Source organism: Streptomyces sp. NPDC107654, assembly GCF_055639035.1.
Map to the genome: position 1 here is coordinate 113,032 of NZ_JBVKBI010000001.1, position 57,019 is coordinate 170,050.

General features: G+C 71.7%; 53 protein-coding genes (2 of these 53 running past the window's edge). 15 read left to right on the plus strand and 38 right to left on the minus strand.

Going from position 1 to position 57,019, the window contains the following annotated elements; translation table 11 throughout:
• Together ACZ7N4_RS00500 and ACZ7N4_RS00505 are read left to right on the plus strand one after the other, a co-directional pair.
• Positions 1-258, plus strand: partial view of a TIGR03085 family metal-binding protein gene (locus tag ACZ7N4_RS00500; protein ID WP_471352110.1) — the 3' end only. It extends 378 nt beyond the left edge of the window; 258 of the gene's 636 nt are visible here — the last part of the coding sequence; its start codon lies beyond the left edge, outside the window; it ends in the stop codon at positions 256-258.
• Between the two features lie 10 nt (positions 259-268).
• On the plus strand, positions 269-667 hold the full coding sequence (locus ACZ7N4_RS00505; protein WP_471352113.1) for a VOC family protein: 399 nt from the start codon (positions 269-271) through the stop codon (positions 665-667).
• A gap of 6 nt (positions 668-673) precedes the next feature.
• On the opposite strand, the gene ACZ7N4_RS00510 is transcribed toward ACZ7N4_RS00505, so the two are convergent.
• The 10 genes from ACZ7N4_RS00510 to hisD form a co-directional block, all read right to left on the minus strand.
• Positions 674-1,912: an MFS transporter gene (locus ACZ7N4_RS00510; RefSeq protein ID WP_471352114.1), complete on the minus strand. Its 1,239-nt coding sequence runs from the start codon at positions 1,910-1,912 to the stop codon at positions 674-676.
• A gap of 22 nt (positions 1,913-1,934) precedes the next feature.
• Positions 1,935-2,522: an ArsR/SmtB family transcription factor gene (locus ACZ7N4_RS00515; RefSeq protein WP_471352116.1), complete on the minus strand. Its 588-nt coding sequence runs from the start codon at positions 2,520-2,522 to the stop codon at positions 1,935-1,937.
• A 159-nt stretch (positions 2,523-2,681) separates the two neighbouring features.
• On the minus strand, positions 2,682-3,437 hold the full coding sequence (gene hisF, locus ACZ7N4_RS00520; protein WP_471352119.1) for an imidazole glycerol phosphate synthase subunit HisF: 756 nt from the start codon (positions 3,435-3,437) through the stop codon (positions 2,682-2,684).
• A 6-nt stretch (positions 3,438-3,443) separates the two neighbouring features.
• Positions 3,444-3,836, minus strand: a complete 393-nt coding sequence (locus ACZ7N4_RS00525) for a RidA family protein (protein ID WP_471352122.1) — start codon at positions 3,834-3,836, stop codon at positions 3,444-3,446.
• On the minus strand, positions 3,833-4,558 hold the full coding sequence (gene priA, locus ACZ7N4_RS00530; protein WP_471352124.1) for a bifunctional 1-(5-phosphoribosyl)-5-((5-phosphoribosylamino)methylideneamino)imidazole-4-carboxamide isomerase/phosphoribosylanthranilate isomerase PriA: 726 nt from the start codon (positions 4,556-4,558) through the stop codon (positions 3,833-3,835). Before priA ends, ACZ7N4_RS00525 begins: the two co-directional genes overlap by 4 nt.
• Positions 4,559-4,561: 3 nt before the next feature.
• Positions 4,562-5,212 carry an imidazole glycerol phosphate synthase subunit HisH gene (hisH, locus tag ACZ7N4_RS00535; protein ID WP_471352127.1) on the minus strand — a complete coding sequence of 217 codons (651 nt, stop codon included), beginning with the start codon at positions 5,210-5,212 and terminating at the stop codon, positions 4,562-4,564.
• Positions 5,203-5,367, minus strand: a complete 165-nt coding sequence (locus tag ACZ7N4_RS00540; RefSeq protein ID WP_471352129.1) for a hypothetical protein — start codon at positions 5,365-5,367, stop codon at positions 5,203-5,205. The genes hisH and ACZ7N4_RS00540 overlap by 10 nt, the downstream gene beginning before the upstream one ends.
• A 4-nt stretch (positions 5,368-5,371) precedes the next feature.
• A complete protein-coding gene (hisB, locus tag ACZ7N4_RS00545; RefSeq protein WP_030743584.1) occupies positions 5,372-5,965 on the minus strand; it encodes an imidazoleglycerol-phosphate dehydratase HisB in 594 nt (197 codons plus the stop codon).
• Positions 5,966-5,968: 3 nt separating this feature from the next.
• Complete coding sequence (locus ACZ7N4_RS00550) at positions 5,969-7,075, minus strand: histidinol-phosphate transaminase (protein ID WP_471352132.1); 1,107 nt, start codon at positions 7,073-7,075, stop codon at positions 5,969-5,971.
• Positions 7,072-8,397: a histidinol dehydrogenase gene (gene hisD, locus ACZ7N4_RS00555; protein WP_471352134.1), complete on the minus strand. Its 1,326-nt coding sequence runs from the start codon at positions 8,395-8,397 to the stop codon at positions 7,072-7,074. The genes ACZ7N4_RS00550 and hisD overlap by 4 nt, the downstream gene beginning before the upstream one ends.
• A gap of 200 nt (positions 8,398-8,597) precedes the next feature.
• Between hisD and ACZ7N4_RS00560 the strand changes: the two genes are divergently transcribed.
• The 4 genes from ACZ7N4_RS00560 to ybaK all read left to right on the plus strand — a co-directional run bounded on the left by ACZ7N4_RS00560 (position 8,598) and on the right by ybaK (position 12,699).
• The gene (locus ACZ7N4_RS00560) at positions 8,598-10,175 is read left to right on the plus strand and encodes an oxidoreductase (protein WP_471352137.1); all 1,578 of its coding nucleotides are present in this window, start codon (positions 8,598-8,600) and stop codon (positions 10,173-10,175) included.
• Between the two features lie 196 nt (positions 10,176-10,371).
• The gene (locus ACZ7N4_RS00565; RefSeq protein WP_471352139.1) at positions 10,372-11,412 is read left to right on the plus strand and encodes a hypothetical protein; all 1,041 of its coding nucleotides are present in this window, start codon (positions 10,372-10,374) and stop codon (positions 11,410-11,412) included.
• An 11-nt stretch (positions 11,413-11,423) separates the two neighbouring features.
• The gene (locus ACZ7N4_RS00570) at positions 11,424-12,164 is read left to right on the plus strand and encodes an LON peptidase substrate-binding domain-containing protein (protein ID WP_471352142.1); all 741 of its coding nucleotides are present in this window, start codon (positions 11,424-11,426) and stop codon (positions 12,162-12,164) included.
• Between the two features lie 34 nt (positions 12,165-12,198).
• The gene (gene ybaK, locus ACZ7N4_RS00575) at positions 12,199-12,699 is read left to right on the plus strand and encodes a Cys-tRNA(Pro) deacylase (protein ID WP_471352145.1); all 501 of its coding nucleotides are present in this window, start codon (positions 12,199-12,201) and stop codon (positions 12,697-12,699) included.
• Positions 12,700-13,395: 696 nt separating this feature from the next.
• Here ybaK and ACZ7N4_RS00580 read toward each other — a convergent pair.
• The 4 genes from ACZ7N4_RS00580 to ACZ7N4_RS00595 form a co-directional block, all read right to left on the minus strand.
• Positions 13,396-14,025 carry an AAA family ATPase gene (locus ACZ7N4_RS00580; RefSeq protein ID WP_471352148.1) on the minus strand — a complete coding sequence of 210 codons (630 nt, stop codon included), beginning with the start codon at positions 14,023-14,025 and terminating at the stop codon, positions 13,396-13,398.
• Between the two features lie 34 nt (positions 14,026-14,059).
• Positions 14,060-14,881, minus strand: coding sequence for an ABC transporter permease (locus ACZ7N4_RS00585; RefSeq protein ID WP_471352150.1), 822 nt, complete (start codon positions 14,879-14,881; stop codon positions 14,060-14,062).
• Positions 14,882-14,963: 82 nt separating this feature from the next.
• A complete protein-coding gene (locus tag ACZ7N4_RS00590) occupies positions 14,964-15,977 on the minus strand; it encodes an ABC transporter ATP-binding protein (protein WP_471352154.1) in 1,014 nt (337 codons plus the stop codon).
• A 59-nt stretch (positions 15,978-16,036) separates the two neighbouring features.
• The gene (locus ACZ7N4_RS00595) at positions 16,037-17,257 is read right to left on the minus strand and encodes an NYN domain-containing protein (RefSeq protein ID WP_471352156.1); all 1,221 of its coding nucleotides are present in this window, start codon (positions 17,255-17,257) and stop codon (positions 16,037-16,039) included.
• A gap of 225 nt (positions 17,258-17,482) precedes the next feature.
• Between ACZ7N4_RS00595 and ACZ7N4_RS00600 the strand changes: the two genes are divergently transcribed.
• Positions 17,483-17,650 (plus strand): hypothetical protein, encoded by a 168-nt coding sequence (locus ACZ7N4_RS00600; protein WP_471352159.1) that lies wholly within the window; start codon positions 17,483-17,485, stop codon positions 17,648-17,650.
• 129 nt (positions 17,651-17,779) lie between these two features.
• On the opposite strand, the gene dnaE is transcribed toward ACZ7N4_RS00600, so the two are convergent.
• Complete coding sequence (dnaE, locus tag ACZ7N4_RS00605; RefSeq protein WP_471352162.1) at positions 17,780-21,319, minus strand: DNA polymerase III subunit alpha; 3,540 nt, start codon at positions 21,317-21,319, stop codon at positions 17,780-17,782.
• Between the two features lie 221 nt (positions 21,320-21,540).
• On the opposite strand from dnaE, the gene ACZ7N4_RS00610 reads away from it, so the two are divergent.
• The 4 genes from ACZ7N4_RS00610 to ACZ7N4_RS00625 all read left to right on the plus strand — a co-directional run bounded on the left by ACZ7N4_RS00610 (position 21,541) and on the right by ACZ7N4_RS00625 (position 26,270).
• Positions 21,541-22,866 (plus strand): DUF2252 domain-containing protein, encoded by a 1,326-nt coding sequence (locus ACZ7N4_RS00610; RefSeq protein WP_471352165.1) that lies wholly within the window; start codon positions 21,541-21,543, stop codon positions 22,864-22,866.
• Between the two features lie 68 nt (positions 22,867-22,934).
• Positions 22,935-23,615 carry a hypothetical protein gene (locus ACZ7N4_RS00615; protein ID WP_471352168.1) on the plus strand — a complete coding sequence of 227 codons (681 nt, stop codon included), beginning with the start codon at positions 22,935-22,937 and terminating at the stop codon, positions 23,613-23,615.
• A gap of 66 nt (positions 23,616-23,681) precedes the next feature.
• Positions 23,682-24,494: a thioredoxin domain-containing protein gene (locus ACZ7N4_RS00620; protein ID WP_471352171.1), complete on the plus strand. Its 813-nt coding sequence runs from the start codon at positions 23,682-23,684 to the stop codon at positions 24,492-24,494.
• A gap of 105 nt (positions 24,495-24,599) precedes the next feature.
• Positions 24,600-26,270, plus strand: a complete 1,671-nt coding sequence (locus ACZ7N4_RS00625; RefSeq protein WP_471352173.1) for an alkaline phosphatase D family protein — start codon at positions 24,600-24,602, stop codon at positions 26,268-26,270.
• Positions 26,271-26,289: 19 nt separating this feature from the next.
• Here ACZ7N4_RS00625 and ACZ7N4_RS00630 read toward each other — a convergent pair whose 3' ends face one another.
• Positions 26,290-26,862 carry a dienelactone hydrolase family protein gene (locus tag ACZ7N4_RS00630; RefSeq protein WP_471352176.1) on the minus strand — a complete coding sequence of 191 codons (573 nt, stop codon included), beginning with the start codon at positions 26,860-26,862 and terminating at the stop codon, positions 26,290-26,292.
• A 105-nt stretch (positions 26,863-26,967) separates the two neighbouring features.
• On the opposite strand from ACZ7N4_RS00630, the gene ACZ7N4_RS00635 reads away from it, so the two are divergent.
• Positions 26,968-28,074: a mechanosensitive ion channel family protein gene (locus ACZ7N4_RS00635; RefSeq protein ID WP_471352179.1), complete on the plus strand. Its 1,107-nt coding sequence runs from the start codon at positions 26,968-26,970 to the stop codon at positions 28,072-28,074.
• Between the two features lie 10 nt (positions 28,075-28,084).
• On the opposite strand, the gene ACZ7N4_RS00640 is transcribed toward ACZ7N4_RS00635, so the two are convergent.
• From ACZ7N4_RS00640 to ACZ7N4_RS00665, 6 genes are all read right to left on the minus strand, one after another.
• Positions 28,085-28,825, minus strand: coding sequence for an SDR family NAD(P)-dependent oxidoreductase (locus ACZ7N4_RS00640; protein WP_471352183.1), 741 nt, complete (start codon positions 28,823-28,825; stop codon positions 28,085-28,087).
• 93 nt (positions 28,826-28,918) lie between these two features.
• On the minus strand, positions 28,919-30,505 hold the full coding sequence (locus tag ACZ7N4_RS00645; RefSeq protein WP_471352186.1) for a Na+/H+ antiporter: 1,587 nt from the start codon (positions 30,503-30,505) through the stop codon (positions 28,919-28,921).
• A gap of 102 nt (positions 30,506-30,607) precedes the next feature.
• A complete protein-coding gene (locus tag ACZ7N4_RS00650) occupies positions 30,608-31,075 on the minus strand; it encodes a GNAT family N-acetyltransferase (protein ID WP_471352190.1) in 468 nt (155 codons plus the stop codon).
• On the minus strand, positions 31,072-32,016 hold the full coding sequence (locus ACZ7N4_RS00655) for an RluA family pseudouridine synthase (RefSeq protein ID WP_471352193.1): 945 nt from the start codon (positions 32,014-32,016) through the stop codon (positions 31,072-31,074). Before ACZ7N4_RS00655 ends, ACZ7N4_RS00650 begins: the two co-directional genes overlap by 4 nt.
• 58 nt (positions 32,017-32,074) lie before the next feature.
• Positions 32,075-32,689: a signal peptidase II gene (lspA, locus tag ACZ7N4_RS00660; RefSeq protein WP_471352197.1), complete on the minus strand. Its 615-nt coding sequence runs from the start codon at positions 32,687-32,689 to the stop codon at positions 32,075-32,077.
• Between the two features lie 67 nt (positions 32,690-32,756).
• Positions 32,757-33,890, minus strand: a complete 1,134-nt coding sequence (locus ACZ7N4_RS00665; protein ID WP_471352200.1) for a TraR/DksA C4-type zinc finger protein — start codon at positions 33,888-33,890, stop codon at positions 32,757-32,759.
• Positions 33,891-34,495: 605 nt separating this feature from the next.
• Here ACZ7N4_RS00665 and ileS point away from each other — a divergent pair.
• Positions 34,496-37,639 (plus strand): isoleucine--tRNA ligase, encoded by a 3,144-nt coding sequence (gene ileS / locus ACZ7N4_RS00670; RefSeq protein ID WP_471352203.1) that lies wholly within the window; start codon positions 34,496-34,498, stop codon positions 37,637-37,639.
• 257 nt (positions 37,640-37,896) lie between these two features.
• Here ileS and ACZ7N4_RS00675 read toward each other — a convergent pair whose 3' ends face one another.
• From ACZ7N4_RS00675 to rsmH, 16 genes are all read right to left on the minus strand, one after another.
• Positions 37,897-39,057 (minus strand): DivIVA domain-containing protein, encoded by a 1,161-nt coding sequence (locus tag ACZ7N4_RS00675; RefSeq protein WP_471352206.1) that lies wholly within the window; start codon positions 39,055-39,057, stop codon positions 37,897-37,899.
• Between the two features lie 54 nt (positions 39,058-39,111).
• Complete coding sequence (locus ACZ7N4_RS00680) at positions 39,112-39,402, minus strand: YggT family protein (RefSeq protein ID WP_161298001.1); 291 nt, start codon at positions 39,400-39,402, stop codon at positions 39,112-39,114.
• A gap of 59 nt (positions 39,403-39,461) precedes the next feature.
• A complete protein-coding gene (locus ACZ7N4_RS00685) occupies positions 39,462-40,103 on the minus strand; it encodes a cell division protein SepF (protein ID WP_055633826.1) in 642 nt (213 codons plus the stop codon).
• Between the two features lie 128 nt (positions 40,104-40,231).
• Complete coding sequence (locus tag ACZ7N4_RS00690; RefSeq protein ID WP_471352209.1) at positions 40,232-40,951, minus strand: YggS family pyridoxal phosphate-dependent enzyme; 720 nt, start codon at positions 40,949-40,951, stop codon at positions 40,232-40,234.
• A gap of 6 nt (positions 40,952-40,957) precedes the next feature.
• Entirely contained in the window at positions 40,958-41,686 is a 729-nt protein-coding gene (gene pgeF / locus ACZ7N4_RS00695; protein WP_471352212.1) for a peptidoglycan editing factor PgeF, read from the minus strand.
• Positions 41,683-42,897, minus strand: coding sequence for a cell division protein FtsZ (gene ftsZ, locus ACZ7N4_RS00700; RefSeq protein ID WP_467924341.1), 1,215 nt, complete (start codon positions 42,895-42,897; stop codon positions 41,683-41,685). Before ftsZ ends, pgeF begins: the two co-directional genes overlap by 4 nt.
• 279 nt (positions 42,898-43,176) lie before the next feature.
• Complete coding sequence (locus ACZ7N4_RS00705; protein WP_471353120.1) at positions 43,177-43,971, minus strand: cell division protein FtsQ/DivIB; 795 nt, start codon at positions 43,969-43,971, stop codon at positions 43,177-43,179.
• Positions 43,972-44,000: 29 nt separating this feature from the next.
• Complete coding sequence (murG, locus tag ACZ7N4_RS00710; RefSeq protein WP_471352216.1) at positions 44,001-45,089, minus strand: undecaprenyldiphospho-muramoylpentapeptide beta-N-acetylglucosaminyltransferase; 1,089 nt, start codon at positions 45,087-45,089, stop codon at positions 44,001-44,003.
• A 6-nt stretch (positions 45,090-45,095) separates the two neighbouring features.
• Positions 45,096-46,463 (minus strand): putative lipid II flippase FtsW, encoded by a 1,368-nt coding sequence (ftsW, locus tag ACZ7N4_RS00715; RefSeq protein WP_471352219.1) that lies wholly within the window; start codon positions 46,461-46,463, stop codon positions 45,096-45,098.
• 67 nt (positions 46,464-46,530) lie between these two features.
• Complete coding sequence (murD, locus tag ACZ7N4_RS00720) at positions 46,531-47,988, minus strand: UDP-N-acetylmuramoyl-L-alanine--D-glutamate ligase (protein ID WP_471352222.1); 1,458 nt, start codon at positions 47,986-47,988, stop codon at positions 46,531-46,533.
• A complete protein-coding gene (mraY, locus tag ACZ7N4_RS00725; protein ID WP_189304042.1) occupies positions 47,970-49,040 on the minus strand; it encodes a phospho-N-acetylmuramoyl-pentapeptide-transferase in 1,071 nt (356 codons plus the stop codon). Before mraY ends, murD begins: the two co-directional genes overlap by 19 nt.
• Positions 49,040-50,446 carry a UDP-N-acetylmuramoyl-tripeptide--D-alanyl-D-alanine ligase gene (locus tag ACZ7N4_RS00730; protein ID WP_471352225.1) on the minus strand — a complete coding sequence of 469 codons (1,407 nt, stop codon included), beginning with the start codon at positions 50,444-50,446 and terminating at the stop codon, positions 49,040-49,042. The genes mraY and ACZ7N4_RS00730 overlap by 1 nt, the downstream gene beginning before the upstream one ends.
• Before the next feature lie 28 nt (positions 50,447-50,474).
• Entirely contained in the window at positions 50,475-52,130 is a 1,656-nt protein-coding gene (locus ACZ7N4_RS00735; protein WP_471352228.1) for a UDP-N-acetylmuramoyl-L-alanyl-D-glutamate--2,6-diaminopimelate ligase, read from the minus strand.
• 31 nt (positions 52,131-52,161) lie between these two features.
• A complete protein-coding gene (locus ACZ7N4_RS00740; RefSeq protein ID WP_471352231.1) occupies positions 52,162-54,123 on the minus strand; it encodes a peptidoglycan D,D-transpeptidase FtsI family protein in 1,962 nt (653 codons plus the stop codon).
• Positions 54,124-54,128: 5 nt separating this feature from the next.
• A complete protein-coding gene (gene ftsL, locus ACZ7N4_RS00745; protein ID WP_471352234.1) occupies positions 54,129-54,680 on the minus strand; it encodes a cell division protein FtsL in 552 nt (183 codons plus the stop codon).
• Between the two features lie 67 nt (positions 54,681-54,747).
• Positions 54,748-55,704, minus strand: a complete 957-nt coding sequence (rsmH, locus tag ACZ7N4_RS00750; RefSeq protein WP_471352237.1) for a 16S rRNA (cytosine(1402)-N(4))-methyltransferase RsmH — start codon at positions 55,702-55,704, stop codon at positions 54,748-54,750.
• Between the two features lie 352 nt (positions 55,705-56,056).
• Here rsmH and ACZ7N4_RS00755 point away from each other — a divergent pair, with 352 nt between their 5' ends.
• Both ACZ7N4_RS00755 and ACZ7N4_RS00760 read left to right on the plus strand, forming a co-directional pair.
• Positions 56,057-56,605: a beta-class carbonic anhydrase gene (locus ACZ7N4_RS00755; protein ID WP_471352240.1), complete on the plus strand. Its 549-nt coding sequence runs from the start codon at positions 56,057-56,059 to the stop codon at positions 56,603-56,605.
• A gap of 299 nt (positions 56,606-56,904) precedes the next feature.
• Positions 56,905-57,019: the beginning of an AAA family ATPase gene (locus tag ACZ7N4_RS00760; protein WP_471352243.1), read on the plus strand. The gene runs 962 nt beyond the window's last position; 115 of the gene's 1,077 nt are visible here — the first part of the coding sequence; the start codon lies at positions 56,905-56,907; its stop codon lies off the right edge, out of view.

The following is a 57,019-nucleotide window of genomic DNA, read 5'->3' on the forward strand; positions in this document are numbered from 1 at the left end:
TTCCAGGACGCGCTGTGGTCCCGGCTCGAACGCATGGCGCGGCTGATGGGCCGGGGTGTGCCGACGGGTCTGGTGCTGCGCCGGCCGGACGGCCAGACGGCGGTGGCGCACCGGGGCACGCCGGTGGTCACGGTGACCGGTGAGCCGTCGGAGCTGCTGATGTTCGCGTACGGCCGGCAGCGCGCGGCCAGGGTGGACCTGGAGGGCGACGCCGAGGCGATCGACCGGCTGCACGAGTCGAAGCAGCTGGGCATCTGAGAGGACCGGCATGATCAAGGTGGCGATGACCGGCGTCTACGTGGACGACGTACCGAAGGCGCACGCCTTCTACACCGGCGTCCTCGGTTTCGAGACCCGCACCCACATGGACCTCGGCGGCGGCACGCTCTTCGTGACGGTCGGGGCGCGGGAGGGGGCCCAGCGGGATCTGGAGCTGCTGCTGGAGCCCGGCGAGGGCCCGATCGCGGAGCCGTACCGCCGGGCGCTGCACGAGGCGGGGCTGCCGTGCATCGTCTTCTCCGTGGACGACCTTCACGACGAGTACGAGCGGCTGAAGGGCCTCGGTGTCCGGTTCACGCATCCGCCGCAGGAACAGGGCCCGGTGCTGGCGGCGGTGTTCGACGACACGGTGGGCAACCTGGTGCAGCTGGTCCAGCCGAAGGGGTGACGGCGGTCAGCCGGGGAGTTCCGCGCGGCGCAGACCGGGGACGGCGAGGACGACGACCCCGCCGAGCCCGCAGACGGCCGCGCTGACGACGAACACCGGGCCGAGGCCCCACGCCCCGATCGCCGCGGCGGCGAACGGCATGCTCAGCGGGGTGAGGCCGAGGCTGACCAGGCTGGAGACGGAGGTGACCCGGCCGAGGTAGGCGGGGTCGGCCTGGGTCTGGAGCAGGGCACCGCACATGGCGCCGCTCAGGCCGGTGAACAGTCCGACGACCGCGGCGGTGCCGACGGCGGCCGGGAGGGCCGGGACCTGGGCGAGGGTGCCGATGGCGACCGATCCGGCGATGACGGCGCATCCGGCGACCAGTCCCGCCCGCGGCAGCCGGCCCCGGACGGTGAGCAGCAGCGAGGCGGCGCCCGCGCCGGCGCCGAACCCGGCCAGCACCCAGCCCATCCCGGAGGCGCCCCAGCCGCGCCGGTCGGCGAGCAGGGTCAGTCCGACGTTCAGGGGGCCGACGAAGCCCAGGTCGCCGAGGGCGATGGCGAGCATCAGCGGCCCCAGCACCGGATGCCTCCGGACGTACCGCAGGCCCTCCCCGAGGTCGCTCCAGGGGGTCCGCGCCGCGCGGGGGGTGCCGTCCTGGGGCAGGTCCCGTACGCGTACGGAGACCAGCAGCGGCACCGAGACGGCGATGAGCGCGCCGGCCAGGGCGAAGGCCGCCGGGGCGCCGCCGAGCGCCACGCCGAGGCCGCCGAGCGGGGCGCCCACGACGCTCGCGCAGCGGATGGCGAGGCCGCGCATGCCCTGGACGCGGGCGAGCTGGTCCCTCCCGGTGATCCTGGCCGGCAGGGCGCCCACGGCGGGCAGGAAGACGGCGTCGACGGCGCCGAAGACCACCGCCAGCAGGGCGAGCGGCCACAGTCCGGGGCTGGTGAGGAACAGCAGGGCGGCCACCGCGAGGACGGCACCGCACCGTACGGCGTCACTGCCGATGACGACGCGTCTCGGTCCCAGCCGGTCGGCGATCACTCCCCCGCCGAGCATCAGCACGGCCCGGGGGACGGCGCTCGCCGACATCACGAGCCCGGCCTGCGCGGGGGTGCCCACCTGGACGGCGGCCCAGGACAGGGCGAGGTAGTAGACGCTGTCACCGAGCATCGAGGCGGTGTAGGCGCCGAGCCAGCGCAGCACGTTGGGGTCGCGGTGGGCCTGCGCGGTCGCCGGCGGCACGAGGGTGGCGGTCACGGGAGGGCTGTCCTCTCAGACGTCAGACGCGGAACGGGAAGCCGTACACGTGCAGCGCGACGTGCTCGCGCCCCTCGGTGTCGCCGGCCTCCTCGCGGGCCCGGCCCTGCTCGTCGTACCGCTTGAGCAGCTCGTTCAGGTCTTTCTGCAGCTCGGCGAGTTCACCGGCGGTAAGGCGCAGCAGGGACTCCGAGTCGTGCGCCGCCGTGTTCCACTCGGGCCCCCAGTGGGCGCGCTCGTCGAGGTACCTGCGGTACATCTCGGCGCGCTGCTCCAGGAACAGCCGGGAGGCCGCCAGGTGGGCGGCCACCTTCTCGGGTGCGTCCCGGAAGTCCGCGTCACGGATGGAGACGCCCTCGGACGACGGCTGCCACCACCGCTCCCGCGCGTCCGAGCTCCGCGGCTCGGCCTCCTCCACCAGGCCATGCGCCGCCAGCTTGCGCAGGTGGTAGCTGACGAGGGAGACCGCCTCGTCCACCTGCTCGGCCAGTTGCGAGGCCGTGGCGACCTCGGCGACGTACAGCAGCCGGTACAGCTTCATGCGCAGGGGGTGGGCGAGCGCCTTGAGCGTGCCGATGTCCGTGATCCGGCGGTTCTCCTCGCGTGGCATGCCACCGACCCTAGATACGAAAGGAAAACTGCGCAACTTTCCTTGCGCAATCTTGCGTATCGGCCGGAAGGCGAGGCCCCGGCCTTCACCGGCCGGGGCCCCGCACGGGGCGGCCGTGGCCGCCCCGTGGCCGCCCCGCACGGGGCGGCCACGGGGCGGTCACCTCACGGGGTGCCCCGCCCCCCGCAGCGTCTCCTTCACCTCGCCGATCCTCAGGTCGCCGAAGTGGAACACCGACGCGGCCAGGACCGCGTCCGCGCCCGCCTCGACGGCCGGGGGGAAGTCGGCGAGTCTGCCGGCGCCGCCGGAGGCGATCACCGGGACGGTCACGTGCTTGCGGACCGCCGCGATCATCTCCAGGTCGTAGCCGTCCTTGGTGCCGTCCGCGTCCATGGAGTTCAGCAGGATCTCCCCCGCGCCCAGCTCGGCCGCCCGGTGCGCCCACTCCACCGCGTCGATGCCGGTGCCGCGCCGGCCGCCGTGGGTGGTGACCTCGAAGGTCCCCTCGGGGGTGCGGCGGGCGTCCACCGACAGCACCAGGACCTGGCGGCCGAACCGCTCGGCGATCTCGCGGATCAGGTCGGGACGGGCGATCGCGGCGGTGTTCACGCCCACCTTGTCGGCGCCGGCCCGCAGCAGCTTGTCCACGTCCTCGGCCGTGCGGACACCGCCGCCGACCGTCAGCGGGATGAACACCTGCTCGGCGGTGCGGCGCACCACGTCGTACGTCGTCTCCCGGTCGCCGGAGGACGCGGTGATGTCCAGGAACGTCAGCTCGTCGGCTCCCTCGGCGTCGTACACCTTGGCCATCTCGACGGGGTCGCCCGCGTCGCGCAGGTTCTGGAAGTTGACGCCCTTGACGACCCGGCCGTTGTCCACGTCCAGGCAGGGGATGACTCGGACCGCCAGGGTCATGACTGCTCAGGCTCCTCTGAATGCTTCGAGTTCTACTTCGACCAGGATGCGCGGATCGACGAAGCCCTCCACGACCAGCAGGGTCGAGGCCGGGCGGACGGTGTCGAACAGCTCCTTGTGGGCGCGGCCGACCGCGTCCACGTCCCGCGCGTGGGTCAGGTACATGCGCGTACGGATCACGGACTCGATGCCGAGCCCGAACTCGCCGATCGCCTCGACCGCGCTGGTGAAGGCCACCTTGGCCTGTTCGTACGGGTCGCCCTCCCCGTACAGCACGGTGCCCTTGAAGGACGTCGTGCCCCCCACCAGCACACGGTCGCCCGCCGCGACGGCGCGTGCAAAACCGAAGGACTCTTCCCAGGGACTTCCGCTCTGCACACGCCGCACGGCACCGCTCATGACGACACAGCCTCCAAGGCCTCTTCCAGGGTGAACGCCTTCGCGTACAGCGCCTTCCCTACGATGGCGCCCTCGACACCGAGGGGTACCAGCCCGGCGAGGGCGCGGAGGTCGTCCAGGGACGACACGCCGCCGGAGGCCACGACCGGACGGTCCGTGGCGGCACACACGTTCTTCAGCAGCTCCAGGTTCGGGCCCTGGAGCGTGCCGTCCTTGGCGATGTCGGTGACGACGTACCGCGCGCAGCCCTCCTTGTCGAGGCGCTCCAGCGTCTCGTACAGGTCGCCGCCGTCGCGGGTCCAGCCGCGGCCGCGCAGGGTGGTGCCGCGCACGTCCAGGCCGACGGCGATCTTGTCGCCGTGCTCGGCGATGACCTTGGCGACCCACTCGGGGGTCTCCAGGGCCGCGGTACCGAGGTTGACCCGGGTGCATCCGGTGGCGAGGGCGGCCGCGAGGGTGTCGTCGTCCCGGATGCCACCGGACAGCTCCACCTTGATCTCCATCGCCTTGGCGACCTCGGCGATCAGGGCGCGGTTGTCGCCGGTGCCGAACGCGGCGTCCAGGTCGACCAGGTGCAGCCACTCGGCGCCGGAGCGCTGCCAGGCGAGGGCGGCCTCCAGCGGGGAGCCGTAGGAGGTCTCGGTCCCGGACTCGCCGTGCACGAGACGGACGGCCTGGCCGTCGCGGACGTCGACGGCGGGGAGGAGTTCGAGCTTGGCCATGGTCTACAGGGTTCCGATCCAGTTGGTGAGGAGCTGGGCGCCGGCGTCGCCGGACTTCTCGGGGTGGAACTGGGTGGCCCACAGGGCGCCGTTCTCCACGGCGGCGACGAACGGCTTGCCGTGCGTCGACCAGGTGACCCGGGGGGCCTCGATCACGGGGTTGTGTGTCTCCAGCCGCCACTCGTGGACGGCGTAGGAGTGCACGAAGTAGAAGCGGGCGTCGGCGTCCAGGCCGGCGAACAGCCGGGAGCCCGCCGGGGCGTCGACGGTGTTCCAGCCCATGTGGGGCACGACGTCGGCCTGGAGCGGCTCGACCGTGCCCGGCCACTCGTCCAGGCCCTCGGCCTCGACGCCGTGCTCGATGCCCCGCGCGAAGAGGATCTGCATGCCGACGCAGATGCCCATGACCGGGCGCCCGCCGGACAGCCGGCGGTCCACGACCCAGTCGCCGCGCGCCTCGCGCAGGCCCTTCATGCAGGCGGCGAACGCGCCGACGCCCGGCACCAGCAGGCCGTCGGCGTTCATCGCCTTGTCGAAGTCACGGGTGATCTCGACATCGGCGCCCACGCGCGCGAGGGCGCGTTCGGCGGAGCGGACGTTGCCGAAGCCGTAGTCGAAGACGACGACCTTCTTCGCAGTGGTGCTCAATTCCACACCTCCAGTCGCATGACGCCCGCCACCAGGCACAGACCCGCGCCGATCGAGAGCAGCACGATCAGGCTGGTGGGCATCTTCTGCTTGGCGAAGGAGATGATGCCGCCGACCAGGAAGAGGCCGACGACGATCAGGAGGGTCGACAGACCGTTCATGGGGTTACAGCGCGCCCTTCGTGGAGGGGAGGATGCCGGCCGCGCGCGGGTCGCGCTCGGAGGCGTAGCGCAGCGCCCGGGCCAGCGCCTTGAACTGGCACTCCACGATGTGGTGCGCGTTGCGCCCGTACGGCACGTGCACGTGCAGCGCGATCTGCGCCTGGGCGACGAAGGACTCCAGGATGTGCCGGGTCATCGTCGTGTCGTACTCGCCGATCATCGGCGCCATCTTCTCGGGCTCGGTGTGCACGAGGTAGGGCCGGCCGCTCAGGTCGACCGTCACCTGCGCCAGCGACTCGTCGAGCGGGACCGTGCAGTTGCCGAAGCGGTAGATGCCCACCTTGTCGCCGAGAGCCTGCTTGAAGGCGGCGCCGAGCGCGAGGGCGGTGTCCTCGATGGTGTGGTGGGAGTCGATGTGCAGGTCGCCGTCGGTCTTCACGGTCAGGTCGAACAGACCGTGCCGGCCGAGCTGGTCGAGCATGTGGTCGTAGAAGCCGACACCGGTGGCGATGTCGGTCCGGCCGGTGCCGTCGAGGTCTATCTCGACCAGCACCGAGGTCTCCTTGGTGGTGCGCTCCACGCGTCCTACGCGGCTCATGCGTTACAGCTCCTTCTTCAACTCACGGACCGCGTCGAGGAACGCGTCGTTCTCCTCCGGGGTGCCGGCGGACACCCGCAGCCATCCCGGTACGCCGTTGTCCCGGACCAGGACGCCCCGGCCGAGGATCTGCCGCCAGGCCTCGTGGGCGTCGGCGAACCGGCCGAACTGGACAAAGTTCGCGTCGGACTCGGTGACCTCGTAGCCGATCGCGCGCAGCTCGGCGACCAGCCGGTCCCGCTCGGCCTTCAGCTGCTCGACGTAGCCCAGCAGCGTGTCGGTGTGCTCCAGCGCGGCCAGCGCGGTCGCCTGGGTGATCGCCGACAGGTGGTACGGCAGCCGGACCAGCTGGACGGCGTCCACGACCGCCGGGTCGGCGGCGAGGTAGCCGAGGCGCAGGCCGGCCGCGCCGAACGCCTTGGACATCGTCCGGGAGACGACCAGGTGGGGGCGGCCCTCCAGCAGCGGCAGCAGCGAGGCGCCGTGGCTGAACTCGACGTACGCCTCGTCCACGATCACCATCGACGGCTTGGCCGCCTGCGCCGCCTCGTACAGCGCGAGGACCGTCTCGGCCGGTACCGCGTTGCCGGTGGGGTTGTTGGGGGTGGTGACGAAGACGACGTCCGGCCGGTGCTCGGCGATGACCCGCTCGGCGGCGGGCAGGTCGATCCCGAAGTCCTCACCGCGCGGGCCGGAGATCCAGCCGGTGCCGGTCCCGCGCGCGATGAGCGCGTGCATCGAGTACGACGGCTCGAAGCCGAGGGCGGTACGGCCCGGCCCGCCGAAGGTCTGCAGCAGCTGCTGGATGACCTCGTTGGAGCCGTTGGCGGCCCACACGTTCTCCAGGCCGAGCGGGTGACCGCCGGTCCTGGTCAGGTACGCGGCCAGCTCCGCGCGCAGCCGGACCGCGTCCCGGTCGGGGTAGCGGTTCAGGTGGCGGGCGGCCTCCCGCACCCGCTCCGCGATCCGCTCGACCAGCGGCTCGGGCAGGGGGTACGGGTTCTCGTTGGTGTTCAGCCGTACGGGGACGTCCAGCTGGGGCGCGCCGTAGGGGGACTTGCCTCGCAGCTCGTCCCGTACGGGGAGATCGTCGATCCGCACGTCGCTCACTTGCTCTCGGGTACCTTCCAGCCGAACCTCGCCTTGATCGCCGCGCCGTGCGCCGGCAGGTCCTCCGCCTCCGCCAGCGTCACCACGTGGTGCGCGACCTCGGCCAGCGCGTCCTTGGTGTAGTCGACGATGTGGATGCCGCGCAGGAAGGACTGCACGGACAGGCCCGAGGAGTGACAGGCACAGCCGCCGGTGGGCAGGACGTGGTTGGACCCGGCCGCGTAGTCGCCGAGCGAGACGGGGGCCCAGGGGCCGATGAAGATCGCGCCCGCGTTCCTGACCCGGTCGGCGACCGCGGCGGCGTCGGCGGTCTGGATCTCCAGGTGCTCGGCGCCGTAGGCGTCGACCACCTTCAGGCCCTCCTCGACGCCGTCCACGAGGACGATCGCGGACTGCCTGCCCTTGAGGGCGGGCACGATCCGGTCGTCGATGTGCCGGGTGGCCGCGACCTGCGGCTCCAGCTCCTTCTCCACCGCGTCCGCCAGCTCGACGGAGTCGGTGACGAGGACGGCCGCCGCGAGCGGGTCGTGCTCGGCCTGGCTGATCAGGTCCGCGGCGACGTGCACCGGGTCGGCGCCGGCGTCCGCGAGGATCGCGATCTCGGTCGGGCCGGCCTCGGCGTCGATGCCGATCTTGCCGGTGAAGTAGCGCTTGGCCGCGGCGACCCAGATGTTGCCGGGGCCGGTCACCATGTTCGCGGGCGGGCAGGACTCGGTGCCGTACGCGAACATCGCGACGGCGGTGGCACCGCCCGCCGCGTACACCTCGTCCACGCCCAGCAGGGCGCAGGCGGCGAGGATGGTGGGGTGCGGCAGCCCGCCGAACGCGGCCTGCGCCGGGGAGGCGAGCGCGATCGACTCGACCCCCGCCTCCTGGGCCGGGACGACGTTCATGACCACGGAGGACGGATACACGGACCGGCCGCCGGGCGCGTAGAGGCCGACGCGCTCGACCGGCACCCACTTCTCGGTCACCGAGCCGCCGGGCACCACCTGCGTGGTGTGCGTCGTACGGCGCTGCGCGCGGTGGACCAGCCGGGCGCGGCGGATGGACTCCTCCAGGGCGGCGCGCACGGCCGGGTCGAGACCGGCGAGCGCGTCGGTGAGCGCCTCGGCCGGGACACGGACGGTTTCCAGCCGTACTCCGTCGAACTTCTCGGCGAAGTCGATCAGCGCCGCGTCGCCGCGATGATGCACGGCCTCGCAGATCGGGCGCACCTTCTCCAGGGCGGCCTGAACGTCGAAGTCGGCTCGGGGCAGCAGGTCGCGCAGGGCGGGGCCCTCGGGAAGGGCGTCGCCGCGCAGATCGATTCGGGAAATCACAGTCCCAATTCTCTCAGACCGGTGTCGGGAACCGTCCGCGCGTATCAATGGCTGATACAGAACGTGGGCCAAAGGCTGGTACATAGGCTGGCCGGAACGCGGAAGATCACCTTCACGTGTGGTGTTCCGGGGGTCACGCAGCGGGCATGAACGGCTGTACGAAAACCACTGAAAAACCACTGAACCGGGAGAGGGGAACGGTGACCGAGGGTGCCGGCATCCGCACCGGGGATCTGCCGGACGACCTGACCGCGGCCGAGGCGGGCATGTGGCAGGCCTTCCGCAACGGCAGCGTGTACGACCTGAGCTGCGGCGACTTCGTGGTGGACGATCCGCACGGCGGACATCCCTGGGGTCCCGAGCGGACCGTACGGGCCCGCACCGTCTGCTGGCTGCTGCTGGACGGCCCGCCGGCGCTGGCCGGCCGGGTGGCAGCGCTGAAGCTCGTCGGCGTGCGGATCACCGGCCCGCTGGACCTCGCGGGCGGCCAGGTCACCCCGTACGTCGAGCTGACCGGCTGCCGCTTCGACGAGGAGGTCCGGCTGCCGGAGGCCCGGTTCACGACCGTGCGCCTGGTGGACTGCTCGGTGCCGCGTCTGGAGGCGGCCCGCGTGCACACCGAGGGCGATCTGCATCTGCCGCGCTGCCGGTTCCCGGGCGGGGTCCGGCTGACGGACGCGCACATCGGCACCGACCTGCTGCTCAACCAGGCGGTCGCGTACCGCGACCGCGGCGGACGGTCGATCGCGGCGGACGGACTGACCGTCGGCCAGGACCTCCAGGCGGAGATGCTGGAGTCGTACGGCGAGTTCAGCCTGCGGGGTGCCCAGATCGGCGTCTCGCTCAGCCTGCGCGGCGCGAAGCTCGCCAACCCCTACGCCCGCTACGCCCTGAACGCCCCGCAGCTGACGGTCGAGCGCACCCTGTACCTGACCCCGGCCGGGGTGGGCAGCCCGCTGCTGAGCGGGACGACGCCCGCGCGCGGAACCCGCATCCAGCGGTTCGACTGCCGGGGCGGGGTGCGCCTGGACGACGGGCGGTTCGGGGACGCCGTCGACCTGGAGCGGGCCCGGTTCGACCTCACCGACGACCAGGAGCTGTCGCTGCGCCGGGTGCAGACACCGGAGCTGCGCTTCCTGGGGGACAAGCCGCAGCGGGGCAAGGTGGTGCTGTCCGGCGCGCGGGTGGTGAACCTGGTGGACCGCACCGGCAGCTGGCCGGACGCGGGCCGGCTGCACATGGGCGGGTTCGCCTACGAGAACCTGGTGCCGCAGGGCCCGTTCCCGCTGACCGAGCGCCTGGACTGGGTGTCCGCGGCCACCGCCGAGTACGCGCCGGAGCCGTACGAGCGGCTGGCCGCGGTGCTGCGCGCCGCCGGGGAGGACGAGGACGCCCGCGAGGTGCTGCTCGCCAAGCAGCGCCGGCGGCGCGAGACGCTGCCGCTGGCCGGCAAGTTCTGGGGGTACGCCCAGGACTGGACGGTCGCCTACGGCTACCGCCCGGGCCGGGCCCTGGTGTGGATGACGGTGCTCTGGGCGGCGGGCACCCTCGCGTTCGCGCACGCGGACCATCCGCCGCTGAACTCCGGCGGGCATCCGGCCTGGAGCCCGGCCCTGTTCACGCTGGACCTGCTGCTGCCGGTGATCGACCTGGGGCAGGCCGGCCAGTGGCAGCTGAGCGGCGGCTGGCAGTGGCTGGCGGCGGTGCTGGTCCTGGCCGGCTGGATCCTGGCGACGACGGTGGCGGCGGGGGCGACGCGACTGCTGCGGCGGAGCTGACGCGGGGTGCCGGCGTGACCGCGCTGCCGGAGCCGGTCCGGGGTGCCGGCGGGGCCCTCCAGACGGAGCACACGATTCCGTCACCACGTGAACCTTCACCTTTTACTGGCCCTTGACCGTCGGGCATACAACTTTCCATGACTTGTCCAGGCCCACTGGCGCGGCCCCGACCTGCGGACTTTCAATGGTCGGCACCATGGCTCTGCTGCCCTCGTTCATCCGCCCCACCCGGCTGACCAAACGCACCGCACGCCCGGCCGGACAGCCACCGGCCGGGGACGAGGCCGTGCTCGACGCGCCCGACGACCGCCTCTCCCCCGCCCTGGTCGCGGCCGGCCGGGGCGAGTACGGCGCCGCGGCCGGCCTGCTCGCCGCCACCCGCGCCGCGGCCGCGTGGGAGGACCGGGACCGGTACGTGCGACGCCTGAGCGCCTTCGCCCGCTCACGCCCCGAGTGGTACGAGGACTGGCGCGCCGCCGACCCCGCCGACCCCGGAGTGCTGGTGGTCGGGGCCCAGCTGGCGGTGGACCGCGCCTGGCCCTCGCCGGCCCGCGCCGAACTGCTGCGCGAGGTGAGCCCGCTCATCACCGCCGCCGCCCGCGCCGACGACCGCGACCCGGTGCCGTGGCGGATCGCGCTCGACCACGCCCGCGGCTCGCGGGCCGGGCACCGCTACTTCGAGGAGCTGTGGGAGGCGGCGGTCCGGCGCGCCCCGCACCACTACGGCTGCCATGTGGCCGCCCTGCGCTACCTCGCCACCTTCGGGCGCGACTGCCACCTCGCCTGCTTCGACTTCGCCGACCGGGCCGCGCAGGACGCCCCGGCGGGCTCGCTGGTGCAGGCCCTGCCCGCCCGGGCCGCGTTCGGCTGGCTGACCGACGGCCGCGGACCCGAGGTGCCGCGTGCCCGGCTGGACGCGGCGGCCGACCGCGCGATCGAACTGTCCGGACGCTTCCCGGCGGCCGACCCGTGGCCCGCCGAGGTCCGCAACAAGCTCCTGTACGTGCTGCTGAGGCTGGACCGCTACGACGAGGCCCGCGCCCAGCTGCGCCTGATCGGCCCGTACGCCACGTCCTTCCCCTGGGACCGCTTCTCGGACGACCCCCTCGGCCACTTCCTGCGGCTGCGCGAGCACCTGGAGACGGCGGGCCCGCGGCCCGCGCCGGCCGGCCTGCTGACGGCGCCCGCGGGGCCCCCGGACGGCCGGGGCGGACACGTGTGCGCCGACGACCACTAGGCTGGGGCGCCGTGACCACCGTCCGTCTCCCGCTCTTTCCGCTGAACTCGGTGCTGTTCCCCGGGCTCGTGCTGCCGCTGAACGTCTTCGAGGAGCGTTATCGCGCCATGATGCGCGAGCTGATGAAGACTCCCGAGGACGAGCCGCGCCGGTTCGCCGTCGTCGCCATCCGTGACGGCCACGAGGTCGCCCCGAGCGCCCCGGGCATGCCGGATCCCACGGCCCAGCCCGAACGCGGCCCGGCCGCCGGCTTCGGCCCCGACCCGGTGAAGGCCTTCCACGGGGTGGGCTGCGTGGCGGACGCGGCGACCGTCCGGGAGCGGCCCGACGGCACGTTCGAGGTGCTGGCCACGGGCACGACCCGGGTCCGGCTGCTGTCCGTTGACGCGTCGGGGCCGTTCCTGACCGCGGAGCTGGAGGAGCTGCCGGAGGAGCCCGGGGACGAGGCCGGCGCGCTGGCCGAGGGCGTCCTGCGCTCGTTCCGTCAGTACCAGAAGCGGCTCGCCGGCGCCCGCGAGCGCTCGCTGTCCACCGGCACCGACCTGCCGGACGACCCCGGCGTGGTGTCGTACCTGGTGGCCGCGGCGATGGTGCACGACACGCCGACGAAGCAACGGCTGCTCCAGGCCCCGGACACCGCGTCCCGGCTGCGGGACGAGCTGAAACTCCTCCGGGCGGAGACGGCCATCATCCGTAACCTGCCGTCGTTGCCCATGTTCGAGCTGACGCGGACACCGACGAGCCTGAACTGAGGGACCGAGGGACTGAGGGGAAGCCCGACAACCGATGGCCAGGAAACCGAAGAAGCAGCAGTCCGGGGGGACGCCCGCGACGGTCGCCCTGACGGCGGCGGGCGTGGACTTCACCGTCCACGCCTACGACCACGACCCCGCGCACCCCTCCTACGGCGAGGAGGCGGCCGAGGCCATGGGCGTCTCCCCCGAGCGCGTCTTCAAGACGCTCGTCGCCGACGTGGACGGCTCCCTGGTGGTCGGCGTGGTCCCGGTGGCCGGCTCCCTGGACCTCAAGGCCCTCGCGGCGGCGGTGGGCGGCAAGCGGGCCACCATGGCCGACCCGACCCTCGCCGAACGCACCACGGGCTACGTCCGCGGCGGCATCTCCCCCCTCGGCCAGCGCAAGAAGCTCCCCACGGTCCTCGACGACTCGGCCGGGACCCACCCGACGATCTGCGTCTCGGCGGGCCGACGGGGTCTCGAGGTGGAACTGGCACCGGAGGACCTGGCAAAACTGACGGACGCGGTGCTGGCACCGATCGGACGGGGCTGACCCGGACGCCGGACGGGGCTGACCCGGGCGCCGGGCGGGACGGCCACGGGCGCCGGGACGGGACTCCGCGGGCACCCGGGCAGGGCTGACACGGGCGTCGGGGCTGGTCGGGCGCAGGGCACCGGAGCGGGCGTACGCGGGCGTCGGAGCGTGGCCTGCCCCGGGCACCGGACGCACGCAGGGCACCGGGCCGGGCTGACGCAGGCCCACCGGGACGGGCGCGGGCGTCGGAGCGGGACTGACGCAGGCCGACGGACGGGACCGCCCCGAGCGACCGAACCGGGCTGACACAGGCGTCGGAGCGGATCGACGGAGGCCACCGGACCGGGCGCACGCGGGCGTCGCAGCGGGACCGACACGGGCACCGGACAGGACCACCACAGCCGACAGAACCGTACTGACACAGGCACCGGAGCCTGACGACGGAAACCACCAGGCCGGACGTACCCGGGCATCGGAGCGAGCTGACACAGGGCCGGCGGCCGGGATCGCCTCAGGCACCCGGACCGGACGCACGCGGGCATCGCAGCGGGACCGACACGGCACCGGACAAGGGCCACCACGGACGATCGAACCGGGCTCACACGGGCATCGGAGCGCAATGACGGAGGCCACCGGGACACGCGTACCCGGCCGTCGGAACGGGGCCGACACCGGCGTCGGGACTGGCCGGCGCGGGGTCGTCCGCCTGGGCCGTCAGTCGGTGTGCTCCTCCGGGTCCCGGGGTCCGAACAGCGCGGTGAGGCCGAGGTGCACCAGCAGGCCGGCGAGCGGCCACGCCAGGAGCGCCCCCTTGGCCGACAGCTTCAGCGGGGCCGAGAACGTCACGCCCTCGCCGACGGCCCGGGCGTGGGCGAGCACGTCGGACTCGGGGCCCAGCCACATCCCGAGCCGCCAGGCCAGCAGGGAGCCCAGCAGCCCGCCGAGGCCCAGGGCCACGACGAGCGGCACGCCCCCACGCCGCCGCAGCAGGAACGCCGCCACCGCGCTGACCAGCCCGAAGGCGAGCCCCAGCAGGATGAACGTGCCGTCCACCCCGACCGCCTGCTCCCCCTCGGTGTCCTTGAGGTAGACGACCCAGCTCTTGTCGATCTCGTCACCGACCAGCGGCACGTGCGGCGCCAGCCACCACCACAGCAGCCCCAGCAGCACCCCGCCCAGCGCCACCGCGACCGTGACCACGGCGGCCTCGCGCAGTTCCGTCTTCATCCCGGGGCCGTCCTGTTCATACGCGCCCGCGCCCGGCGCCCCGGGCGGCGGCGCCTGCCAGGCCTGGTGCGGGGAGTCGTCGTGCGGCGGCGGAGGCGGAGTCAGCGGTGCGGTCACCTGAACATCGTGCCAGGTCGTGCCGTGCGCCGCGTCACCGGACGGCGGCCCTGCGGTACGCCCAGGTCGCCACCGCCAGCGAGACCACTCCGACACCCGCGCACACCCCCAGGTCAGCGAGGACGACGGCCCAGTCGGGGTGGGCCCCGAAGGTCCGCGCGTACGCCTCCACGCCGTAGGTCGACGGCAGCAGATCGCGAGCCAGCCGTACGACCTCCGGCATCCGGTCGGCCGGCAGCACCCCCAGCAGCAGCGCCGCCGACATGCCCAGCTGGCCGAGGAGCGTCGCCAGCTCCGGGCGGGGCGCGAGCAGCCCGCAGGCGGCGCCGAGTCCGGCCAGCGCGGCCCCGGCGAGCGGGACGACGGCCACCAGGATCCACAGGTTGGACAGCGGCAGCCCGAACAGCACGCAGCCGAAGACGGCGGTCACCAGGGTGCCCGGCACGGTGAAGGAGGCGTACGCCGCCGCCGCGCCCAGCACCACGGCCGCCGGCGGCACCGGCAGCGTGGCGTAGTGGTCGAGTCCGCCGCTGGCCCGCAGCTGTCCGAAGTACTGCGAGAGCAGGTTCAGCGCGACGTACGCGACGACCAGCACGGAGGAGCCGGCCACGACGGACTGCGCCTCATGGCCGCTGTCGACGACGCCCCGCATCATCACGGCGATGCCGACGGACTGGAAGGTCGCCACGAACAGCAACGGGATCCGCGCCACCCGGGCCCGGGACAGCTGCGCCCGGTAGACGGCCGCCAGCGACGGCCACAGCCGCGCGGGCGGCCCCAGCTCGGCCGCGCCGGGCGCCGCGTCCGGCACGGCCCGGGCGCCGCCCGGCAGAACCTCGGCGGGTACGACACTCACGACGAGCTGCTCCTCTTCCCCACGGCAGTCGCATTTCCTGCGGCAGTCGCACAGACCCTTACGCATTCCGCGGCCGGTGCGCTCACGCCTTCACCAGCCCCTGCCGGGCCGCGCCGCCCAGCGCCAGGTAGACGTCCTCCAGACTGGGCGTGGCGAGCGTGAAGTCGTCCAGGGCGGCGAACGCGGCCCCGCCGGTCACCGTGGCGACGACGGCGCGGGCCTCCTCGGGCGCGAGCCGCAGCGTCCAGCGCCGGCCGGAGGCCACGGCCCGCTCACGCAGTACGGCGACCTCGGGCACCTCCAGCGGCGCCCGCTCCCGCCACACCAGCTCGACCCGCACCTCGCCGGCGACCTGGGCCTTGAGTCCGGCGGGGGTGTCGCAGGCGATGACCCGGCCCTGGTCGAGGACGGCGACCCGGTCCAGGACCGTCTCGGCCTCGATGACGTTGTGGGTGACCAGCAGCACGGTCGTCCCGTGCTCGGCCCGGCGCCGGTCCACGGCCGCCCACACGGCGCGCCGGGCCACCGGGTCCATGCCGGTGGTCGGCTCGTCCAGCACGAGCAGCGGCCGCTCGCCGACGAGGGCGGCGGCGAAACAGGCGAGCCGCCGCTGCCCGCCGGACAGCTTCTTCAGCGCCCGCCCGGCGATCGGGGTCAGCCCCAGCTCCTCCAGTACGGCGTCCCGCTCGGCCCGCGCCCGCCGTACGTCCAGGCCGCGCAGGCGTCCGGTGGTCTCGGCGGCGAGGGAGACGGTCAGCTCGTCCAGGGCGGTGGACTCCTGGCCGAGGTAGGCGAGGAGGCGGGCGGCCCGCTCGGGGTGGCGCACGATGTCGTGGCCGAGGATCTCGACGCTGCCCGTGTCCGGCCGCAGCAGGCCGGTGAGCTGTCGTACGAGGGTGGACTTGCCGGCGCCGTTCGGGCCGAGCAGCCCGAAGACCTCGCCGCGCCGCACGTCCAGCTCCACGCCGTCGGTGGCCCGCACCTTTGGGGTGCCCGGCGTGCCCCGCCGGCCCTTCACGGCCGGGTAGGTCTTGCCGAGCCCACGCACGCGGACGACCTCGTCGTACCGAAGTGCCTCTCCCGCGCGCGTACTCACAAAGGACGAGAGTACGGGGTCGGGGGACTTTACTCGCCTTTGGGGGTGGCTCCGCGGATTCAGTCGGCGGTGGGCGCCTGCTGCTCGGCCGCCGCCGGCACGTCGATCTCGCGCCAGAAACCCGCCCGGATGGCGTAACGGTCGTGCTCGTCGATCTGGTCGTCCTTGTGTGCGAGCAGTCCGAACCGGGCCGCGTACCGCAGCAGCTCCCCGTCGATCCGGTGCGGGATGCGCGGGTACATCTGCGACAGCCGCTGCAGATGGCCCTGGTCGCCGAGGCGGGAGATCCAGCGGCGGGCGAAGACCTGCCCCACCTCGTAGGGGTCGCCGCCGACGGTGGTGATGTCCTCCTCGCGGTCGGCCCACCGTTGCTCGGCGGTGGTGAGCTGGGCGAGCGTCGGCATGGAGGCCACCTCGGCGGGCTCGGCGACCACACCCGGCCGGTCGACCCATCCCTTGTCGGAGGACCAGCGCAGGGTCGCGGTCGCCGGGTGCTGCGGTGGCTGGGCGCCGTGCGCGCGCAGCGCGGCCAGGTCCTTCGGGGTGGGGACGCCCTTGGAGGCCGGGACCCGCTCCGCGGCGCCGTTCTCCGTGGCCGCGGGGGCGGGCGGGTGCGCGGGCTGTTCCGCGGCCCGCTCGGCCCCGGCCAGCGCGGACTCGGGCAGCGGAGCGGAGAGGATCGCGGCGATCTCGGGGCGGGGCGCGGGCGGCGGGGCACAGACGCCGGTCAGCTCCTTGGCGCGGACGGCCTGGGTGATCCAGGCCCGGTCCAGCACGCGCCGTTCGTCGGCCTCGGCGACCAGGTCCTCGGACTGGTTGTAGTCGCCGTCGGCGGCCTGGACGGCCCACAGGTGGACGGCGACGCCGTGCTCCTTGGCGGCCATCATGCCGGGCAGCAGATCGCCGTCGCCGGTGACCAGGACCACGTCGGAGCAGGCGCGGTTGCGGGCCAGCTCGGTCAGCTCGGCGTGCATGGCGGCGTCCACGCCCTTCTGGGCCCAGCGTCCGTCGCTGCGGGTGAGGGCGCCCAGCCGGACGGTCACCCGGGGCATCACGCGCAGCCGGCGGTGCTCCGGCTGGGGGACCCGGTCGGGGGCGCCGTCGAACCAGTAGATGCGCAGCAGGGGGCGCTCGGTGTCGGACTCCGCGCGCTCCCGCAGGGCCTGGATCAGCGCGGCGTGGTCGACGGTGATCCGGGATCGCGAGGGCTCGCCGGCGAGGAGGCTGGCGGCGGCACCCAGCAGATACCCGGCGTCCACCAGGACGATGCAGCGGTCCACGCGACTCACCCTCTTCCCGGGAGGTTTTGCTTCGGACTTCCTTCGAGTCTGCCCGACCGCGCGGGGGTTAACGGCCCGAACTCGATCTTCGGCGTGGCGTTTCGGGATCCCGTGCGCCCAGCTGCCCTGTCACACACGGTAATTATCCGACATGCGCCTGATGTCAGCCTATGTGAATCTGGTCCCGGCCCTGGCCCCTAGACCCCCCACAGGAGGCAGATCACCATGGCCAAGAACAAGAACCGCAAGCAGGCCGGCCCGCAGAACCGCGACCGGCGGGACGAGCACGCACAGCGCCCTCCGGCGGAGGAACACGAGTCGCCGGTGTCGCACATACAGGGCGACGCGTCGGAGGCTCCGCGCAAGAGGCAGAAGAGCTTCGGCCACAACTAAAGGGCAGTTGAAGCCCAGGCACATGGGTCGAAGCCCGGCAACAGGGAAGGGGCGCACTCCTCAGGGGTGCGCCCCTTCGCGCTGTTCGCCGGTCGCGGCCACGCGGACCGCCGTGGACCGCCGCGGGGCTCAGCCGGCCAGGCAGGACGGCCCGAGGAGCACCTTGAGGTCGCCGAACAGGGCCGGGTCGGGCTTGACCCGGTGCCGGTCCAGGCGGAGCACGGTGGTCTTGCGCGGGCCCTGGAGCCTGATCCGGACCTCGCTGTCGCCCTTGTGGTGGCTGAGGATCTCACCGAGGCGGCTGACCATCGGCGGGGTCACCTTCACCGCGGGGATGGTGAGGATCACGGGGGCGTTGGTGCCCGCGTTGGACAGGTCGGGGACCATCAGCTCCATGGCGACGAGCCGGGGCACGTCCTCGCGCTTGTCGAGCCGGCCCTTGACGAACACCACGGCGTCCTCGACCAGTTGGGTCGACACCAGCTGGTAGGTGGCCGGGAAGAACATGCACTCGATGGAGCCCGCCAGGTCCTCCACGGTGGCGATCGCCCAGGCGTTGCCCTGCTTGGTCATCTTGCGCTGGAGGCCGGAGATGATGCCGCCGATGGTGACGACCGCGCCGTCGGCGTGCTCGCCGCCGGTGAGCTGGGAGATGCCCGCGTCGGCCTTGTCGGCGAGGACGTGCTCCAGACCGAAGAGGGGATGGTCGGAGACGTACAGTCCGAGCATCTCCCGCTCCTGGGCGAGCAGATAGGTCTTGTCCCACTCGTCGGTGGAGAACTCCACGTCGAGGCCGAAGCCGGGCTCGCTGCTGGTCTCCTCGCCCATGCCGCCGAAGAGGTCGAACTGCCCCTCGGCCTCCTTGCGCTTCACGGCGACCACGTTGTCGATCATCGGCTCGTACTGCGCCATGAGGCCCTTGCGGGTGTGGCCCATCGAGTCGAAGGCGCCGGCCTTGATCAGCGACTCGGTGGTGCGCTTGTTGCAGACCACCGCCTCGACCTTGTCGAGGTAGTCGGGGAAGGAGGTGTACTTCCCCTTCGCCTTGCGGCACTTGATGATCGACTCGACCACGTTGGTGCCGACGTTGCGGACGGCGGACAGGCCGAAGAGGATCACCTCGTCGCCCTGGGCGGCGAAGTTCGCCTCGGACTCGTTGACGTTCGGCGGGAGCACGCGGATGCCCATGCGGCGGCACTCGTTGAGGTAGACCGCCGACTTGTCCTTGTCGTCCTTGACGGAGGTGAGCAGGGCGGCCATGTACTCGGCCGGGTGGTTCGCCTTCAGGTACGCCGTCCAGTACGACACCAGCCCGTACGCGGCCGAGTGCGCCTTGTTGAAGGCGTAGCCGGCGAACGGCACCAGCACGTCCCAGAGCGCCTGGATGGCTTCGTCGCTGTAGCCGTTCTTGCGGGCGCCGGCCTGGAAGATGACGAAGTTCTTCTCCAGCTCCTCCGGCTTCTTCTTGCCCATCACGCGGCGGAGGATGTCGGCCTCGCCGAGCGAGTAGCCCGCGATGATCTGGGCGGCCTTCTGCACCTGCTCCTGGTAGACGATCAGGCCGTAGGTGACGTCCAGGACCTCCTTGAGCGGCTCCTCCAGCTCGGGGTGGATCGGCGTGATCTCCTGCTGCCCGTTCTTGCGCAGCGCGTAGTTCGTGTGGGAGTTCATGCCCATCGGGCCCGGCCGGTACAGGGCCGACACGGCGGAGATGTCCTCGAAGTTGTCCGGCTTCATCAGCCGGAGCAGGGACCGCATGGGGCCGCCGTCGAACTGGAAGACGCCGAGGGTGTCGCCGCGCTGGAGCAGCTCGAAGGTCGTGGGATCGTCGAGCGGCAGGGAGAGCAGGTCGATGTCGAGGCCCTTGTTGGCCTTCACCATCTTGACCGCGTCGTCCATGATCGTGAGGTTGCGCAGGCCCAGGAAGTCCATCTTCAGCAGGCCGAGCGACTCACAGCTCGGGTAGTCCCACTGGGTGATGGTCACGCCGTCGGTGTGCCTCACCCAGACGGGGACGTGCTCGGTGATGGTCTCGCTGGACATGATCACGCCGGCGGCGTGCACGCCCATCTGCCGGACCAGGCCCTCCACGCCGCGCGCGGTGTCGATGACCTTCTTCACGTCCGGCTCGTTCTCGTACATCGAGCGGACCTCGCCGGCCTCCGAGTAGCGGGGGTGGCTGGGGTCGGTGATGCCGGACAGCGGGATGCCCTTGCCGAGGACGTCGGCGGGCATGGCCTTGGTGATGCGGTCGCCCATCGCGTACGGGTAGCCCAGCACGCGCGCGGAGTCCTTGATCGCGTTCTTGGCCTTGATGGTGCCGTAGGTGCCGATCATGGCGACCTTGTCGGCGCCGTACTTCTCGGTGACGTACCGGATCACCTCGACGCGCCGGCGCTCGTCGAAGTCGATGTCGACATCGGGCATCGAGATGCGCTCGGGGTTGAGGAACCGCTCGAAGATCAGGCCGTGCGGGATGGGGTCGAGGTCGGTGATGCCGAGGGCGTAGGCCACGATCGAGCCGGCCGCGGAGCCCCGGCCGGGGCCGACCGCGATGCCCTGCTTCTTGGCCCACATGATGAAGTCGGCGACCACGAGGAAGTAGCCCGGGAAGCCCATCGAGATGATCGTGTCCATCTCGTACTCGGCCTGCTTCTGGCGGTCCTCGGGGATGCCGCCGGGGAAGCGGCGCTCCATGCCGCGGCGGACCTCCTCCTTGAACCAGGTGACCTCGGTGTAGCCCTCGGGGATGTCGAACTTGGGCATGAGGTCGCGCTTCTCGAACATGCCGGTGGTGTCCACCATCTCGGCGATCAGGAGGGTGTTGGCACAGCCCTCCTGCCAGGCGTCCGAGGAGTCGATGGCGTACATCTCGTCCGTGGACTTCAGGTAGTAGCCGGTGCCGTCGAACTTGAAGCGGTCGGGGTCGGAGAGGTTCTTGCCGGTCTGGATGCACAGCAGGGCGTCGTGGGCGCCCGCCTCGTGCGCGTACGTGTAGTGCGAGTCGTTGGTGACCAGCGGGGGGATGCCGAGCTTCTTGCCGATCTCCAGCAGGCCGTCGCGGACCCGGCGCTCGATCTCGATGCCGTGGTCCATCAGCTCCAGGAAGTACTTGTCCTTGCCGAAGATGTCCTGGTAGTCGGCGGCGGCCTTCAGGGCCTCGTCGAAGTGGCCGAGGCGCAGCCGGGTCTGCACCTCGCCGGAGGGGCAGCCGGTGGAGGCGACGATGCCCTCGGACCACCGGGCGATGGTCTCCTTGTCCATCCGGGGCCACTTCTGCAGCCAGCCCTCGGCGTAGGCGTCGGAGGACAGGCGGAAGAGGTTGTGGAGCCCGGTCCGGTTCACCGCCCACATCGTCTTGTGCGTGTAACCGCCGGAGCCGGAGATGTCGTCGCGCTTCTGGTGCGGCTGGCCCCAGAGGATCTTGCGCTTGTTGCGCCGGGACTCGGGGGCGACATAGGCCTCGATCCCGATGATCGGGGTGATTCCGGCCTTCTTCGCGGAGTGGAAGAAGTCGTACGCCCCGTGGAGGTTGCCGTGGTCGGACATGGCGATGTGCGTCATGCCCATCTCGTTGCACGCGTTGAACATGTCCTTCAGCCGCGCGGCACCGTCCAGCAGCGAGTACTGGGTATGGACGTGCAGGTGCGTGAAGGGCGGCTTCGACACGGTTTGGCCTCCAACGGAAACACTCGGCGACGGGTGGGCGGACACTCTGGGGGACAGCGTCGAAGTCTATGCCCCGGGACCGACACCGGGATGAAGACTTGGCGCGAAGCGCCTCGACGGCGGGTGGTGGCCGGGCGACGGCGGGCACCTCCGCGTACCTTCGTGCGTTGGAAACGACAGAGACGCTGTCGTACAGGCACTGCACCAGGAGGCACCCAGCGATGTCGGTCCCCCAGCTCGACGAGGAGCAGCGCGGCGAGGAGATCCTCGCCGTCTTCGACACCGCCTTCGGCCGGCTCCTGGCCGCCGACCCGGCAGCGTTCCGGGTGAAGTTCCGGAAGATGGCGGCCTCGGCCTTCGCCTTCTACCGGGGCACGGCGGCCCTCTTCTACCACGACCTCGACACCGAGAAGCGCGGCGGTCCGTACCTGGACGACCGCACCTCGCGCGTGTGGATCCACGGCGATCTGCACGCGGAGAACTTCGGCACGTACATGGACTCCAACGGCCGCCTGGTCTTCAACGTCAACGACTTCGACGAGGCCTACGTCGGCCCGTTCACCTGGGACCTGAAGCGCTTCGCGGCGTCCGTGGCGCTGATCGGGTACGCGAAGGCGCTCAGTGACGCGCAGATCACCGAGCTGGTGACGGTCTACGCCACCGCCTACCGCGAGCGCGTCCACGCCCTGGCCACGGGCGCGAAGCGGGACGAGGTGCCGCCGTTCACGCTGGACACCGCGCAGGGTCCGCTGCTGGACGCGCTGCGTGACGCCCGCTCGCTGACCCGGTTCGGGCTGCTGGAGTCGATGACCGAGATCCGTGACTTCGAGCGCCGCTTCGCCGCCGGCGGCGGCTCCGTCGAGCTGGACGCGGCGACCCGCTACAAGGTCCTGGCGGCCTTCGACGGCTATCTGGAGACCCTGCCGGACTCCTCCCTGGCCCGCCCGGACTCCTACCGGGTGAAGGACGTCGTGGGCCGCCGGGGCATCGGCATCGGTTCGGCGGGCCTGCCGTCGTACAACATCCTCCTGGAGGGCCACAGCGACGCCCTGGAGAACGATGTCGTGATCTACATCAAACAGGCCCAGACCCCGGCCGTCTCCCGCCACATCACGGATCCGGCCATCGCGGAGTACTTCCGGCACGAGGGCCACCGCACCGTGATCTCCCAGCGCGCCCTGCAGGCGCACGCCGACCCGTGGCTCGGCTGGACCGAGCTGGACGGGGCCGGCCAGCTGGTCGCCGAGGTCTCGCCGTACGCCGTCGACCTGGACTGGGACGACATCGACGACCTGGAGGAGATCGCGGCCGTCGTCGCCGACCTGGGCCGGGCCACCGCCGCGATGCACGCGGCGGCGGACGACACCTCCGGCGAGTCCCTGGTGCCGTTCTCCACCGAGCGGGCCATCGACGCGGCGATCGCGGCCGACGAGGAGGGCTTCGCGCCCCTGCTGGTGGACTTCGCGCACGCCTACGGCGCACGCGCGCGTGCCGACCACCAGATCTTCGTCGACCTGTTCCGCAACGGCCGGATCCCGGGGCTGTAGTCCCCGCGGATTCACAGGCACCCTTTAGGGGTCCCTTACTCGCCTACGTGACAAACTCTCCTTTCGCTATGGACATGTCCGGGACCCCGCTCAGAGCCGTGCGCGCGGCGCTGTTCACGGCCTTCGTCGTGACGCTCAGCACCGCGTCGCACGTGCTGCTGTCCCGTGCTCCGCTGCCCCTGGCGACCGTGGGCGCGGTCACCGCCGGGGTCTTCGTCACCGCGTACGCGCTGGCGCGCCGCGAGCGCGGCTTCGGCCGGATCGCGGCCCTGCTGATCCCGCTGGAGCTGGCCGCCGACACGGTGTTCACCACCGGCCAGCACACCTGCTACGGCCCGGCGGGCGGCCCGGTCGCGGGCCCGCTGCGGGCGGTCGGCCTGGACGTGCTGTGCCAGGGCCCGGTGGGCGGCCCGCTGGCGCGGATGACCGGCGGCGCCGACGGCGCCGGAGCGCTGCTCGCGCACGCCGGCCCGGCCGCCGCCTGGCTGCTGCTCGCCGCGCACGTCGGCGTGGGCCTGCTCGCCGCCGCCTGGCTGCGCCGGGGCGAGCGGGCGCTGACCCAGCTGCTGCGCGCGGTCGCAGCGACCACCTTCCGGCCGTTGCTGCTCGCGGTGGCCGCGGTCGCCGTACGGCCGCTCCCGGCCCGCCGGCTGCCCCGCCCGGCCCCGCGCCGGGCCGCGGCCCGCGACCGGCTCCTCGCGCACTCCCTGGGACGGCGTGGACCGCCGTGCTCTCCGGCCTTCGCCTGAGCACGATCAGTCCCCCCTACGTATCCCGCGTACGACGTGTGCGCGTCCCACATGGAGATCACCAACATGAGCAAGCGGAACAGCCAGGCGGCGAAGACGGCGGCCCGGGAGCGGCTGCGCCAGGAGCGCGAGCGGCAGGCCAAGCGCGACAAGGTCAGGCGGCAGCTGATCGTGGCCGCCTCCGTGGTCGGTGTCCTGGCCGCGGCCGGCGGCATAGGCTGGGCGGTCGTCCAGGCCAACAAGCCCGCCTACTGGGAGGCCGCGAAGGACGACAAGCTCGTCAAGCCCGCCAACACCACGGGCAAGGACGGCACGACGATCCTCGTCGGCAAGAGCAGCGCCAAGAAGACCCTGGTGATGTACGAGGACCCGCGCTGCCCGATCTGCGCCGACTTCGAGCAGGCGGTCGGCCCGACCGTCGAGAAGGACCTCGACGCCGGCAAGTTCAAGATCAAGTATGTCGTCGCCACCTTCCTCGACAGGAACCTGACCGGTGAGGGCTCCAAGAACGCGCTCAGCGCCCTGGGCGCCGCCCTCGACGTCAGCCCGGAGGCGTTCCTCGAATACAAGTCCGCGATGTACTCGAAGAAGTGGCACCCCGCGGAGACCACCGACGAGTTCAAGGACGACGCCTACCTCATCAAGATCGCCGACACGGTCCCCGCCCTGAAGGGCAACGCGGCTTTCCAGAAGGCCGTGAAGGAGGGCACCTACGACCGGTGGGCGCTGGAGGAGTCGAAAATCTTCGACAAGGACGGCATTTCGGGCACCCCGACCCTGAAGATGGACGGCAAGACGCTGACGGGCCCCGACGGCAAGTCCGCGCCCATGACGACCGCCGATTTCAACACCGCGCTGAACAAGGTCCTCAAGGGCTGAGCCGCCCCGCCACGGAGGCGTCCGAGCCGACGCCCGGTCAAAGGGCGGGCGAACTTTACGCGTTCGCCCGCCTTCGCGCGGTACCGATCAGTAACCTGATCGACCGTGACCAGTCGATACAGATCATCCGAGGCCTCCCAGGGCCTCGGCAGCTTCTCGCCCCGCCGCCGTACGGTCGTCAAGGCCGCGGCGGCGACCGCTGTCCTGGCCGGCCCGCTGGCCGCCGCCCTGCCGGCCCGCGCCGCCACGGACGCCCCCGCCTTCCTCCACGGCGTCGCCTCCGGTGACCCGCTGCCCGACGGCATCCTGCTGTGGACCCGCGTGACCCCGACGCCGGAGGCCATACCGGGCTCCGGCATCGGCCCGGACACCGAGGTCGGCTGGGTCGTCGCCAGGGACAAGGCGTTCACCAGCATCGTCGCCAAGGGCTCCACCACCGCGACGGCCGCCGCCGACCACACCGTGAAGGCCGACATCCGTGGCCTGCAGCCGGCCACCGACTACTGGTTCCGGTTCTCGGCCGGCGGCACCGACTCCCCGGTGGCGCGCACCCGCACCGCGCCGGCGGCGGACGCGGACGTCCCGGGCCTGCGGTTCGGCGTGGTCTCCTGCGCCAACTGGGAGGCGGGCCACTTCTCCGCCTACCGCCACCTCGCCGCCCGCAACGACCTCGACGCCTGGCTGCACCTCGGCGACTACATATACGAGTACAAGTCCGGCGAGTACGCGGCCCGGGGCAAGGTCGTCCGCCCGCACGCGCCGGCCAACGAGATCCTCACCCTCGCCGACTACCGGATCCGGCACGCGAAGTACAAGACCGACCCCGACCTCCAGGCCCTGCACCTGAAGGCGCCGGTCGTCGCGATCTGGGACGACCACGAGTTCGCCGACAACGCCTGGTCGGGGGGCGCGGTCAACCACACCGAGGGCGCCGAGGGCACCTGGTCGGCCCGTCAGGCCGCCGCGAAGCAGGCCTACTTCGAGTGGATGCCGGTCCGCCCGGCCCTCGCCGGTACCACCTACCGCCGGCTGCGCTTCGGCAAGCTCGCCGACCTGTCTCTGCTGGACCTGCGCTCCTTCCGCTCCCAGCAGGCGTCCACGGCGAGCGGTGCCGTGGACGACCCGGACCGCACGCTCACCGGGCGCGCCCAGCTCGACTGGCTCAAGGCCGGGCTGAAGGCCTCCGACACCAGGTGGCGGCTGGTCGGCAACTCGGTGATGATCTCGCCGTTCTCCTTCGGCTCCCTCTCCGCCGACCTGCTCAAGCCGCTCGCCAAGCTGCTCGGGCTGCCGCAGGAGGGCATCGCCGCCAACACCGACCAGTGGGACGGCTACACCGACGACCGCCGCGAACTCCTCGCCCACCTGCGCTCGAACGCCATCGGCAACACCGTCTTCCTGACCGGTGACATCCACATGGCGTGGGCCAACGACGTTCCGGTGGACGCGGGCACCTACCCGCTGTCGGCGTCGGCCGCCACCGAGTTCGTGGTGACCTCGGTGACCTCCGACAACCTGGACGACATCGTGAAGGTGCCCGAGGGCACGGTCTCCGCGGTCGCCGCGCCGGTCATCAGGGCCGCCAACCGGCACGTCCACTGGGTGGACACCGACCGGCACGGCTACGGCGTGCTGGACATCACGGCCGAGCGGGCACAGATGGACTACTACGTCCTGTCCGACCGCACCGACCCGAACGCCACCGCCGGCTGGGCGCGTTCCTATCGCACCCGCAGCGGCACGCAGAAGGTCGAGCGGACCTACGACCCGGTGTGACCCTCCTTGAGGTGACCGCTCAGCCGAGCGATTCGAGGAAGCCGAGCGCCACCCGCCAGGTGGCCTCGGCGGCCTCCTCGTCGTAGTCCGGCAGCCCGGGGTCGGTGTAGAGGTGCCCGGCCCCGGCGTACCGGTAGATCTCCACGTCGGCGCCCACCCGGCCCATCTGCAGGTACCAGGCGCTCAGCCAGTCGTCCGTCTCGAACGGGTCGGGCTCGGCGACGTGCAGCTGCACCGGCAGCTCGTCCACGTCCGCGTTCGGCGCGATGTCCGAGGTGCCGTGCAGGAGCAGCAGCCCGCGGGCGTTGTCGTCGCCGAGGGCCAGGGTCTGCGCGACGGAGGCCCCGAGCGAGAACCCGGCGTACACCAGCCCCCGGTCCGAAAACGGCGCCGCCGCCAGCACGGCCCGCTTCAGCAGCTCCTCCTTGCCGATGCCCTCCTTGAACTCCATGCCCTCCTCGACGGTGTCGAACGTGCGTCCCTCGAAGAGGTCCGGCGTCCACACCTCGTGGCCCGCCGCGCGCAGCCGGTCCGCGGCCTCCCGCACCGCGGGCCTGAGCCCGTAGGTCGAGTGAAAAAGCATGATGTTCATGAGGCCATGGTGCCAGCCGGGGACGACGGTGGCGGTGCCGCCTTACCCACGAACACGCCGAACTCACATGTTCATGCCCTGCACGCGCCGGTTAGGAGCGGAGGCATGGAGAACGTACTCCGCCCCCTGATCGTGCTCGGCGGCACGGTGCTGCTGACCCTGGCCATCGGCTGGGTCACCGACCGGCTGCTGCGCAAGGCCGACGACCGCGACCACGGCACCCCCCTGTGGGGGCTGCTTCGGCGGGCCCGCATCCCCTACCAGCTCGTGCTGTGCACCGCCATGCTGCGCGGATCGTACGACCAGACGAAGCTGCTGGAGCGGCACCAGGTCGGCATCGGCCGGGCACTCACGCTGGTACTGATCGGATCGGCCTCCTGGCTGGTGATCCGGATCGCCGCGGCGATCGTCGAGACCTCCTACTCCCGCTACGCCCGTGCCCACCGCGACGCGGCCCGGGTGCGCCGGGTGCGCACGCAGGTGGAGCTGATCATGCGGGTGGTGTCCGCGATCGTCATCGTCGTGGCCGCCTCGTCGATGCTGCTGACGTTCCCGGCGATGCGCGCGGCGGGCGCCTCCCTGCTGGCCTCGGCGGGCATCATCGCCGCCATCGCCGGTGTCGCGGCCCAGTCGACGCTCTCCAACATGTTCGCCGGGCTGCAGATCGCCTTCGGTGACATGGTGCGCATAGGCGACACCGTCGTGGTCGACGGCGAGTGGGGCACCGTGGAGGAGATCACCCTCACCTTCCTGACGGTCCGGACCTGGGACGAGCGCCGGATCACCATGCCCGTGTCGTACTTCACCTCCAAGCCCTTCGAGAACTGGTCCCGCGGCACCCCGCAGATGACGGGCACCGTCTACTGGCACCTGGACCACAGCGCACCCGTCGAGGCCATGCGCGAGAAGCTCCGCGACATCCTGCGCCACTGCCCGGCCTGGGACGGCCGCGCCTACGGCCTGGTGGTGACGGACACCACGCCGAACACCATCCAGGTGCGGGCCCTGGTGACGGCGAAGGACGCGGACGACATCTGGACGGTCCGGGTCGCGGTCCGCGAGCAGATGATCACCTGGCTGTCCGCGGAGCACCCCTACGCGCTGCCCCGGGTGAACACCGCCGACGCGGTGCTCCCGCCGTACCGCGTCCCGTCTCCCGACCGCGCCTCGCTCCGCAGGGCCTACGACTTCCCGCGCACCGGCCGGGGCTGACGGCCGGGGTTCAGTGGCCGCGCTCGGCGCCGCCGTTCACCTGGATCACCTGCGAGGTGATGTGGCCGGCGGCGGGCGAGGCCAGCCAGTGCAGCGTCGCGGCCACGTCCCCGGGTATGCCGGCGCGGCCGGTCGAGGTGTCGGCGACGAGCCTGCCGCGCCGGTCCTCGTCCATGGTGTCCCCGAAGAACTCGGTGTCCTCCACGTATCCGGGGGCGACCACGTTCACGGTGATGCCGCGCGGGCCCAGCTGCCGGGCCAGGTCGTGGGCGTAGGGGTGCAGCCCGGCCTTGGCCGCAGCGTAGGCGCCCGTGCCCGAGCCCCGGTAGGCGGCGATGGAACTCAGGAACAGCACCCGCCCGCCGGGCTCGGCGAGCCGGGGCTTCAGCGCCTCGGTGAGGAGGGCGGCGGTCAGGGTGTTCTGCCGGAAGTTGAGGGTCCAGTCGTGGGCGACCCGGTCGAGGGGGTCGTCGCTGCCGGCCGGGGGCTCCAGGTATCCGGCGCCTCCGGCGCTGTTCACCAGCACGTCGACGGTGCCCAGCCGCTCGGCGACGAAGCGGGCGGCGTCGCGCACCCGGGCGGGCTCGGAGAGGTCCGCGGCGTAGCTGAGCGCCCCGGCCACCCCGGCCTTCTCCAGCACCTCGGCGCGTCGCCCGAGCAACAGCACACGGTCCCCGTCCGCCGCGAAGGCGTGCGCCGCCGCCAGGCCGATGCCCGTACCCCCGCCGCTGATCACGATGTTGCGAGTCATGATCCGAGCGTACGAGCGGAGCCCCGGCGGTGTCGGGAGTTATCCACAGGATCGGCACATTCGTATGGCTGACGGGCACATACGCCGTTCCGCTCAGCGCAGGCTGCGGACGTCGAGGTGGCGCAGCACCCGGTCCACGATCTCGGGGTCCGCGCCGGGCTCGCTCCGCGCCGCCAGCACCTCGTGGCGGGCGGCGCTCAGCATCTCGTTCTGGATGCGCCGCACCCGCCTGATCCGCTTGACCCGTTGGTGCTGCGCCTCGCGCCGCTCGTCCTCCCCCATGTCCGGGCTGATCCGGATGCCGATGTCGAAGGCCCGCCGCAGCATCTGCTCGGACAGTTCCTCGGGCAGCTCCTCCACCTGCTCGATCTCCCGCAGCCGGCGCTTCGCCGCCTTCGCTGCCCGCACCGCCAGCTCCTTCTCGTACTCCTTCTCCCGCTCCGAGTCGGCCCGCACCCCGAGCCGCTTCACCAGCCACGGCAGCGTCAGTCCCTGCACCACCAGCGTGGCGATGATCACCCCGAAGGCGATGAAGACGATCTCGTCCCGGTCGGGGAAGGGAGAGCCGTGCTCCGTCCTGAGCGGCACGGCCAGCGCCAGCGCCACCGAGGCCACCCCGCGCATCCCGGACCACCACATCACGACGGTCTCCCGCCAGCTCACCGGGATCTCCTCCTCGTAGTCCCGGCGGGCGTGCAGCCGCTTGGTCAGCCAGGTCGCCGGCAGCAGCCAGAGCAGCCGCACGACGACCACCACGCCCACGACGGCGGCGGCCCAGCCGAGCATCTCGCCCCAGCGCCCCTGGGCCGTGCGGATGGCGTTGTGCAGTTCGAGCCCGATGAGCCCGAAGGCGACCCCCGTGACGAGGGTGTCGATGATGTCCCAGAAGGTGTGCCCGGCGAGCCGGGTCATCACGTCGTCGGCGTCGGTGGCGTACTCGGCGAGGAAGAGGGCCGTGGTGAGCACGGCCAGCACCCCGGAGCCGTGCAGCTTCTCCGCGAGCACGTAGGAGGCGTACGGCACCAGCAGGGTCATGCCGATCTGCAGGGTCGGATCGCCCAGCAGGTCCATCAGCCTGTTCGCGCCCCAGCCCAGCACCAGCCCGACGGCCACCGCGACGACGGCGGACAGCACCAGGTCGAGCCCGGCCTGCCAGGGGGAGAACGCGCCGCTCACGGCGGCCGCGATCGCCACGTGGTACAGCACGATGGCGGTCACGTCGTTGAAGAGCCCCTCGCCCTCCAGGATCGACACCAGGCGGCGCGGCAGCCCCAGCTGTCCCGCGACGCTGGTAGCGGCGACCGGGTCGGGCGGCGCCACCAGGGCGCCCAGCGCGACGGCGGCGGCGATCGGCAGCCCGGGCACGATCGCGTTGGCGACGAGGGCCACGCACACCGTCGTCACGAAGACCAGGGCGACTGCGAGCAGGAGGATCGGGCGGACGTTGGCCGCGAACTGCCGCCAGGACGTGCGGCGCACCGCGGCGTAGAGCAGCGGCGGCAGGAGGCCGGGCAGGATCAGCTCGGGCGGGATGTCCACGTTGGGTACGAAGTCGGCCACCGCCAGGGCCCCGCCGAGCAGGGTCATCAGCACCGGCGCCGGCACCCCGAACCGGTCCCCCAGCGGGACGCTCACCAAGGCCCCGAGCAGCAGTACGAACAACAGAGCCAGCTGATCCACGGACGGCGCTCCGGGGGTCGACGATCACACGGCAGGTCTCCAGCCTGCCATGACGCCTGCCCCCCGGCCCCGTTCCGACGCCTCCCCGGGCGGCGACGCCCGCTACAGGGACCGGCGCATCGCCCGGTGCGGAAGCCCCGCGTCCGGGAACTCCGGGCCGTACGCCTCGTAGCCGAGCCGTTCGTAGAAGCCCAGGGCGTGGGTCTGGGCGTGCAGGTCCACGGCCGTCAGGCCACGCGCGCGTGCCGCGTCCTCGATGGCGCGCACCAGGGCCGCGCCGACTCCGAGCCCGCGCGCCTCGCGGGAGACGGCGAGCCGGCCCAGGGAGCCCACCGCCGGGTCCCCGCCGGTCCTGGCGGCCGCCGCCTCGCCGTACAGCAGCCGTCCGGTGCCCAGCGGCACCCCGTCCGCGCGCACCGCCAGCACGTGCACGGCCACGGCGTCGTGGGCGTCGTACTCGATGTCCTCGGCGACGCCCTGCTCGACCACGAAGACCTCCTTGCGGACCGCGAAGCAGGCCTCGCGGTCGGCGGGGTCCTCGGCGACCCGGACGGTGTACGGCCGGCTCACGCGTACGTCTCCTCCCTGACCTGGTCGAGGGCCTTCTGGAGGTCCTCGGGGTAGTCGCTCTCGAACTCCACCCAGCTGCCGTCCCCCGGGTGCTCGAAACCGAGGCGTACGGCGTGCAGCCACTGGCGGGTCAGGCGCAGCCGCTTGGCGAGGGTCGGGTCGGCGCCGTAGGTGAGGTCGCCGACGCAGGGGTGGCGGTGGGCGGCCATGTGGACGCGGATCTGGTGGGTGCGGCCCGTCTCCAGCTTCACGTCCAGCAGGGAGGCGGCGCGGAAGGCCTCGATGAGGTCGTAGTGGGTCACCGACGGCTTGCCCTCGGCGGTGACCGCCCACTTGTAATCGTGCTGGGGGTGGCGGCCGATCGGGGCGTCGATGGTGCCGCTCGTCGGGTCCGGGTGGCCCTGGACCAGCGTGTGGTAGCGCTTGTCGACCGTGCGCTCCTTGAACTGGCGCTTCAGCGACGTGTACGCGTACTCCGACTTGGCGACGACCATCAGGCCGGAGGTGCCGACGTCCAGTCGGTGCACGATGCCCTGGCGCTCGGCGGCGCCGGAGGTGGAGATCCGGTATCCGGCGGCGGCGAGACCGCCGATGACGGTGGGCCCGGACCAGCCCGGCGACGGGTGCGCGGCCACGCCGACCGGCTTGACGATCACGACCACGTCATCGTCGTCGTGCACGATCTCCATGCCCTCGACCGGTTCGGCGACCACCTGCACCGGCGCGGGGGCCTGCGGCATCTCGACCTCCAGCCAGGCGCCGCCGTGCACCCGCTCGGACTTGCCGACCACCGCGCCGTCGACCTGGACCTTGCCGGCCGCGGCCAGCTCGGCCGCCTTCGTGCGGGAGAAGCCGAACATGCGGGAGATGGCGGCGTCGACGCGCTCGCCCTCCAGGCCGTCGGGCACGGGCAGGGTACGGATCTCGGGAATCGTGCTCACCCGTCGAGTATGCCGGACGGGCCGGACACCCCCGACCGGGCCTGTGGAAAACCCGGGCTCAGTCCTTGTGGACGGAGCCGTCGGGGTCCAGGCCGCGGAAGGACAGCAGCACGATCAGGACGCCGCCGCACACGATCGCCGAGTCGGCGAGGTTGAACACCGCGAAGCCCTTGGGCGCGATGAAGTCCACGACCTCGCCCTCGAAGACGCCCGGCGCCCGGAAGATCCGGTCGGTGAGGTTGCCGAGCGCGCCGCCGAGCAGCAGGCCGAGCGCGACCGCCCAGGGGAAGCTGTAAAGCTTGCGGGCCAGCCGGATGATCACCACGATCACGGCGGCGGCGATCAGCGTGAAGATCACCGTGAAGGCCGCGCCGAAGCCGAAGGCGGCGCCGGGGTTGCGGATCGCGTGCAGTTCCAGCAGGTCCCCGACGACCCGGATCGGCGCGCGGCCCTCCAGCCGGGACACCACGAGCGTCTTGCTGATCAGGTCGACGGCGTACGCGAACGCGGCCACCACGAACAGCACGGCGATCCGGCGCCCGCGGCCGGGCCGCCGCGCCGGGGTCTCGTCGCCGGACGCACCGGAGCCGGCGGGTGCTCCGGGCGCCGCCGTCCGTCCGCCGCCGTCGTCCGGAGTGTCCGGCGTACCGATGATGCGCTCCGCCTCTGCCACGTGAGTCCCTCAACCTAGGTGCCTGACTGAGGACGAGACTACGGCACGCCCCCGCGGCCCCTCTCGCTCAGGAGCGGCGTTCCTGCTTCTGTTTGCACTCCACGCACAGGGTGGCCCTCGGGAACGCCTGCATACGGGCCTTGCCGATGGGCCGGCCGCAGTTCTCGCACAGGCCGTAGGTGCCCGCGTGCAGCCGTTCCAAAGCGCGCTCGGTCTGGATCAGCATCTCGCGCGCGTTGGCGGCCAGCGCCAGCTCGTGCTCGCGCGTGATGTTCTTGGTGCCGGTGTCGGCCTGGTCGTCGCCGGCGCCGTCCCCGGAGTCCCTCATGAGACCGACCAGGGACGCCTCGGACGAGCTGATCTCCTCCTGTAGCCGCGCCACCTCGGACTGCAGCTCCGCGCGGGCCTCGTCGACCTCTTCCGGGGTCCAGGGGTCCTCGCCGGGGCGCACCGCCAGCTCGCCGGGCTCCGCCGCGGCGACGCGTGCCTTGGGGACGGCGGTCTGTGCCGCCGTGGCCGTGCCAGGAGTCTTCTTCGCAACCACCGTCGTGGCTCCCGTCTGCTTCGCGGCCCGCGCCGCGCCCGCTTTCTTGGCCGTGCTCTTCTCGGCGCCGGTCTTCTCGCCGACCGTTTCCTCGATGTCCGTCTTCTTCCCGACCGCTTCCCTGACGGCCGTGTCCTCGGCAGCCGCCTTTTCGGCGGTCGCCCCGGAGGCGGCCGTCCTCTTCGGGGCCGCCTCCTTCTTCACGACCGCCGGTTTCGTGCCCGCATGCTTCGTGTCCGCATCCTTGGTGTCCGCATCCTTGGTGTCCGCATGCCTGGCGCCCGCCCGCTGCGTGGCCGTCTTCTTCCCCCCGGCCTTCACGGCTGCGGCCGTCTTCTTCGAGGCCGCCTCCTTCACGGCAACGGCCTTCTTGGCCACCTTCCTGGCCACCTTCTCGGCCGCCGTCTTCGTCCCCGCGGCCTTCGTCTCCGCCGCCTTCGTCCCGGCCGCCCTTCCCGCCGCCGTCTTCGTCACGGCCCTCTTCCTGACAACCGTCTTCTCGGCAGCCGTCATCTCGGCAGCCGTCTTCTCGGCGGCCTTCGTGTCGGCGGCCTTCTTCTCGGCGGCCGTCTTGCCGGGAGCCGTCTTCTTGGTGGCAGGCCTCGCGCCGGTCTTCCCGGTCGCCGGCTGCTGTACGGCGGTCTTCTTCGCCACCATGGCCGCGGCCCCTTCACATATTGTGATCTTGCTCGCGAATCGTTCTGGGACGATAAATCGACTTGAGTCCCGCGGCAACGGGGCACACCGCCCGATTCGCCCGCCCGCACCCCCCGAGCCACGGGTCTGCATCCGTTGTGCCCAGCTCCCCGCCGGGTAATCCGCCGGTCCGGGCCACTCCCGGCCCCGGGTGCCCGCCCCTCGCCATTCGGGTCATCCGTCCCGGTCGTCCGGCATCCGCCGCAGCCGCGCGGAAAACCGGTCAGCCGCTGTCCGCGGGGCGCCGTACACTGGGCGCAGCGAGAAGCGTGGATGGGGACGAGTAGCGGCGTACGCAGCCCAGAGCGACCCGGGGACGGTGTGAGCCCGGGGGCGAGCGCGACGTGAAGATCACCCCGGAGCCGCCGGAAGAAAGCCGCAGCCTCTGGGCGACGGCGAGTAGAACCGGTTTCGCGACCCCAATGAGGGGGCTCACCGGCGTGTACGGCGCGGCGGAGGGCCAAGGAGGGTGGTACCGCGGGAGCGCGCCGCACACGGCGTAGACAGGAACGAAGGCTCTCGTCCCTCCGACGGAAGGCAGCAAGTCCGTTGGAGGATGCTCGCAGATGACAGCGCCGACGTACCGCCAGGTGCCCGCACAGGTCGACCTGCCCGCTCTTGAGCACGCCGTGCTCGACTTCTGGCGCGAACAGAAGATCTTCGCCAAGAGCCTGGAGCAGTCCGAGGGGCGCCCCGAGTGGGTGTTCTACGAGGGCCCGCCCACCGCCAACGGCATGCCCGGCGCCCACCACATCGAGGCCCGCGTCTTCAAGGACGTCTTCCCCCGCTTCCGCACCATGCGCGGTTACCACGTCGCCCGCAAGGCCGGCTGGGACTGCCACGGCCTGCCCGTCGAGCTGGCCGTCGAGAAGGAGCTGGGCTTCTCCGGCAAGAAGGACATCGAGGCGTACGGCATCGCCGAGTTCAACGCCAAGTGCCGGGAGTCCGTGCTCCGCCACACCGACGCCTTCTCCGACCTGACGACCCGGATGGGCTACTGGGTCGACCTGGACGACGCCTACGTCACGATGGACCCCGAGTACATCGAGTCGGTCTGGTGGTCGCTGAAGGAGATCTTCACCAAGGGCCTGCTGGTCCAGGACCACCGCGTCGCCCCCTGGTGCCCGCGCTGCGGCACCGGCCTGTCCGACCACGAGCTGGCACAGGGCTACGAGACGGTCGTGGACCCGTCCGTGTACGTCCGTTTCCCGCTCACCTCCGGTCCGCTCGCCGGAGAGGCCGCGCTCCTGGTGTGGACGACGACCCCCTGGACCCTGGTGTCCAACACGGCGGTCGCCGCGCACCCGGACGTCACCTACGTCGTCGCGACCGACGGCGAGGAGAAGCTCGTCGTCGCCGAGCCGCTCGTCGCCAAGGCGCTCGGCGAGGGCTGGGAGACCACGGGCCAGACCTTCACCGGCGCCGAGATGGAGCGCTGGACGTACCAGCGTCCGTTCGAGCTGGTGGAGTTCCCGGAGCCCGCCCACTTCGTGGTCAACGCCGAGTACGTGACCACCGAGGACGGTACAGGTCTGGTCCACCAGTCCCCCGCCTTCGGTGAGGACGACCTCAAGGTCTGCCGCTCCTACGGCCTGCCCGTGGTGAACCCGGTCCGCCCGGACGGCACCTTCGAGGAGGACGTCCCGCTGGTCGGGGGCGTCTTCTTCAAGAAGGCGGACGAAAAGCTCACCGCGGACCTCCAGCAGCGCGGCCTCCTCTTCAAGCACCTGCCGTACGAACACAGCTACCCGCACTGCTGGCGCTGCCACACCGCGCTGCTCTACTACGCGCAGCCCTCCTGGTACATCCGCACGACGGCCGTCAAGGACCGGCTGATCCAGGAGAACGAGAAGACCAACTGGTTCCCGGAGACGGTCAAGCACGGCCGCTTCGGCGACTGGCTGAACAACAACATCGACTGGGCGCTGTCCCGCAACCGCTACTGGGGCACCCCGCTGCCGATCTGGCGCTGCGAGGACGAGCACCTCACCTGCGTCGGCTCCCGCGCGGAACTGACCGAGCTGACCGGCACCGACCAGTCGGACCTGGACCCGCACCGCCCGTACATCGACGGGGTCACCTTCGCCTGCCCGCACGAGGGCTGCGGCCGGACGGCCACGCGCGTGCCCGAGGTCATCGACGCCTGGTACGACTCGGGCTCGATGCCGTTCGCTCAGTGGGGCTATCCGTACAAGAACAAGGAGCTGTTCGAGAGCCGCTACCCGGCGCAGTTCATCTCCGAGGCGATCGACCAGACCCGTGGCTGGTTCTACACGCTGATGGCCGTCGGCACCCTCGTCTTCGACAAGTCGTCGTACGAGAACGTCGTCTGCCTCGGCCACATCCTCGCCGAGGACGGCCGCAAGATGTCCAAGCACCTGGGCAACATCCTGCAGCCGATCCCGCTCATGGACCAGCACGGCGCGGACGCGGTGCGCTGGTTCATGGCGGCCGGCGGTTCCCCGTGGGCCGCGCGCCGGGTCGGCCACGGCACGATCCAGGAGGTCGTCCGCAAGACCCTGCTGACGTACTGGAACACGGTCGCCTTCCAGGCGCTGTACGCCCGTACGTCGGACTGGGCCCCGTCCGCGGCGGACCCGGCCCCGGCCGAGCGCCCGGTGCTGGACCGCTGGCTGCTCTCCGAGCTGCACGCGCTGACCGACCAGGTCACCCAGGCACTGGAGGCGTACGACACCCAGCGCGCCGGCAAGCTGCTGTCCGCGTTCGTCGACGACCTCTCGAACTGGTACGTCCGCCGGTCCCGTCGCCGCTTCTGGCAGGGCGACAAGGCCGCGCTGCGCACGCTGCACGAGGTGCTGGAGACGGTCACCAAGCTGATGGCGCCGATCACCCCGTTCATCACCGAGCGGGTGTGGCAGGACCTGGTCGTTCCGGTCAGCCCCGGCGCGCCGGAGTCCGTGCACCTGGCCGCCTGGCCGGAAGCGGACCTGTCGGCGATCGATCCGCAGCTGTCGAAGCAGATGGTCCTGGTCCGCCGACTGGTGGAGCTGGGCCGCGCCACGCGCGCGGAGTCGGGCGTCAAGACCCGTCAGCCGCTGTCCCGGGCGCTCATCGCGGCCACCGGGTTCGACGCGCTGAACCCGGAGCTGCACACGCAGATCACCGAGGAACTGAACGTCTCGTCCCTCGCCTCCCTGTCCGAGGTCGGCGGCAGCCTGGTCGACACGACGGCGAAGGCGAACTTCCGGGCGCTCGGCAAGCGGTTCGGCAAGCGGGTGCAGGACGTGGCGAAGGCGATCGCCGCCGCGGACGCCGCCGCGCTGTCCCTGGCCCTGCGCGAGGGCACGGCCTCCGTGGAGGTCGACGGTGAGACGGTCACCCTCGCCCCGGACGAGGTGATCATCACGGAGACCCCGCGCGAGGGCTGGTCGGTGGCCTCCGACTCCGGTGCCACGGTGGCGCTGGACCTGGAGATCACCGAGGAGCTGCGGCAGGCGGGCCTGGCCCGGGACGCGATCCGGCTGATCCAGGAGGCCCGCAAGAACAGCGGGTTGGACGTGGCCGACCGGATCGCCCTGCGGTGGACGTCGACCGACCCGGCTGTGGTCGCCGCGCTGGCCGAGCACGGTGAGCTGATCGCCGACGAGGTTCTGGCCACCGACTTCGGCCAGGGTGAGGCCGACGACAGCTACGGTGCCGCGTTCACCGACGAGGGGCTGTCGCTGACGTTCCGGCTGCGCAAGGCGTAAGCGCCGAGCGGTACTCGAAGGGCAGGGCCCGGTCTCCGTCGAGGAGGCCGGGCCCTTCTTCCCTGCGTGACGGCATGCACAGCGGCCCGTGTGACGGCATGCGTGGCGGTCGGTCCGGTTGCCGTTCGCGGATCCCCGTGCTCCCGAGCCACCTCACGCAACCCGCGTAAAAAGGGCGGGCCCCCGGGACCGAAGTCCGGGGGGCCCGCCCTATCAGACGCTGCCGACGCCGTTGTCGTACCGGTCTCAGCGGCCCGTCAGTTGTCGTCCTCGTCGATCAGGAACCCACGCATCGGCGAGGGAGCCTGGCCCATCGGGGACGGACCCTGCGGACGGACCGGAGCCATCGGCTGGGTCATGGCCGGGGTCATCTGCTGCTGGCCGCCGTAGGACGGCGCGGACGGGGCGGGCGAGCCGCCCATCGTCTGGTTGCCGCCGTAGGACGGGGCGCTCGCGCCGGCCGGGGCCATGGAGGGCGCCGGGGACGGCGGCAGGGACGCGGTGGCCGGGGTGCGCGGCGGAGCCAGCGAGTCGTCGGCCTGGGTCTCCAGCTGACGCAGCTGCGACTCCAGGTACGACTTCAGGCGGGTGCGGTACTCGCGCTCGAAGCCACGCAGGTCCTCGACCTTGCGCTCCAGCGTGGCGCGCGCGGACTCCAGGGAGCCCATGGCGACACGGTGCTTCTCCTGCGCGTCCCGCTCCAGGGCGTCTGCCTTGGCACGGGCGTCGCGCTCCAGACCCTCGGCGCGGCTGCGGGCCTCGCCGACGATCTTGTTGGCCTCGGAGCGGGCCTCGGCGATCGCCTGGTCGGCGGTCTGCTGGGCCAGCGAGAGGACACGGGCGGCGCTGTCGCCACCGGGGCCCTGACCGGGGCCGCCCATCGGACCGCCCATGGGGCCACCCATGGGACCGCCCATCGGGCCGCCCATCTGCTGCTGCATGGGCGGCTGACCGCCCATCGGGCCCTGACCCATCGGACCCTGGCCCATCGGGCCGGGACCCTGCGGGCCGCCCTGACCGCCGGGGCCGGCGGGCAGCTGCGGGGCACCGCTCGGCAGCTGGGGCGGACCACCCATGGGGCCGCCCATCTGCTGCTGCGGCGGGCCCGATATGCCGGCGGGCACCGGCGCGCCGGGACCTCGCATGCCCTGCTGCTGGTGTTGCTGCTGCTGGTGCTGCTGGTGCTGTTGCTGTTGCTGGTCCTGCTCCGGGGGCTTGCGCGCGTTCTGCTGGTTCTGCGCGGCAGCTCGCGTGGCCGCGGCCAGTTTGGCGCGCAGGTCCTCGTTCTCGCGGAGCAGACGGGTCAGTTCGGCTTCGACCTCGTCGAGGAAGGCATCGACCTCGTCCTCGTCATAGCCTTCTCGGAGGCGGACGGTCGTGAACTGCTTGTTCCGCACGTCCTCGGGGGTCAACGGCATCTCTTCACCTCAACGTAGTCATCGGCAGTCGGCAAGACCGGATCGTCTCCACCCTCATCTCACGAAGTTCTGCGCGATGGAGATGAGAATGTAGACGATGATCATCAGTACGAAGAAGGACAGGTCGAGCGCCACGCCCCCGAGACGCAGCGGCGGGATGAACCGCCGCAGAAGCTTCAGCGGTGGATCGGTGACAGTGTAGGTGGCCTCCAGTACGACCACCATCGCCTTGCCGGGTTGCCACGAGCGGGCGAACTGGAAGACGTAGTCCATGACCAGCCGGAAGATGAGCACGACGAGGAACACCATCAGCGCGATGTAGATCACCTGCGCGAACACGCTCATGGCCTGTGATTCCCTCTCCCCTGTCCATGTTCTTCCGTGCTTCGGTCCGGTCGTACGTCTCAGCTCTGGTTGAAGAACCCGCCCTCTGCGATGCGGGCCTTGTCCTCCGCCGTGACATCGACGTTAGCAGGAGACAACAGGAACACCTTCTGCGTCACCCGCTCGATGCTGCCGTGAAGACCAAACACCAAACCGGCCGCAAAGTCGACAAGTCGCTTCGCGTCTGTGTCATCCATCTCAGTCAGATTCATGATCACCGGGGTGCCCTCACGGAAGTGTTCCCCGATGGTACGGGCCTCGTTGTAGGTCCGCGGGTGGAGCGTGGTGATCCGGTAAGGCTCTCGTTCGGACACGACCTTGGGCATGATCACCGGCGCGTTCTTCTCCAGGGACTGACGTTCTTGTGTGATGGATGCCACGGGCGCGATGCGCGCCGGACGTCCGGATTCCGCGGCGAGCGAAGCCGAACGGGCCACCGGCTCGCGAGGCGCGGGCGGTTGCACGATTCGCACCTCTTCGTCCCTTTGGGACTGATGTGCGCCGTGCGACTGGTGTGACGGTTCGTGCCGTCGGTGGTCCCGCTCCGGCTCCGGGTCCAGTTCGGGCTCGAAGTCGTCGTCGGGGTCGAATCCGCGGCCGTCGTACCCATCGTCCTCCACGAGGCCGAGGTAGACCGCCATCTTGCGCATCGCGCCGGCCATTCTCTGAGTCCTCCGCTCTGTGGTGGATCGACTGACGACTGCCAAGTGCCCGCGATCCACGTGGTCCTTGCGCCCGCCTTGGCGCGCATTGACCATATTTTCTGCTGTGGTCCGACTTCCTGGCGACGTTACCCGAGCCTGGGGCGGACTCCGAGTACCGCGGTGCCGACGCGCACATGTGTCGCCCCGGCTGCCACGGCCTGTTCGAGGTCCGCGCTCATCCCTGCCGACACCATGGTTGCAGCCGGATGAGTTCGGCGCAGGTCAGTCGACAAATCCATGAGCCGCTCGAACGCCGCCTGTTCGCGCCCCGCGTACTCCCCGGTCAGCGGAGCGACGGTCATCAGCCCGTCGAGCCGCAGCCCGGGCGCCCCGGCGACGAGGTCGGCCAACTCTTCGATTCCGTCCGGGGCCACGCCACCGCGCTCGCCCCGGCCGCTCGCGTCGGCGTCGAGGGCCACCTGGACGAGGCAGCCCACCTCGCGCTCCGCCCGCACCGCCTCCTTGGACAGCGCGGTGACGAGCCGGGCCCGGTCGACGGACTGCACGACATCGGCGTAACCGACCACGGAACGCACCTTGTTGGTCTGCAACTGACCGACGAAGTGCCAGGCGAGGGGCAGATCCGCGCAGGCGGCGGCCTTCGGGGCCGCGTCCTGGTCGCGGTTCTCGGCGACATGGCGCACACCGAGTTCCGACAGGATGCGCACATCGCTCGCCGGGTAGGTCTTGGTGACCACGATGAGGGTCACCTCCTCCCGCGCGCGCCCGGCCGCCACACACGCGGCGGTGATGCGCTCCTCCACCTTCGCCAGGTTCGCGGCGAGTTCGGTCTTACGGTCCGTCATGCCTTATCAGTCCAGCCAGACGTAACCCGCGAGCCGACCGGTGGTGCGGTCGCGGCGGTACGAGAAGTGGTCGTCCGACTCCAGCGTGCACACCGGCGCCTGCGCCCGGTCGCACACCCCGAGCCGGTCGAGCTGCGCGTGCACCCCGGCGCTCACGTCGAGCGCCGGCGTGCCCCAGCTCGTTTCGGCGCGCGCCGCCGGCTCCACGGCGGCCACCTCGGCGCGCATCGCCTCCGGCACCTCGTAGCACCGGCCGCAGACGGCCGGTCCGGTGCGGGCGACGATCCGGCCCGGCTCGGCGCCGAGTTCGGCCATGGCCCGTACGGCGGCGGGGACGACTCCCCGCACCATGCCGGGCCGGCCCGCGTGGACCGCGGCGGCGACCCCGGCGACGGGGTCCGCCAGCAGCACCGGCACGCAGTCGGCGGTGAGGACGGCGAGGGCGAGTCCGCGGCGGGCGGTGACGATCGCGTCGACCTCCGGCACCGCGCGCTCACCCCACGGCTCGTCCACCACGGCCACGGCGGCGCCGTGCACCTGGTTCATCCACACCACCCGGGCGGGGTCCAGGCCCAGCGACTTGGCCGCCAGTTCCCGGTTGCCCCGCACCGACTCGGCCGCGTCGCCGACCGCGCCGCCGAGGTTCAGCTCCTCATACGGAGCGGCGCTCACCCCGCCCCACCGGTCGGTGAAGGCGAAGTGCGCGCCGCTCACGCTCTCGTGCTGTCCTATCACTTGAGGAAGTCCGGGACGTCCAGCTCCTCGGCCGCGCTGTCCGAGTAGGCGGGACGCGGGGCCGGCGTGATCGGCGGGGTGACCGGGATGTCTGCCACCGGCTCGGGCGCCGGCTCCGGCTCCTCCTTCGGCTTGACGCTGCCCAGCGAGCCGAAGGACGGACGGCTGGGCTCGCTCGGCCGGGCCGGGGCGGGCTCCTCGCGGCGGGCGGAGCCCGATCCGGAGGAGGCCGAGCCGAGCACGTTGTCCCGGCGGGCCGGCGGCTGGCCGCCGTCGAAGCCGGCCGCGATCACGGTGACCCGGACCTCGTCGCCGAGGGCGTCGTCGATGACCGCGCCGAAGATGATGTTGGCCTCGGGGTGGGCGGCCTCGCTGACCAGCTGAGCGGCCTCGTTGATCTCGAAGAGGCCGAGGTCGGAGCCGCCGGAGATGGAGAGCAGCACGCCCCGGGCGCCGTCGATGGACGCCTCCAGCAGCGGCGAGGAGATCGCCATCTCGGCCGCGGCCACCGCGCGGTCGTCGCCGCGGGCCGAGCCGATGCCCATGAGGGCCGAACCGGCCTCGGACATGACCGACTTGACGTCGGCGAAGTCCAGGTTGATCAGGCCGGGCGTGGTGATGAGGTCGGTGATGCCCTGGACACCGGAGAGCAGGACCTGGTCGGCGGACTTGAACGCGTCCAGGACCGAGACCTGACGGTCGGAGATGGACAGCAGCCGGTCGTTCGGGATCACGATGAGGGTGTCGACCTCTTCGCGCAGTTCGGCGATGCCGTCCTCGGCCTGGTTCGCGCGCCGCCGCCCCTCGAAGGTGAACGGGCGGGTGACCACGCCGATGGTGAGGGCGCCGAGTGAGCGCGCGATGTTGGCCACGACGGGGGCCCCGCCGGTGCCGGTGCCGCCGCCTTCACCGGCCGTCACGAAGACCATGTCGGCCCCCTTGAGGACCTCCTCGATCTCCTCGCGGTGGTCCTCGGCGGCCTTGCGGCCGACGGCCGGGTTGGCTCCGGCGCCGAGTCCGCGGGTGAGTTCGCGGCCGACGTCGAGCTTGACGTCGGCGTCGCTCATCAACAGCGCCTGTGCGTCGGTGTTGATGGCGATGAACTCGACGCCCTTGAGACCGACCTCGATCATCCGGTTGATGGCATTGACACCACCGCCGCCGACACCGATGACCTTGATGACTGCGAGGTAGTTCTGCGGTGCTGCCACGTCGAAGGCCTCTCGCCTCGAATTACGTTGTCGCCGCCGGGCGGTGCCCCGCGCCGGGACGACGGATGCCGAATGGGACGGTCCGTAGCGCCGACCCGAACCCTAACCCTGAAGTTTAGGGTTACCAGTGTGTCTGTTCCCTGGAGTCTTCTGAACAGGACACTAAGTCGACAAGTGGCGCCCGTTCAACGAACACGCCGAACCTCCCGTTTTTCTTTTCACCCTATGTGATCAGCCATAGCAGTGCCCAACCAGGGTGCTGGCCTGCGCTGATGTGCGTCAACTCCCCGATGACGCAGGGGCGGTGGGAACGCTGACATCAAAGTGCCGCGCGCCGGGAACTGCTTTCATGAGAGCCGTGAGGGCCCGTGCCTTGGCGCGGCCCTGTTCGCCGCTGCCCCATGCCACCGTGCGGCCGTCGCCCAACTCCAGCGCGATGGCGTCGAAGGAGCGGACGCGAACGGTCCGGGTGGCCCGCGACACGGCGCGGGGCAGGTCACCGGCGACCCGGACGGCCTCGCGCACCAGACGGTCCTCGCCGAAGCGACGGAAGCTCGCCGCGCCCGGGCCGGTCCGGGAAGCGGACAATTCCAGCATCGGAACGCCGTTCGGCGCCTGCGGAACCGTAGCGAACCGGACACCTTCGTCATCGACTTCGACGAAGTTCCGGCCCTTTCGGACCAGCAGAACCGGAGTGCGCTCGATCACTTTCAGACCGATGCCATGGGGCCAGGAACGAACCACATCGACGGTGTCAATTCGGGGCAATTTTCGGCGAAGTCGGGCTTCGACGCCCTCCGTGTCGAGGGAAATCATCGGTCGCCCGACGGGCACGGCCGCCGCCGCGCGCACCTCGGCGGGTGTCAGCACGCGCGTGCCCGACACCGAGACGTGGGTGACGCGCAGCCACCGCGAGCCGTACAACGCCCAGCCGGAACCGGCCGCGAGGAGCACCAGAACGGCGGCCAGAATGACAATCGTACGAAGGCGGGGCCGTCTGAGCCCGCGGGCGGGCGGCGGGCCGGACGACTCCTGCTGGCGTTCACCGCGCTCGGCGGTGGAGGGTCCGGCCACGCTGCTCACTGCCCTTTCGTCATACGGTCCTATCGGCGCGAGGCGATCGCCTCGTACACCATGCCGACGAGCAGGTCGTCGGCGTCCCGGCGGCCGAACTCGCTTGCCGCGCGGGACATCTCGTACAGCCGGTGCGGGTCGGCGAGCACGGGCAGCACGTTCTGCTGGACCCAGTCGGGCGTCAGTTCCGCGTCGTCCACGAGGAGTCCGCCACCGGCCTTCACCACCGGCTGGGCGTTGAGCCGCTGTTCGCCGTTGCCGATGGGCAGCGGGACGTAGGCGGCCGGGAGTCCGACGGCGGAGAGTTCGGCGACGGTCATCGCGCCCGCGCGGCAGAGCATCATGTCGGCCGCGGCGTACGCGAGGTCCATCCGGTCCAGGTAACTTACCGGGATGTAGGGGGGCATTCCCGGCATCTGCTGCACCTGCGGCAGTTCGTTCTTCGGGCCGACCGCGTGCAGGATCTGGATGCCGGCCTGCTGCAGCCAGGGCGCCACCTGCTGCACGACCTCGTTGAGGCGGCGGGCGCCCTGCGAGCCGCCGGAGACCAGCAGCGTGGGCAGGTTCGGGTCGAGGCCGAAGCGGTGGCGGGCCTCGGGCCGGACGGCGGCGCGGTCCAGCGTGGCGATGGACCGGCGCAGCGGGATGCCGATGTAGCGGGCGTCACGCAGCTTGCTGTCCGGGGTGGAGACGGCGACCCGGGCCGCGTACCGCGAGCCGATCTTGTTGGCCAGGCCCGGGCGGGCGTTGGCCTCGTGGATCACGATGGGCACACCGAGGCGCTTGGCGGCCAGGTAGCCGGGCAGGGCGACGTAACCGCCGAAGCCGACCACGCAGTCCGCCTTGGTGCGCTCCAGGATCTGCTCGGCGGCCTTGATCGTGCCGCGCAGCCGACCCGGCACGGTGATCAGCTCGGGGGTGGGCTTGCGCGGCAGCGGAACCGCCGGGATCAGCGCCAGCTCGTAGCCGCGCTCCGGGACGAGCCGGGTCTCCAGGCCGCGCTCCGTGCCCAGGGCCGTGATCCCCACGCCCGGGTCCTGCCTGCGCAGGGCGTCCGCGAGGGCGAGCGCGGGCTCGATGTGGCCGGCGGTCCCCCCACCGGCGAGTACGACATGCACCGAAATTCACCGCTCTCCGGACGAACGCGCCGCCGAGGCACGCCGTCGCATCGTGTTCCATCTCCGAGGCCCCCGCTCGGCACCGGAGCCTCCCGCCCGCTTTCTACCAAAGCGAGGTTGCCGCATCGCAAGCGCTGCCCGCGCAGCGGGCTCGTCGCGCGCGAAGGCGATCAGCAGCCCGATGGCGAACATGGTCGGCAGCAGGGCTGACCCTCCGTAGGAGAACAGCGGGAGCGGGACGCCGGCGATCGGCAGCAGGCCGAGCACCGCACCGATGTTGATCACCGCCTGGGCGGTGATCCAGGTGGTCACGCCTCCCGCGGCGTACCTCACGAAGGGGTCCTCCGTGCGTCCGGCCACGCGGATACCCGCATAGCCTAGAGCCGCGAACAGGGCGAGCACCGACAGCGTCCCCGCGAGACCCAGTTCCTCACCGGTGACGGCGAAGATGAAGTCGGTGTGGGCTTCCGGGAGTTGGCCCCATTTTTCCACACTCGCGCCGAGTCCGGAGCCGAAGAGTCCGCCGGAGGCGAGGGCGTAGATCCCGTGCACGGCCTGCCAGCAGTCGGCGACCCCGGTCTTCGGCTCGGTGGCGCCGATGCAGGCGAGCCGGGCCATCCGGTTGGGGCTGGTCTTGATGAGGGTCACACCGATCAGGCCGGCCACGGACAGCACGCCCGCGAACAGGCGGGTCGGCGCTCCCGCGAGCCACAGCAGGCCGAACAGGATCGCCGTGAGAATGATCGCGGTGCCCATGTCGCCGCCGAGCATGATCAGCCCGAGCAGCAGGAAGGCGACCGGGACCAGCGGCACCAGCATGTGCTTCCACTGGGTCAGCAGCTTCCGCTCCTGCTTGCGGGCGATCAGATCCGCTCCCCACAGCACCAGGGCGAGCTTGCCGAACTCGCTGGGCTGGATCTGGAAGGAGCCGCCGAGGGAGATCCAGTTCTGGTTGCCGTTGACCGCCATCCCTATCCCGGGGACCTGCACCAGGGCCATCAGGAAGACGGCGCCGATGAGGATCGGGTAGGCCAGCGCCCGGTGCAGTTTCACCGGCATGCGCGAGGCGGCGAACAGCAGCGCGCCGCCGATGAGCGCGGCGAGGGCCTGCTTGCGGAAGAAGTACGACCCGGGCAGCGAGAGCTGGAGCGCGGTGATCTGGGAGGCCGAGTAGACCATCACCAGGCCCAGCACGGTGATCAGCACGCTGCCGCCGACGATCAGGTAGTAGGCGGTCAGCGGCCGGTCCCAGGCCCTGCGCGCACGCGTGTAGAGCCGTTGCACGGGGTTCTCCCGCGGTGGCCGGGGCACGGGGGGCCGGGGGCGCCGGGACGCCCGCTGCACGGGCGGCTTCCCGGTACGGCTACTGGGCATCGGCGCCTCCACTGAACGTCGACCGTCCCACGCGTCCCTCCCAAGATCCGCCCGGCGGGCGGCCGGGTCAGGCTCCGGCTTCGAGTTCGCGGACCGCCGCCGCGAACGCGTCACCGCGCTGGTTGTAGTTGGTGAACATGTCCATGGAGGCGCAGGCCGGGGCCAGCAGCACCGTGTCGCCGGGCTGAGCCAGCCGCTTCGCCTCCGTCACCGCCTGGAGCATCGCCCCAGTGTCGGTCCGGTCGAGGTCGACCACGGGTACTTCCGGCGCGTGTCGCGCGAGGGCGTCACGGATCAGGGCACGATCGGCGCCGATCAGGACGGCTCCGCGCAGCCGCTTCGCCGACTTGGCGACCAGTTCGTCGAAGGTCGCGCCCTTCGCCAGACCGCCCGCGATCCACACGATCGACTCGTACGCCGCCAACGAGGCTTCCGCGGCGTGGGTGTTGGTCGCCTTGGAGTCGTCCACGTACGCGACGCCGTCGATGCCGGCGACGAGCGCGATGCGGTGGGCGTCCGGGCGGAAGGCCCGCAGACCGTCCCGTACGGCCGTGGCGGGCACCCCGAAGGCACGCGCGAGGGCCGCGGCGGCAAGGGCGTTGGCGATGTTGTGCGGGGCCGGCGGGTGGACGTCGGAGACCTCGGCCAGCTCCTCGGCGTTCTTGTGCCGGTCCGGCACGAAGGCCCGGTCGACGAGGATGCCCTCGACCACACCGAGTTGGGAGGGCCCGGGCGTGCCCAGGGTGAACCCGACGGCCCGGCAGCCCTCCTCCACGTCGGCCTCGCGCACCAGGTCCTCGGTGGCCTTGTCGGCGGTGTTGTAGACGCAGGCGACCTGGTTGCCCTCGTAGATACGGCCCTTGTCGCGCGCGTACGCCTCCATGGAACCGTGCCAGTCCAGGTGGTCCGGCGCGATGTTGAGGACCGCCGCGGAGTGCGCCCGCAGGGAGGGAGCCCAGTGGAGCTGGTAGCTGGACAGCTCCACGGCGAGCACGTCGTAGCGCTCCTCGCCGAGGACCGCGTCCAGCAGGGAGACTCCGATGTTGCCCACCGCGGCCGTGCGCAGGCCCGCCGCCTTCAGGATGGAGGCGAGCATCTGGACGGTCGTGGTCTTGCCGTTGGTGCCCGTGACGGCCAGCCAGGGGGCCGCGTCGGGACCGCGCAGCCGCCAGGCCAGCTCCACGTCGCCCCAGACGGGTACGCCCGCCTCCTCGGCCGCCAGGAACAGCGGCTTGTCGGGCTGCCAGCCGGGCGCGGTGACGATCAGCTCGGTGCCCTCCGGCAGGGTGGCCCCGTCGCCGAGGCGCACGGTGATGCCGAGCGCCTCCAGTTCCGCGGCCTGTTCGCGCGCGCGTGCGTCGTCGCCGTCGTTGACGACCGTGACGATCGCCCCGCGCGCGTGCAGTGCTCTGGCCGCCGGGATGCCGGAGACACCGAGTCCGGCGACGGTGACGTGCTTGCCCTGGAAGTCAGAGGGGCCAGAAGGCCCGGAAGGCACCGAGGAGGTCACTTGTCCGCTGCCCATCCCGCGTAGAAGAGGCCCAGTCCGACGATCACACAGATGCCCTGGATGATCCAGAAGCGGACCACCACCAGGACCTCGGACCAGCCCTTGAGTTCGAAGTGGTGCTGGAGCGGTGCCATCCGGAAGACGCGCTTGCCGGTGAGCCGGAAGGAACCGACCTGGATGACGACCGACATGGTGATGAGGACGAACAGGCCGCCCATGATGGCCACCAGCAGCTCCGTGCGGGAGAGGATGGCCAGACCCGTCAGCACACCGCCGAGGGCCAGCGAGCCGGTGTCGCCCATGAAGATCTTGGCGGGCGAGGTGTTCCACCACAGGAAGCCGAGGCAGGCGCCCATCAGCGCGGAGGCGACGACCGCGAGGTCCAGCGGGTCGCGCACCTCGTAGCAGGCGCCCGGGTTGGTCAGGGTGCCCGCGTTGGCGCAGGACTCCTGGAACTGCCACACCCCGATGAAGGTGTAGGCGCCGAAGACGAGGACGGAGGCGCCGGTGGCGAGGCCGTCCAGACCGTCGGTGAGGTTCACGCCGTTCGACATCGCGAGGATCATGAACAGCGCCCAGACCACGAACAGCACCGGGCCGATGGACCAGCCGAAGTCGGTGATGAACGACAGCTTCGTGGAGGCGGGGGTGTTGCCGCGGGCGTCGGAGAACTGCAGCGACAGGACCGCGAAGGCGATGCCGACGATCAGCTGGCCGGCCATCTTGGCCTTGGCCCGCAGACCCAGCGAACGCCGCTTGACGATCTTGATGTAGTCGTCGAGGAAGCCGACCAGGCCCATGCCGAACATCAGGCCGAGGACCAGCAGACCGGAGTAGGTCGGCGCGTAACCGGTGATGAGCTTGCTCAGGAAGTACGCGGCGATCGTCGCCAGGATGAAGGCGATACCGCCCATGGTCGGCGTACCGCGCTTGCTGGCGTGCTCGCGCGGGCCGTCGTCACGGATGTACTGGCCGTAGCCCTTGCGGGCGAGAAGCTTGATCAGCAGCGGGGTGCCGACCAGCGTCAGGAAGAGGCCAATGACTCCCGAGAACAGGATCTGCTTCATCATCGGGCGGCAACCTCACCCTCGGCACCGGTTCCGACGAGCGCCTGGGCGACGCTCTCCAGACCCACCGAACGGGACGCCTTCACGAGTACGACGTCCCCCGGGCGCAACTCGCTGCGCAACAGGTCGATCGCCGCCTGTGCGTCGGACACGTGCACCGACTCCTCACCCCACGAACCCTCGTTATATGCGCCCAATTGCAGCCAGGAGGCCTCAATCCCCCCGACGGCGACGAGCTTGCTGACGTTGAGCCGGACGGCGAGCCGTCCGACGGCGTCGTGCTCGGCGAGCGCCTCGTCCCCCAGCTCGGCCATCTTGCCGAGCACCGCCCACGTGCGACGCCCCTTGCCCATGGCCGCGAGCGCCCTGAGGGCGGCCCGCATGGACTCGGGGTTGGCGTTGTAGGCGTCGTTGACGATGGTCACGCCGTCCGGGCGCTCGGTGACCTCCATGCGCCAGCGGGAGAGGGAGCCCGCCTCGGAGAGCGCGAGGGCGATCTCTTCCGCGGACATGCCCAGCTCATGGGCGACGGCGGCCGCGGCGAGCGCGTTCGACACGTGGTGCTCACCGTACAGGCGCATGGTCACATCGGCTGCACCGGAGGGTGTGTGAAGCCTGAAGGCGGGCTGTCCGCTGTCCGTGAGTCGTACGTTCTCGGCGCGTACGTCCGCTTCGGCCGACTCTCCGAAAAGGACCACCTTCGCCTGGGTACGGGAGGCCATGGCGCGCACCAGCGGGTCGTCGGCGTTGAGGATCGCCGCCCCGTCCTCCGGGAGGGCCTCCACGAGTTCGCCCTTGGCCTGGGCGATCTGCTCGCGTCCGCCGAACTCGCCGATGTGGGCGGTGCCGACGTTGAGCACCAGGCCGATCCTCGGCGGGGTGAGGCCGGCGAGGTAGCGGATGTGCCCGATGCCGCGGGCGCCCATCTCCAGCACGAGGAACCTGGTCTCCTCGGTGGCGGACAGGGCGGTCAGCGGCAGCCCGATCTCGTTGTTGAGCGAGCCGGGCGTGAACACCGTCGGGGCCTTGCGCTGGAGCACCTGCGCGATGAGGTCCTTGGTGCTGGTCTTGCCGGCCGAGCCGGTCAGGGCGACGAGGGTCGCACCGAGCCGGCGTACGACGTGCCGGGCTAGGGCGCCGAGGGCCGTCTGGACGTCCTCCACGACGATCGCGGGCACGCCGACCGGACGGGACGCCAGCACGGCGGCCGCACCGGCCGCGACGACCTGCGCGGCGTAGTCGTGGCCGTCCACGCGCTCGCCGACGAAGGCGGCGAACAGGCTGCCCGGCACCACCTCGCGGGAGTCCCGGACGACCGGACCCGTGACCTGGACGGACGGATCCGGTATGTCGTGCGTCTGCCCGCCGACGACTGCTGCGATCTCGGCGAGGGAGAGGGCGATCACAAGTTCATCCCCTGGGTCTTCTGGATTTTCATCCCTGGGTGTTCTGGATGGCTTCGCGGAGCACCTGGCGGTCGTCGAAGGGACGGATCACGCCGGCGATGTCCTGGCCCTGCTCGTGGCCCTTGCCCGCGACCAGCACGGTGTCGCCGGCCTGGGCACGGCCCACGGCGGCGGCGATGGCGGCGGCCCGTTCCTCGAAGAGGAGCACCTCGCCGCGCTCGTGCGCGGGCACGGAGGCCGCGCCCTGGAGCATGGTGGCGAGGATCGCGAGGGGGTCCTCGGAGCGGGGGTTGTCGGAGGTCAGTACGGCCGTGTCGGCGAGCCGGGCCGCGGCGGCGCCCATCGGGGCGCGCTTGGTCTCGTCGCGGTCGCCGCCGCAGCCGAGGACGATGTGCAGCCGGCCCTTGGTGACCTTGCGCAGCGCCTTGAGCACCGACTCGACGGCGTCGGTCTTGTGGGCGTAGTCGACCACCGCGAGGTAGGGCTGTCCGGCGTCGACGCGCTCCAGGCGGCCCGGGACGCCGGGCACGGCGGCGATGCCGTCGGCGGCGGCCTGCGGGTCGAGGCCGGCGACGGCGAGGGCGACGATGGCGGCGAGGGTGTTCGCCACGTTGAAGGGGCCCGGCAGCGGCGACTTGGCGTGCACGCGCTCGCCGCGCGGACCGAGCACGGTGAACGTCGAGTCCATGGGGCCGACCTGGACGTCCTCGGCGCGCCAGTCGGCGTCGGGGTGGCCCTCGGCGGAGAAGGTGACGACCGGCACGGTCGCCTCGCGCGCGAGCCGGCGGCCGTACTCGTCGTCGGCGTTGACCACGCCGAGTTTGCTGCGCTGCGGCGTGAAGAGCTGTGCCTTGGCCTGGAAGTAGTCCTCCATGCCGGAGTGGAACTCCATGTGTTCCGGGCTGAGGTTGGTGAAGACGGCGATGTCGAAGACGCAGCCGTCGACCCGGCCGAGGACCAGGGCGTGGCTGGAGACCTCCATGGCGACCGACTCGACGCCGCCTTCGCGCATGACGGCGAACAGCGCCTGGAGGTCGGTGGCTTCGGGCGTGGTGCGCTCGGACTTGATCCGCTCGTCGCCGATGCGGATCTCCACCGTGCCGATGAGCCCGGCGGGGCGGGACGCGTCCAGGCCGCCCTTGACGAGGTAGGCGGTGGTGGTCTTGCCGGAGGTGCCGGTGATGCCGATCTGGAGCAGGTCGCGGCCCGGGTGGCCGTAGATGGTGGCCGCCAGCTCCCCCATCCGCGCGCGCGGGTCCGCGAGGACCAGGACGGGCAGTCCGGTCGCGGCGGCGCGCTCGGCGCCCGTGGGGTCGGTGAGCACGGCGACGGCGCCCAGGCTCGCGGCCTGGGCGACGAAGTCGGCACCGTGCAGACGGGCGCCCGGGAGGGCGGCGTACAGGTCGCCGGGGCGGACGGCGCGCGAGTCGTGGGTGATCCCCGTGATCTCGGCGGCGCCCTCCGGCGCGGTGACACCCAGCTGGTCGGCGAGCTCCGCGAGGGGGATGGCGGGGAGCCGCGTCGGCCTGGGCAGTCCCGGGTAGGTCACGGGTTGGCCCTTCTGGGTGGTTTGGGACTGATCAGCGTGTGGCACGGCGGTGAGCGTACCGGGCGCACCCGCTCCGGAGCGAAGTGAGGGGCTCTCGGACCCGTGGTTCCCGGCGTCGGGGGTGATCGTTGTCACGAGCTGGTTCCTGGTGTTTCCGTGGTGCTGATCAGGGCTTGTACTCGACGGGCAGGTTGGCGGCCTTCGCGCCGGTCGGCGGGATCTGAAGGGTCTTCAGGGCGAACTCCATCACCTGCTTGTAGATGGGACCGCAGATCTGGCCACCGAAGTAGCTGCCCGAGGTGGCGTTCTGGATGGCGCAGTAGACGGTGATCCGCGGGTTGTCGGCGGGGGCGAAACCGGCGAACGACGAGGTGTAGCCGCGGTAGCGGCCGGTGGCCGGATCCACGCGGTTGGCCGTGCCGGTCTTGCCCGCGACCCGGTACCCGGGGATGCGGGCCTTCACGCCGGTGCCCTGCTCGTCGTCGACGACGGACTCCAGCATCTGGGCGACGCCCTTGGCGGTCTTCTCGCTGACGACCCGGGTCCGCTTGGGCTTCGGCGCCGGGGTGAAGCGCCCGTCGGCGCCCTTGGTGCCGCGCACCAGGGTGGGTTCGACGCGGACGCCGCTGTTGGCGATGGTCGAGTACACGGAGGCGGCCTGCATCGCGTTGATGGAGAAGCCCTGGCCGAAAGGGATCGTGTACTGCTGGGAGGTGGACCACTTCTGCGGCGGCGCGAGGATGCCGGGCGTCTCGCCGGGGAAGCCGAGGCCGGTGTAGCCGCCGATGCCGAACTTGCGCAGGTACGTGTAGAGGACCTTGTTGGCCTCGGGCTGGCTCTTGGCGAGTTCGCCGGTGGCCAGGATGGTGCCGATGTTGCTGGACTTGGCGAGCACGCCGTTGAGCGTGAGGTTCCAGGTGGGGTGGTCGATGTCGTCCTGGAAGAGGCGGTCGCCGCGGTGCAGCCGGTTGGGTACGACGACGTGGGTGAGCGGGGTCGCGACGTTCCGCTCCAGCACGGCCGCCATCGACATCACCTTGGCGGTGGAGCCGGGCTCGTAGGCGTCCTGGAGGGCCGCGTTGCCCATGGCGTCGCCGTCGGCCTTCGCCAGGTCGTTCGGGTCGAAGCCGGGCGAGTTGGCCATGGCCAGGATCTGGCCGGTGCGGGTGTCCTGGACGATGACGTAGCCGCGGTCCGCCTTGGAGTTCTTCACCTGCTCGGTGATGGCGTTCTGCGCCGCCCACTGGATGTCGCGGTCGATGGTCAGCTCGACGTCGGCGCCGGGCACGGCGGGTGTCTCGGTGGACCCGACCGTCGGCACCTCGCGCCCGCCGGCCTGGGCGTAGCGGACCTTGCCGTCCTTGCCGGAGAGCTGCTTGTTCAGCTGCTGCTCGACGCCGCCGCCGCCCTGGCCGTCGGCGTTGACCCAGCCCAGTATCCCGGCGGCCAGGTCGCCGTTGGGGTACACGCGCTGGCTGCTGGGGTCGGCGAAGACGCCGGCCAGCACGTTGACGGTGCCGTGGTCCGTCTCGGCCTTGTTGACGAGCGCGGTCTTCAGGTCCTTGATCTGCTTCCAGACCTGGGGGGTCTGCCGGGTGGCGAGCCGGGTGTAGCGGGCGTTCCTGTTCTCCGGCCGCAGCTTCCTGACGAGCGCGGCCTGGTCCTGGCCGAGGATCGGGGCGAGCAGCGCGGCGGCCCGCTCGGGACCGTCGGCGATCTTCAGCTGCTTGGGGCCGAACATGGTCGGGTCGGCCGTGATGTCGTAGGCGTCCTCGCTGACGGCGAGCGCGACCCCGTTGCGGTCGGTGATCTCGCCACGTTCGGCGGCCAGCGTGTGCACCACGTACCGGTTCTGCTCGGCGCGTGCCGTGTAGGCGCTCGCGTCGACGGCCTGGACCTGGAGCAGCCGTACGACGAAGGCGAGCAGCACCAGGGTCAGGGCGAGGCTGACCAGGCGCAGCCGGGGCCGGGGGCTGCCGAGCCGGAGGGGAGGCGCGGCCGGGGGCCGGGCCCCGCCGGGTCGGCGCACCGGCCGGGCACCGGGCCCGGCCTGCCGCCGGACGGCACCCCGCGGCCGCGGAGGCTTGGCGGGCCCGGGCACACGGCGGCGCGGTTCCCTGTCGGACACTTCCGTCACCTGCCGGGGGTCGGGGTCGGGATGGGCTGGGAGAGGGCGGGCGGGGCCGGCGGGGCGGCGGCCGGGGCGGGGGGTGCGGGGGCGTCCTGGAGGAGGGGGGACGGCGGAGGGGAGGGCTGCGGGGTGACGGCGAGGGGGGCGGCCGGGGGCAGCTGGGCGGGGGCGGTGAGGGCCGCGGGCTCGGGGGCGGCGGCGCTGGGGACGCCCTTGACGGTGCCGTCGGGACCGAGGAAGGCCGGGTCGCCGCCGGGGACCATGCCGAGTTCGCGGGCGCGGCGCTGGAGGGCGTCGGGGGACGAGTAGGCGTCGATGTCCCGCTGGAGCGCCTGTTCCTGGTCTGTGAGGCTCTTCGTCTGCTTCTGCAGGTCGTCGAGTGCGAAGGAGCCCTCGCTGAGCGCGGAGTTCAGCACCAGCAGCCCGATCAGACCGCCGCCGAGGAGCACGACGACGAGCAGGACGAACGGGGTACGGGCCGCCCGGGCCCGGCCGGCCGGGAAGAGCCGGGCGAGCCGGGCGGCCCTCCCCTTCAGCGCGGGTTTCCTGCTCACTGCTCCCCCGGTGCCTGCGGGCAGCCGCTTCCCCGGTGCGCGGGGAAGACCTTCCGACCCGTCTCGCTCACTCCACGTCCTCCCTGATGCGCTCGGCACCCCGCAGCCTGGCCGGCGCGGCCCGGCGGTTCTCGGCGATCTCTTCCTCGGTGGGAAGTTCGGCACCACGGGTGAGCAGCTTGAGCCTCGGCTGGTAGCGCTCGGGCACGACGGGCAGCCCGGGCGGCGCGGTGGTGGCGGCGCCGGCCGCGAACACGTGCTTGACCAGACGGTCTTCGAGCGAGTGGTACGACAGCACGGCGACCCGCCCGCCGACGTCCAGCGCCTTCACGGCGGCCGGGATCGCCCGCTCAAGGACGGACAGTTCGCCGTTGACCTCGATGCGCAGCGCCTGGAAGGTGCGCTTGGCCGGGTTCCCCCCGGTGCGCTTGGCGGCCTGCGGCAGCGCGTCCCGGATGAGTTCCACGAGCCGCGCGCTGGTGTCGAACGGCTCCTTCTCCCGCTCCCGCACGATCGCGGCGACGATCCGCTTGGCCTGCTTCTCCTCGCCGTACGCGCGCAGGATCCGCACCAGTTCCCCGGCCGGGTAGGTGTTGAGCACCTCGGCGGCGCTGATCCCGGTCGTCTGGTCCATGCGCATGTCCAGCGGCGCGTCCTGCGCGTAGGCGAAGCCGCGGTCGGCCTCGTCCAGCTGCATGGAGGAGACCCCGAGGTCGAACAGCACGCCCTGCACGCGCGCGATGCCGAGCCGGTGCAGTACGTCGGGCAGCTCGTCGTAGACGGCGTGCACGAGGGTGGCGCGCTCCCCGTACGGGGCCAGCCGCTCGCCGGACAGGCGCAGCGCCTCCTTGTCCCGGTCGAGGCCGATCAGCCGGGCCTCGGGGAACCGGCCGAGCAGTGCCTCGCTGTGCCCGCCGAGGCCGAGGGTGCAGTCGACGACCACCGCTCCGGGACGCTCCAGGGCGGGTGCCAGCAGGTCCAGGCACCGCTGGAGCATCACCGGGACGTGTCGACTCTGGCTCAAGGGGGCCTCTCAGTTCCGGCGGGCCGTACGCACCGTCGGTCCCCCGAGCCGTACGTACGCGCCGCGCGCGCGGGGAGACGAGTCCGGGTAGCGGCCGGGGTCTCCGGGGGTTTCGTCAGCGGGGAGAGACTCGTCTCCCGCTTTCGCGTCACTTTAGTCCACGCTGTCCCGTGGTCAATCAACCGGCCTGCGCGTCGTGCACCGCCATACAGCGGGAATCACGGTTCGGGCCGATCCACCCGTTCGGACCGGCTTTGCCCACCTGTGGGTTAGCTCACAACAAGCCGCGATCACGTTCTTTGTCCCCTCTCACAGCAGGCCGGAACACTGCGTGACCATTAACGTCGTCGGTATGACGACTTCCGCAGCAGCACACACTGGATCCGAAGGCGCCATAACTCCTGGCGACGCCGTGACCGACCGACTCGTGGAGGCCAACCGGCACTACGCCGAGGCCTTCACCGACCCCGGCATGGACGCCCGCCCGGTGCTCCACGTCGCCGTCGTCGCCTGCATGGACGCCCGCCTCGACCTGCACAAGGCCCTCGGCCTGCAGCTCGGCGACTGCCACACCATCCGCAACGCGGGCGGTGTGGTCACCGACGACGTCATCCGGTCCCTGACCATCAGCCAGCGCAAGCTGGGCACGCGCAGCATCGTGCTGATCCACCACACGGGCTGCGGCATGGAGTCCCTCACCGAGGAATTCCGCAGCGAGCTGGAGATGGAGGTCGGCCAGCGTCCGGCCTGGGCGGTGGAGTCCTTCCGGGACGTGGACCAGGACGTGCGCCAGTCCATGCAGCGGGTGCGCACCTCGCCCTTCCTGCTGCACAAGGACGACGTCCGGGGCTTCGTCTTCGACGTGCGCACGGGCCTGCTGCGCGAGGTCGACCCGGCCTGACCCGGCCGCACGAGCGAACCGGCCGGCCGCCCCGCCCGTGTCCTGCTCCGTGTCCAGCCGCTCCGTGTCCCGCCGTCCCCGCCCCGCCGTTCCGTGTCGAAATTACGGCCGAAAACTCCGTAAGACCGACATCGCGCGGGCAGTTGTCCACAGGCGAGTGACACGAATCGGTAACGGCAGCAAGAATGCGGGGTGTGACGTCACTCGGAACCGTTCCGGTGTGGTGTCCGTGTTTCGGGGTGGGCCGGTTTCGCGACGACGACGCGTCGGCCCGTAATGAACGGGCCGAGGAGGGCCGGGTGACGACCTATGACGATCGTGCGAGCCACGGGGGCACCCCCACCCGAGTGAATTCGGGGGCGGGGGAAGATCTGACCGCCACGGTGGAGCGGGTGCGCGCTTCGGTGGAAGGCG

Excerpts from the sequence above, each read along its gene's own strand:
- ACZ7N4_RS00505 (WP_471352113.1), top strand. The coding sequence starts at position 269 with ATGATCAAGGTGGCGATGACCGGCGTCTACGTGGACGACGTACCGAAG.
- ACZ7N4_RS00515 (WP_471352116.1), bottom strand. The coding sequence starts at position 2,522 with ATGCCACGCGAGGAGAACCGCCGGATCACGGACATCGGCACGCTCAAG.
- hisF (WP_471352119.1), bottom strand. The coding sequence starts at position 3,437 with ATGACCCTGGCGGTCCGAGTCATCCCCTGCCTGGACGTGGACAACGGC.
- ACZ7N4_RS00525 (WP_471352122.1), bottom strand. The coding sequence starts at position 3,836 with ATGAGCGGTGCCGTGCGGCGTGTGCAGAGCGGAAGTCCCTGGGAAGAG.
- priA (WP_471352124.1), bottom strand. The coding sequence starts at position 4,558 with ATGGCCAAGCTCGAACTCCTCCCCGCCGTCGACGTCCGCGACGGCCAG.
- ACZ7N4_RS00540 (WP_471352129.1), bottom strand. The coding sequence starts at position 5,367 with ATGAACGGTCTGTCGACCCTCCTGATCGTCGTCGGCCTCTTCCTGGTC.
- hisB (WP_030743584.1), bottom strand. The coding sequence starts at position 5,965 with ATGAGCCGCGTAGGACGCGTGGAGCGCACCACCAAGGAGACCTCGGTG.
- ACZ7N4_RS00565 (WP_471352139.1), top strand. The coding sequence starts at position 10,372 with ATGGCTCTGCTGCCCTCGTTCATCCGCCCCACCCGGCTGACCAAACGC.
- ybaK (WP_471352145.1), top strand. The coding sequence starts at position 12,199 with ATGGCCAGGAAACCGAAGAAGCAGCAGTCCGGGGGGACGCCCGCGACG.
- ACZ7N4_RS00600 (WP_471352159.1), top strand. The coding sequence starts at position 17,483 with ATGGCCAAGAACAAGAACCGCAAGCAGGCCGGCCCGCAGAACCGCGAC.
- ACZ7N4_RS00610 (WP_471352165.1), top strand. The coding sequence starts at position 21,541 with ATGTCGGTCCCCCAGCTCGACGAGGAGCAGCGCGGCGAGGAGATCCTC.
- ACZ7N4_RS00615 (WP_471352168.1), top strand. The coding sequence starts at position 22,935 with ATGGACATGTCCGGGACCCCGCTCAGAGCCGTGCGCGCGGCGCTGTTC.
- ACZ7N4_RS00620 (WP_471352171.1), top strand. The coding sequence starts at position 23,682 with ATGAGCAAGCGGAACAGCCAGGCGGCGAAGACGGCGGCCCGGGAGCGG.
- ACZ7N4_RS00630 (WP_471352176.1), bottom strand. The coding sequence starts at position 26,862 with ATGAACATCATGCTTTTTCACTCGACCTACGGGCTCAGGCCCGCGGTG.
- ACZ7N4_RS00635 (WP_471352179.1), top strand. The coding sequence starts at position 26,968 with ATGGAGAACGTACTCCGCCCCCTGATCGTGCTCGGCGGCACGGTGCTG.
- ACZ7N4_RS00640 (WP_471352183.1), bottom strand. The coding sequence starts at position 28,825 with ATGACTCGCAACATCGTGATCAGCGGCGGGGGTACGGGCATCGGCCTG.
- ACZ7N4_RS00665 (WP_471352200.1), bottom strand. The coding sequence starts at position 33,890 with ATGGTGGCGAAGAAGACCGCCGTACAGCAGCCGGCGACCGGGAAGACC.
- ileS (WP_471352203.1), top strand. The coding sequence starts at position 34,496 with ATGACAGCGCCGACGTACCGCCAGGTGCCCGCACAGGTCGACCTGCCC.
- ACZ7N4_RS00675 (WP_471352206.1), bottom strand. The coding sequence starts at position 39,057 with ATGCCGTTGACCCCCGAGGACGTGCGGAACAAGCAGTTCACGACCGTC.
- ACZ7N4_RS00680 (WP_161298001.1), bottom strand. The coding sequence starts at position 39,402 with ATGAGCGTGTTCGCGCAGGTGATCTACATCGCGCTGATGGTGTTCCTC.
- ACZ7N4_RS00685 (WP_055633826.1), bottom strand. The coding sequence starts at position 40,103 with ATGGCCGGCGCGATGCGCAAGATGGCGGTCTACCTCGGCCTCGTGGAG.
- ACZ7N4_RS00690 (WP_471352209.1), bottom strand. The coding sequence starts at position 40,951 with ATGACGGACCGTAAGACCGAACTCGCCGCGAACCTGGCGAAGGTGGAG.
- ftsW (WP_471352219.1), bottom strand. The coding sequence starts at position 46,463 with ATGCCCAGTAGCCGTACCGGGAAGCCGCCCGTGCAGCGGGCGTCCCGG.
- murD (WP_471352222.1), bottom strand. The coding sequence starts at position 47,988 with ATGGGCAGCGGACAAGTGACCTCCTCGGTGCCTTCCGGGCCTTCTGGC.
- mraY (WP_189304042.1), bottom strand. The coding sequence starts at position 49,040 with ATGAAGCAGATCCTGTTCTCGGGAGTCATTGGCCTCTTCCTGACGCTG.
- ACZ7N4_RS00755 (WP_471352240.1), top strand. The coding sequence starts at position 56,057 with ATGACGACTTCCGCAGCAGCACACACTGGATCCGAAGGCGCCATAACT.